This is a genomic window from Flavobacterium sp. NLM, from assembly GCF_002210235.1.
GTDB classification, from domain to species: domain Bacteria; phylum Bacteroidota; class Bacteroidia; order Flavobacteriales; family Flavobacteriaceae; genus Flavobacterium; species Flavobacterium panici.
Genome location: NZ_LIAC01000007.1, coordinates 115,343 through 173,013 on the forward strand (window position 1 = coordinate 115,343; position 57,671 = coordinate 173,013).

Consider the following 57,671-nt stretch of genomic DNA (forward strand, 5'->3'; position numbering starts at 1 on the left):
TCTTTTTGGAAAAGATATTATTCTTCAGGCAACTGATGTAAATATCGCTTTATTATACATTTTTGGAGTTCTTTCTGTTGGAGTTTACGGCATCATGATTGGTGGCTGGGCTTCTAACAATAAATTCTCTTTAATGGGAGCTGTTCGTGCAGCTTCTCAAATGGTTTCTTATGAAGTTGCTATGGGATTATCAATGATTGCATTGTTGATGATGACCGGAACAATGAGTTTAAAAGAAATTTCATTACAGCAGCAAGGAATGAACTGGAATGTTTTTTATCAGCCGGTTTCCTTTTTAATCTTCTTAATTTGTTCATTTGCAGAAACTAACAGAACTCCCTTTGACTTAGCAGAATGTGAAAACGAATTAATTGGAGGTTACCATACTGAATATTCATCAATGAAAATGGGATTCTATTTATTTGCTGAATATGCAAGTATGTTTATCTCTGCTACTATTATTTCTGTATTATTCTTTGGAGGTTATAACTATCCTGGAATGCAGTGGATGGTAGAAAATGTTGGAGTAAATACCGCTAATCTTTTAGGAATTGCTGTATTGTTTGTAAAAATATGTTTCTTCATATTCTTTTACATGTGGGTACGCTGGACAATTCCAAGATTTAGATACGACCAATTAATGAACTTAGGCTGGAGAATTTTGATTCCACTTTCGATTATTAATATTATGATTACGGGCGCTGTTATTTTAAGACACGATATCGCAGCCGCTTTAGGATTCTAAGAACCGTAATGCCCTAGCCCTGATAGAAGCGGCATCCTTTAATTTTTTTCTTTAGAAAAATTAAAGATACAGCGGATAGCAGGATTAGCTTCAAATAAAAATAAAATAGATTTTGAATTTGACTGAACTCAAATTGTAAATCATAAATCATAGATTAAAAAATGTCAATAGAAACTATATCATTATCGGGTAGAAAAAAAGTGGTCTCTAATAAAGAGATGACTTTTATTGAACGATTGTATCTTGTGGCGATTGTAAAAGGTTTGGCGATTACGCTTAAACACCTTTTTAGAAAAAAAATTACGATTCATTATCCGGAGCAAGTTCGTGAAATGAGCCCGGTTTATCGCGGTCAGCACATGTTGAAACGTGATGAGCAAGGTCGTGAAAATTGTACTGCCTGCGGATTATGTGCTTTATCGTGCCCTGCAGAAGCGATTACAATGAAAGCTGCTGAACGTAAGCCAGACGAGAAACATTTATACAGAGAAGAAAAATATGCTTCGATTTATGAAATAAATATGCTTCGTTGTATTTTCTGTGGTTTATGTGAAGAGGCTTGTCCAAAAGATGCTATCTATTTGACAACTTCTAAGGTTTTAGTTCCTGCAAGTTATGAAAGAGAAGATTTCATCTTTGGAAAAGACAAATTAGTGATGCCTTTAGAAATGGCTATTAAAAATTCACAACTTAATAACGCTAACTAATGATACATATTCCTGATTTCGCAAACGCAACTCCTGTAGGTGTTATATTTTGTATTTTAGCGTTTATTACGGTAATAACTGCATTTTTAACCATTTTTAGCCGAAACCCAATTCACTCTGCTATTTACTTAGTGATTTGTTTTTTCTCTATCGCTGGTCATTATTTATTATTGAACTCTCAATTTTTAGCTGTTGTACATATAATAGTCTATTCTGGAGCGATTATGATTTTGTTCCTGTTTACGATTATGTTGATGAACCTTAACGAACAAAAAGATGTACACCGCCCAAGGATTACACGTTTAGGAGCGATTGTTTCTTTCTGTTTAATTGTTATTGTTTTAATTGCAATTTTCATCAATTCTAAACCAATTGTTGGAGATTATGATTCAACCGGAGAAGATTTCCAATCTATTAAAGTATTGGGTAAAATATTGTTGAACGAATATATGGTGCCTTTTGAATTTGCTTCGATTTTACTTTTGGTTGCTATGATTGGAACTGTATTATTGTCTAAAAAAGAAAAATTAAATAAATAATGGGTAATATATTAAATCAAATAGGTATTGAAAATTACATCTTTTTAAGTGTTGTACTTTTTTGTATTGGTGTTTTTGGTGTATTGTACAGACGAAATTCAATTATCGTTTTCATGTCTATCGAGATCATGCTAAATGCAGTAAACCTTTTATTTGTGGCTTTTTCAACTTACCATCAGGATGCGCAAGGACAAGTTTTTGTATTCTTTTCGATGGCGGTTGCTGCTGCTGAAGTTGCGGTAGGATTGGCGATTTTAGTTTCTATTTTCAGAAACATCGGTTCAATTAGTATCGATAATTTAAAAAATTTAAAAGGATAAAATAGAAATGGATACCAATTTAGCTTTAGTTTTAGTTTTAGCTCCTTTTTTAGGATTTTTAATCAATGTTTTCTTTGGAAAAAGCTTAGGAAAAACAGTTTCGGGAATCATCGGAACTGCTGCCGTGGCTGTTTCTTTTATAGTTACTCTTGTTCTTTTTAATCAAATAACTTCAACCGGAAAGGGAATTGAAGTTACTTTATTTGACTGGATTCAAATTAGTAATCTAAAAATCAATCTTGGATTTTTATTAGATCAATTGTCTGTTCTTTGGTTATTGTTCGTAACCGGAATTGGATCTTTGATTCACTTATACTCTATCAGTTACATGCATGATGATGAAAATATGCACAAGTTTTTTGCGTATTTAAATCTGTTCGTATTCTTTATGATTACACTTGTAATTGGAAGCAACTTATTAGTTTTATTTATTGGTTGGGAAGGTGTTGGACTTTGCTCTTATTTATTGATCGGATTCTGGCATAAAAACCAGGATTATAACGATGCTGCAAAAAAGGCTTTCATCATGAACAGAATTGGAGATTTAGGTCTTTTAATTGGTATGTTCATTATTGGTTCAATGTTTTCAACTTTAGATTATGCCACTTTAAAAACTGCAATAGCGGGAGCGACAAACTTAAATTTACCATTACTTTCTTTAGCCGCTTTATGTCTGTTTATTGGAGCTTGTGGTAAATCTGCTCAAATTCCGTTGTACACTTGGTTACCAGATGCGATGGCAGGACCAACTCCTGTTTCTGCATTAATCCACGCTGCTACGATGGTAACAGCTGGTATTTTTATGGTAACGAGATTGAACTTTGTTTTTGATCTTGCAACAGATGTGCAGACTGTAATTGCAATTGTTGGAGCGATAACTTCATTAGTTGCTGCTACAATTGGTTTAGTACAAACTGATATTAAAAAAGTATTAGCTTATTCTACAGTTTCTCAATTAGGATTAATGTTCTTGGCATTAGGATTTGGGGCTTATGAAGTAGCAGTTTTCCACGTAATCACACACGCTTTCTTTAAAGCTTGTTTATTCTTAGGATCTGGTTCTGTAATTCACGGTTTACACGGTGAGCAGGATATGCGTAAAATGGGAGGATTGCGTAAAGCAATGCCAATCACTTTCTGGACAATGTTGGTTTCTTCATTGGCTATTTCTGGAGTTCCATTTTTCTCAGGTTTCTTCTCAAAAGATGAAATTTTATTGACTGCTTTCCACCACAGTATTCCATTATATGTTGTTGGATCTATTGCTTCAATTATGACGGCTTTCTATATGTTCAGATTGATGTTCTTAACTTTCTTTAAAGATTTTAGAGGAACTGAAGAACAAAAACATCATTTACATGAAAGTGACGGTTTAATTACTTTCCCTTTAATGATTTTAGCTCTTTTAGCAACTTTTGGAGGATTAATTAGTTTACCTGGAAACAGCTGGTTAAATGAATATTTAGCACCTCTTTTCACAAAAGTGGCTGGCGAAGAACATCATTTGGGCGCAACAGAATATACTTTAATGGGAGTTGCTGTTTTAGGCGGATTGTTAGGAATTTTAATTGCTTATATCAAATACTTCAAACAAGACAATGTTCCTGAAGCTGACGAAAATATTACAGGCTTAACAAAAGTGTTGTATAACAAATATTATGTAGATGAAGCTTACGATGCGATTTTCGTTCGCTCAGTAAATGCATTATCAAGATTCTTTAGAGACTATATTGAAACGGGATTATCGGCAGTTGTTTTTGGATTAGGAAAAGCAGCAAACGAATTGGCGTTTCAGGGTAAAAAACTACAGACAGGAAGTATTGGATTATATCTTTTTGCTTTCGTTTTAGGTCTTTGCGCGATTGTTTCTTATATATTTTTAGCTCAATAATTTTATAACTATGAACGTTTCTCTTATATTAATTATTCTTTTAGTTGGTGCATTTATCACCTATTTTGCTGGTGACAAACTCGCTTCAAAAGTAGCTTTGTTCTTTAGTTTGGCAGCTTTAGGCTGTTCGGTTGTATTGTTAAACCATTTTAATGCTGGAGAAAATATCAGTCTTATCAATGCGTGGATCAATCAGCCTAAAATTTCTTTTGCGCTAAATGCTGACGGGTTAGGTCTTGCCATGCTTTTATTGACAACGGCTTTAACTCCAGTTATTATATTCTCTTCTTTCGGGAATGAATATAAAAACTCAAAAGCTTTTTATGCTCTGATTTTATTTATGGCATTTGCAATGACAGGAACTTTCCTTGCTGCAGATGGTCTTTTATATTATATTTTCTGGGAGTTAGCTCTTATTCCTATTTACTTTATTGCTCTTATTTGGGGTAACGGTGATGCTGAAGAACGCAGAAAAGCAGTGGTTAAATTCTTTATTTACACACTTGCAGGTTCGTTGTTTATGTTGACTGCTTTTATCTATTTATACCAAAAAGCAGGTTCTTTCTTAATTGAAGATTTATATAAAGTACAATTATCTGCTTGCGAACAGCTTTGGATTTTCCTTGCTTTCTTCTTAGCTTATGCGATCAAAATTCCTATTATTCCTTTCCATACATGGCAGGCAAATGTGTACCAAAAAGCACCAACTGTTGGAACAATGCTTTTATCTGGTATCATGCTTAAAATGGGATTATACAGTGTTATTCGCTGGCAGTTGCCAATTGCACCTCTTGCTGCAAAAGAATACATGAATATTTTTATTGCTTTAGGAATTGCAGGCGTTATCTACGGTTCAATCGTAGCTTTAAGACAAAAAGATTTAAAGAAATTATTAGCTTATTCATCTCTTGCTCACGTTGGATTAATTGCTGCAGGATCTTACACTTTAACTCTTGATGGTTTCCGCGGAGCAGTTTTACAAATGATCGCTCACGGTTTTGTGGTGGTTGGATTATTCTACGCTGCAGAAATTATCTACAGAAGATTTGAAACTAGAAATATTAGCGAATTAGGTGGAATTCGTACTCAATCTCCAAAATTCACTTCAATGTTTTTAATTTTGGTATTGGCATCTGTTGCTTTACCAACTACATTTAACTTTGTTGGAGAGTTTACTGTACTATACAGCCTTTCTCAAATAAACATTTGGTTTGCTGTTTTAGGCGGAACAACGATTATTTTAGGAGCTTACTATATGTTGAAAATGTTCCAAAACGTAATGTTGGGCGAAACAAATTCAAAAACTTTTGCAGATGTTTCTGTTAACGAAGGAATTTCTTTAGTTGCGATTATTGCTGTTTTAATTTTCTTTGGATTTTATCCAAAACCAATTACAGATTTGATCACTCCAAGTTTAGAAACGATTTTAAACGTTATCAATAAAAACTAAGATTTTAGAATGATGATTAACGATTTTTGATTTCAGATTTTCCGAAGCTTAAAAAAGTTAAACATTAAAAAATAAAAATATATTTTAAATAAAATAAATTAGGGCGTTTTAGATTTCCTAAATCAAAAAAACAAAAATGAATACATTAATAGCTATAACAGGATTGGGTATTTTCTGCCTATTGTTTGAAATTCTAAATTTTAGAAAAGGCATTGTTCCGTTTACCATTTTAGGTTTATTGGGAGTTTTGGCACTAAACTTTTACGAATTTGGAACAACAGCAAGTTATTACAATAACATGATTACGGTGAGTAAATTCTCGACTGCTTTTTCATCATTGTTTATTATTTTAACTATTTTCCTTGTAGCATTAAGCCATAATTTTTACGAAAATCATCAGACAAAAATCTCTGATTATATCGCTATAAAAGTGTTTTTATTGGCCGGGGGTGTTGCTATGGTTTCTTTTGGAAACTTATCAATGTTTTTCCTTGGAATCGAAATTTTATCTATTGCATTATATGTTCTGGCAGCGAGCGATCGTTTGAATATTAAAAGTAATGAAGCAGGTATGAAATATTTCTTAATGGGATCTTTCGCATCTGGAATTATCTTATTCGGAATTTGTTTGATTTATGGAGCTATGGGAACTTTTGATATTGCAGAAATTCACGAAAGTTCTTTATCTGCTGAATTACCAATCTGGTTTCCTATCGGAATGATTTTAATGACAATTGGAATGTTCTTTAAAATTGCAGCTGTACCTTTTCATTTTTGGGCACCAGACGTTTATGAAGGTTCTCCAGCTTTAACAACTGCTTTAATGAGTACTTTGGCAAAAGTAATAGCAATTGCAACATTATTTAAATTAGTTTCAGGATTGAATTTAATTCCTTCTTTGGAAAATCAGGATCTTTTAGGAACATTTGAAAATATTATTCTTGTAATTTCAATTGCCTCTATGACCGTTGGAAATATCATGGCGTTGCGTCAGGTAAATGTAAAACGTATGTTGGCATTTTCTGGAATCTCTCACGCAGGTTTCATGTTAATTACATTCTTAACTATTGCAACTTCTGCAGGAGTTTTATTATATTACACTGCTGCTTACGCTTTAGCTGGTATTGCTGCATTCAGCGTTATTTTATATGTATGTAAAAATCAGGATAACGAGGATATTGTAAACTTTCACGGTTTAGGAAAAACGAATCCATTATTAGCTGCAATCTTGACTGGTTCATTATTGTCTATGGCCGGTATTCCGATTTTCTCAGGATTCTTTGCAAAATTATTCTTGTTTGATCAGGCACTTCATGCTGGTTATGTTGCTATTGTAATTGTTGCAGTAATCAACTCTATTATAAGTGTTGGTTATTATTTCAAATTAATTTTGGCCATGTATTCTAAAGAACCAAACGAAGAGCGCACAGGAAAACCATTCCTTATTTATGCCGTTGCAATTATTTCTATTGGTTTAAATATTGCTTTAGGTTTATTCCCTTCATTAGTTTTAGATCTATTGAATTAAAAATTCAGATTAAAAAATATACAAATCCATCAAAAGTTTCTTTTGGTGGATTTTTTGTTTTACAGCAGTTTTCAAAAGAAAATTTCATGTTAAAAATTTAAAGTTAAATTACAGACTTCAAAAAAACTCCATATATTTGGGTTCACTAAAAGCATAAAAACTATGGCCTTCAATTCAAAAAATCCTTTTTTAAGTAACAAGCGTTTTTCATCAAATGCTGTTTCAAGAGCTGAAGAAGTACACGAAGCAAAGATTATTGATTACAATCAGGAAATGACTTTGTCTGGTACGATTAATAAATCAGCTATTTTATTTTTAATATTATGCGGCGCTGCTATGGTAACATGGTGGATGGCTTTTAACGGACTGAACATTATGCTGCCTGCTATTGGAGGTGCAATTGTTGGATTTGTTCTTGTTTTAATTTCTGCATTTAAACCACAATTATCACCGTATCTTGCTCCGGGTTATGCCTTATTTGAAGGATTATTCATTGGAGGAATCTCGGCTATTTTTGAAGCTATGTATCCTGGAATTGTAATAAACGCAGTTGGAGCTACATTGGTTACTTTCTTAGTTTGTTTAGGTTTATACAAATTTAAAATCGTAAAAGTTACAGAACAATTCAAATCAGTTGTAATTGCTGCTACTCTTGCTATTGCAACTTATTATCTAATTTCATGGATTGCTTCTTTAATTTTTAATTTTACTCCGGTTCATTACGGAAATGGAATGATGAGTATTGGAATTAGCGTTTTTGTAATTATAATTGCTGCTTTAAACCTATTCTTAGATTTTGACCTAATTGAAAAAGGTGTTCAGGAAAGAATGCCAAAATTCATGGAATGGTATGGTGCAATGGGATTAATGATCACATTAGTTTGGTTGTATATCGAATTTTTAAGATTATTATCTAAATTGTCAAGTAAGAATTAAAATTTTCTTTACACATAAAAAAAAGCCTTTTTGAAATTCAAAAAGGCTTTTTTTATGCTTCATATTCTAATAATTAGTTTACATCTTCAAAATACAAACCTACTAAAAAGATTCTTTTTCCTACAAAAAATACATTTTAACAAAAACAGGTTTAAAAGTTATAAAAAATATAAATTCTAAAAACATATCCCTTTTTACTTCTTTAAAACGTCAATAAAATTAGGCTTTCGCTAGAAATATTTTAACATGTAATAAATTACAATTAATGCAATAAATTACATTTTAACTAAAATATTAATGATTAATTTTTCATATATGTTTTTTTAAGACAAAATAAATAAGAATATCAAAATTTTGTGTAATTTCGTGTAATCGATTACAATTTCACTTGTAATCGAGAATCACGAAAACCACAAAAAACTTTTATTAATGTCTAACTTAAACAATTATGAAAAAAAACCTACTTTTTTTAGCTATGTTTTTTATTGCTGCCCAAACTTGGTCACAGCAAATTAATGAAGCCACCGGATGGCTTGAATCCGTTTTTGTAAAATGGCAGCCTGTAAGCAATGCTCAAACGTATAATGTATATTATACAGGTGAAGGAATTGTCGATCGAAAAATTGACACTCAGCTTATTAGAAGCTATGGAAGTTATTTTCGTGCCGATATTCCGGGTTTAAAAGCCGGATCTTATACTGTAAAAATCAAACCAGTTATTTCTGGTGTTGAAGGAACTGGTACCACAACAAGTTCATTGACAGTTAAAGCACACGATCGATCTGGATTTGCTTTTGCTAATTCCCGAGTTCCGGGTGCCTATAATGCAGACGGAACTCCAAAAAGTAATGCAGTAATTATTTACGTAACAGAGCAGACTAAAAATACGGTTTCTCTTGATGTAACTGGTGCGACAACAAATCCTTGCGTTGGATTACAAACCATTCTTGACGGTTACAAAAAAGGTAAAGAATTAAGACCTTTAATTGTTCGTATGGTTGGACAGATTACCGACTTATCGTATATGATGAGCGGTGATATTGTCATTGAAAACAGTAAAAATGCTTCGGCTTATCTTACTCTGGAAGGAATAGGAAATGATGCTGTTGCTGATGGCTGGGGAATAAGAGTAAAAAATGCATCAAACATTGAAATTCGAAATATTGGAACAATGAACTGTGACAGCGGCGAAGGCGACAATATTGGCTTGCAGCAAGATAATGATTACGTTTGGGTTCATAACTGTGATTTCTTTTATGGAAATGCCGGAAGCGATGCAGACCAAGTTAAAGGTGACGGAGCTTTAGACTGTAAAAAATCTACTTATATTACCTTTTCATACAATCACTTTTGGGATTCAGGAAAAAGTAATCTTTTAGGTTTAAGTGAAGGAACTACAGCTGGTTTATATATTACCTATCACCACAACTGGTACGATCACTCTGATTCACGTCATCCTCGTGTACGTTATTATTCTGCTCACGTTTATAACAACTATTATGATGGAAATTCAAAATATGGTGTTGGATCAACTTTAGGTTCCTCTGTTTTTGTAGAAGCTAATTATTTTAGAAATTGTAAATACCCAATGTTGACTTCAATGCAGGGAACTGATGTTTACAATGGTGCCGAGGGAACTTTTTCAAGCGAAGACGGCGGAACCATTAAAGCTTTTAACAATACAATGAGCGGACAAACTCGTTTTGTAGGGTACAATTCTTCAACCTATCCAGTTGAATTTGATGCTTATGTAGCATCGACCAGAAACGAAACTATCAGCAGTAGTATTACATCAAAAAAAGGCGCTAAAACGTATAATAATTTTGATACCAACTCAAGTGTAATGTATTCTTATACGCCTGACAGCCCGGAAACTGCAAGAACAAATGTTATGCAATATGCAGGGCGTGTATCTGGTGGTGATTTACAATGGACATTTAACAATGCCATTGACGATACTGCCGATGCAGTAAATACAGGATTGAAATCAGCTTTGACAAATTATCAAACGAATTTAGTTTATGTTCAGGACGGAACAAATCCTCCGGCTGGAAATCAAACTTTAACTTCAACCTCAAATAACAATCAAACCGTTACGAGTGGAACTTCAATTGCAACAATTGTGTTTACCTGGGGAGGTGATGCAACAGATGCTGCCGTGACTGGTTTACCAGCTTCGGGATTGACTTTTGTAAAAAATACAGCTGCAAAAACAATCACAATTTCCGGAACGCCAACTGCAACCGTAAATTATTCGATTGCTACAACAGGAACTGCAGGAACTCCTGCAACTGGATCTGGAACAATAACGGTAAATGCAGCAGGAACTCAAACTTTAACATCTACAAATAATAACAGCCAAACCGTAACCAGCGGAACTGCTATTAACTCGATTGTATTTACCTGGGGAGGAACTGCAACTGATGCCACTGTAAACGGTTTGCCGGCATCTGGATTAACTTTTGTAAAAAATACATCGGCTAAAACAATAACTATTTCGGGAACTCCAACTGCAACAGTTTCATATTCAATTACAACTACAGGAACAGGAACTGCAGCAACGGGATCTGGAACAATAACGGTAAATACAGGTACGTCTGGAAGCGAAATTCACAATTTTACAACTTCTGGAAAAACAAGCACATTTTATGCAATTACAGGAAATCTTTCGACTACTAAAGGTACGGTTACGTATAATGGTTTGACTTTGACGCAATGTCTAAAAATTGAATCTTCTACCAATATTTCATTTACAACAAGTCAGGCGAGTACTTTAACGCTTGTTTTTGTGGAAGCTTCGGCAACAATAAAAGTTGACAATGTGGATAAAGTAGCTTCTAACGGAATTGTAACAGTTTCATTGGCCGCAGGAAGTCATACAATTACTAAAAAAGATACGTCAAACTTATTTTATATGAATACGGTTTACAGCGGTGGAATGCTTCGTATGGCAAAAATAGAAACTCCAGCTGATATAGAAACTGAGAAAATATTTGTGTATCCAAATCCGGCTTCAAACATTTTATACTTATCAGATCCAAGTCAAAAAATAGAAAAAGTTTTGATCTATAATATCTCAGGCGTACTGGTAAAAATTGCACAAAAAGGAACTGAAACTATTGATATCAGTCAGCTTTCAACGGGAACTTACTTAGCAAAAATTTATACTGCTGAGGATTCGTTTAACCAAACTATTATTAAAAAATAAACCCTGATAATAATTTAAAAAATAAAGGCTTCCAAAATTTGGAAGCCTTTTTCTATGTTTAAAAGAGATTTAATTACAAATCAAATTTAATTCCTTGTGCCAAAGGAAGATTCGTTGTATAATTAATCGTATTTGTTTGACGTCTCATATATATTTTCCATGCATCAGAACCAGATTCACGTCCACCTCCGGTTTCTTTTTCACCACCAAAAGCACCGCCAATTTCAGCTCCCGAGGTTCCGATGTTTACATTCGCAATTCCGCAGTCAGAACCTGTTACAGATAAAAATCTTTCTGCTTCACGTAAATTGTTGGTCATAATTGCAGAAGATAATCCTTGTGCAACTCCATTTTGAAGTTCGATTGCATTATCAACATCACCAGAATATTTAATCAAATATAAAACCGGAGCAAAAGTTTCGTGCTGTACAATAGCAAAAGAGTTTTCAGCTTCAGCAATTGCAGGTTTTACGTAACAGCCGCTTTCGTAACCTTCGCCTGAAAGAACTCCGCCTTCAACCAAAATTTTTCCACCTTCAGCAACTACTTTATTTAAAGCTATAGCATATTGTTCAACAGCATGTGTATCGATAAGCGGTCCAACATGATTATTTTCGTCAAGCGGATTCCCAATACGTAATTGTTTATAAGCCGCAACTAAAGCATCTTTTACTTTATCATAAATGCTTTCGTGAATAATCAATCTTCTAGTTGATGTACAACGCTGTCCGGCAGTTCCTACAGCTCCAAAAACAGCTCCAATAACGGTCATTTTAATATCGGCATCTGGAGTCACAATAATTGAATTATTTCCTCCTAATTCTAATAGCGATTTACCTAATCTTCCAGCAACGGTTTGTGCAACAATTTTCCCCATTCTGGTAGAACCTGTTGCAGAAATTAAAGGAATACGAGTATCTTTTGTAAGCAGCTCACCTATTTTATAATCACCGTTTATCAAACAAGAAATTCCTTCCGGAAGATTATTTTCTTTGATAACCTGAGCAATAATATTTTGGCAGGCAATTCCGCAAAGAGGTGTTTTTTCAGAAGGTTTCCAAACGCAGACATCTCCTGAGATCCAAGCCAAAGCCGTATTCCAAGACCAAACTGCAACCGGGAAGTTAAATGCAGAAATAATTCCAACAATTCCTAATGAATGATATTGCTCATACATTCTGTGTCCTGGTCTTTCAGAATGCATTGTTAATCCGTGTAGTTGACGAGACAAACCAACAGCAAAATCACAGATATCGATCATTTCCTGAACTTCTCCGTAACCTTCCTGCAATGATTTACCCATTTCATAAGAAACCAATTTACCAAGAGCTTCTTTATTTTGACGTAATTTTTCTCCAAACTGACGAACGATTTCTCCACGCTGCGGTGCAGGAATTAATCTAAAAGTTTTGAATGCCTCAGTTGCAGAACGCATTACTTTTTCGTAATCTTCAAGTGTTGAAGTTTTTACAGATGCAATTAGTTTTCCGTCTACAGGTGAAAAACTATCTAAAATTTCTCCCGATGAAAAGTTCTCTACTCCCGTTGAAGTTCCTTCATTAACTAGTTTTATTCCTAGTTTTTCCAAAGCTTCATTCATGCCAAATTGTGATGCTATTGTTGTCATTGTAACTTTTTTAGTTAAAATTGTTATATTTTTATGTAAAGATATTATTTTAGAATTAATTTCAAATGATATTGAACTATTAAAGACAAAGTAAATTTAGCGTTATTTTACAAGTATTAACGCAAAGCGATCCTGATTTATTCGGTAAATTTGATGAAATTTGCATTTCTAAAATTATAAATATGACCAGTTTCAGTCGGCTTTTGCTTTGTTTTGTCTTAGTTTCATTTAATGCTTTTTCTCAAAAAGAACAGAAATCTTCTTTTCAGATTGTTCCTTTAGGAATAAAAGGCGGAATCGACGAGAAAAATCTTTCGGCTTATTTAATAGCCCCCGCAAACACAAAAGATTTTGTTTGTCTGGATGCCGGAACGATAAATGCCGGAATTGAGAAAGCGATTGAAAACAAAGTTTTCAAAGTTTCAACCAACGAAGTTTTACGAAAATATATAAAAGGATATTTGATTTCGCATGCGCATTTAGATCATGTTTCAGGCTTAATTATCAACTCTCCTGCCGATTCTTCTAAAACGGTTTACGCAACTGAAAAATGTATGGAAATGATGGAAAACCATTATTTCAATGATCAAACCTGGGCTAATTTTGGAGATAAAGGCGTTGGATTTCCGTTGAAAAAATATCATTTTCAAACTTTAAATTTAGGCGAAGAAACTCCTCTTTCAAATACAAAAATGACGGTTAAAGCTTTTCCTTTAAGTCATGTAAATCCGTTTGAAAGCACTGCTTTTTTAATTAAAAATGAAGATAATTATGTTTTGTATTTAGGAGATACGGGGCCTGATTCTGTAGAAAAAAGCGATAAATTAAAAGCTTTGTGGACTGTAGTTGCACCTTTAATTCAAAGCAAACAATTGAAAGGTATTTTAATTGAAGTTTCTTTCCCAAATGAACAACCGGACAAATTTTTATTTGGACACTTAACGCCAAATCATTTAATGACTGAACTTCATGTTTTGGAAGAATTAGCGGGAAAAGGTTCTTTGAATAATTTCAAAATCATTATTACGCATTTAAAACCCCCAGCTAAAAATATTACTAAAATTAAAGAGCAGTTGAAAGCTCAAAATGATTTAGGTTTGAAGATTATTTATCCTGAACAAGGGAGAAAAATTGAGTTGTAAAAACAAATAATTGTAAGATAATTTTTATATTTTTACTGAATAAATTTTTATTAATGAAAATTGTTTGGTCTTCAAGGGCAACTTATACGTTTTATACAACAAGGAATTATCTAACACAATTTAGAAATAATGAAATTGCACAAAAATTTGTAAATGAGGTTTTACACATTATTGATTTAGTCACAATAAACCCTCATTTGGGAAAATTTAGAAATGATTTAGAATGCAATGAAATATTAGTCACAAAAAACATTTCTCTTTATTACATTTTAAATCGAGATGTTATTCACTTAATTGAATTTCATGACAATCGTCAAAAACCCTTAACCATTTTAAATTTCTAAATTATATTTTTACTTTTTAACTCAAGTAGCATTTCTTCATGCGTCATATAATTCCCTTCTTCATATTCGCGCTTAGCATTTTCTATTTCAGTCTTTAATCGTAATCTAAAATTTTCTTCTGGAGAAAGAATCTTAGCAATTGAAAGTACTTCATCTGGAGTAAATGATTGAGTTTTCAATTTTCTATAAAACGTTGGACTAGAAATGCCAACTTTTTCAATAATATAGTTTTTTTTATAAGGAGATTTGTCCATTAAAGACTCAATATTATCTACTATATTCTTATATGCGATAATTTCTTGTATCATTTTTGTAACTTTTTTAGAACATTTATGATGCAAATATATATCAAAAATGATATTAAAAATTTTCTTTAACACAAAAATAAATCCGACAGGTTTAAAAACCTGTCGGGTTTAATATACTCGTATTCGAGATCAATAAATTACTTCTTGGCCGTAAATCTAGAATCAGTTTCCATTATGGTTCCGCAATTATTGCAAGTTCTTAATTCTTCTGAATTGTAGAAATGTTCGAAATGAGGAAGAAAATCTTTTTCGATGTTATGCAGTTCAAAATATACTTCGTAAAGTTTGTGATTGCAATTATCACAATGCCAAAGTAAACCGTCTGTATAACCTTTCCCGGCACGTTTTCGCTCAATTACTAATCCTATTGAACCTTCTGAACGAACTGGAGAATGTGGAATTTTAGCAGGATGTAAATACATATCTCCCGCATTTAATTCCATTTCTTTACGTTCACCGTCTTCTTGAATTACAACTTTTATACTTCCTTCTAATTGATAAAAAAGTTCTTCGGTTTCGTTATAATGATAATCTTTTCGTGCATTTGGTCCGGCAACAATCATTACAATATAATCGCCTGAGTCAACATATAGATTTTTATTTCCAACTGGTGGTTTTAGTAAGTGTCGGTTATCTTCAATCCATTTTGTTAGATTGAATGGTTTTGCTATAGCCATTTTTTTCAGAATTTATGAAAAGCTAAGGTAGTGAAAAGTATTTAGTATACAGTGGCAGTCTCAGTATTCAGACTGAAAACCGTCACTATTTTATCTCTCGTATTAAATAAATATACACCGGAAAATGATCACTAAAACCTGCTTCGGTTAAAGTATTTCTTAACGGATATCCTTTGTATTTTCCCGAAGTTTGAATAAGATAAGGTCGATTAAAAATCCCTGCTTTCCAGAATTTAAAACTTGAAAAATCAGGTTCAATAAAAGATTTGGTCATTATGATTTGGTCAAAAATATCCCAGGAATCTCTAAACGCTAAAGTTCCCATTCCTCTTTCTGCCATTTCTTCGAATGGATTATAAACACCAAATTCAGGAACTTCTGCTTTTTTTGCTTTTGCTCCTAATTCGGTTTTTATACTTTTATTAAAAGGTCCGTCGTTTAAATCTCCCATAGTAATTACTTTTGCCATTGGATTTATCTGTTGAAGGGAATCTATAATTTTTCGATTTAATCTTCCTGCTGCTTCACGAAACGGACTGCTTGCTTTTTCTCCGCCAGATCTCGATGGCCAGTGATTGACAATAATGTGAATTTCTTCATTGTCTAAAAAACCTGTTACTAAAAGCTGATCTCTGGTAAAAACTCGGTTTTTAGTATCTATTTTGATTTCAACATCACCTAAATCTTCGTTTTTATCTTCCTGAAGAATTGGTTTGTTTTTATAAATCAACAACGGAATATTAGCATAAGAAGTCGGCCTGAAATATTTCTTTTGATACAGAAGCGCTACATCGATTCCGCGTTGATCGGGAGAATCAAAATGGATAATTCCGTAATCGTAAGGTGCTATTTTTTCTTCTTTAATTAAATCTTCAAGAACACCGCGGTTTTCAACTTCAGAACAGCCAATTAAAGTAGGCGCATTAGAATTTTCAGGAGTTCCAATTTCAGAGATAACTTTGGAAAGATTTTTCAGTTTTTGTTCGTATTTTTCTTTTGTCCAATGCTGAGCACCATTTGGAGTCCATTCGTCATCATTTGTGCTTGGATCGTCGTTAATGTCAAAGAGATTTTCGAAATTGTAAAAGGTTGCGGTGTGAATTACATATCTTTTAGATTGTGCATTTGAAAGAGAAATTATAAAAAAGGCGAGTAAACAAAAGTGAAATTTAATAATTTGCATAACTTTAAAAATTTAAGAGCTCAATTTAAATAAATTGTAAGAATTTTCAACAACTTAATTGAGTAAATAATTTATATTTGTTAATCTTAACATTCAAATAAGCAAAAGAAACTATGAAAAGCTTCCTTACTATCACAAAATATTTTAATGGTGCTAAACTGGCATTTCTTATTTTTGCTTTACAATCATTTACCTGTCAATCCCAACAAATCATGATAACACCACCTTATTTACAAAAAGGAGATACCGTAGCACTTTTGGCAACAGCCAGAAAAAATATCGACGACAATTTAAAACCAACTATAGATTTACTTAAAAGCTGGGGTCTGGAAGCTGTTGTTGGTAGTACAATTGGATTAGATTACCATCAATTAGCAGGAACTGATGAACAGCGTGCTGCTGATTTTCAAAAGCAATTGGATAATCCAAATATAAAAGCGATTTGGTGCGTTCGCGGCGGTTACGGAACTGTGAGAATGTTAGACCTTCTGGATTTTACAAAATTTAAACAACATCCAAAATGGGTTATTGGTTTTAGCGATGTTACAGTTTTGCACAATCATTTAAACACGATGGGTTATAAATCTATTCATGGTGTTATGCCGGTTACGATTCCGCGTGCAACTCCGGCAGCGATTAGTTCAATGAAATCAAGTTTATTTGGTGAGCCTCTTTCCTATTCTATTGAGCCAAGCAGCATGAACCGTTTTGGTAAAGCAACTGGTGAATTAGTGGGTGGAAATCTTTCTATTTTATACAGCTTATTAGGTTCTCCTTCTGCAATTGACTGCAAAGATAAAATCTTGTTTATTGAAGATTTAGATGAATATCTATATCACATTGATCGTATGATGATGAATTTAAGACGCAACGGCTGTATCGAAAACCTGAAAGGAATTATCATTGGAGGAATGACCAAAATGAAAGACAACGAAGTTCCGTGGGGAAAAAATGCATTAGAAATTATTGATGATGTTACTAAAAAATATAATATTCCGGTAATTTTTAATTTCCCGGCCGGACATATTCAGGATAATCGCGCTTTAGTTATGGGAAGTACTATTTCTATTGATGTGAATGCATCTGGAAGTACGGTTACTTTTCAGAAATAATATTATTTCTTAAGCCAAGAAAAAAATACCACGCATAAAAATCTCGCAAAGACGCGAAGTCGCAAAGTAAATTCAAACTTTGCGACTTCGCGTCTTTGCGTGCAAAAAACTTTATCATTTAAATTCAAATCTGAAACTTGAAAAACTTTAAACCTGAAACAAAAAAGCATGGCAGAACACAACGAACTTGGTAAAAAAGGAGAAGAACTAGCTGTAGAATATCTTGAGCAAAATGGTTATGAAATTTTAGACCGAAACTGGGTTTTTCAAAAAGCAGAAATAGATATTATTGCTCAAAAAAATGATGTCTTGGCAATCGTCGAAGTGAAGACAAGATCGAGTTTAAATTTTGGTTCTCCGCAGGATTTTGTGAAGCCAAAAAAAATTCAACTTCTAATAAAAGCAGTAAATGCCTACATAAACTATAGGGAAAAGGATTTTAATGAAGATTTAAATATCCGTTTTGACATCGTTGCGATCCATAAAAACGGGGAATCATTTGCAATTGAACATCTTACTGATGCTTTTTATCATTTTTAACATAATTTTTTCTTGTTATAATTGTAACAAATTGTTTTTTTATTTATATTTGCATAGATTTATAACATCAAATTAACTAAACCACACCAATCAAGTTACAAAAAAAAAAGAAAAAAAAATTATGAAAACCGTTTCTTCCATCGTCGAAAATTACATCAAAACGAAACCATTTCTCTTAAACGCTTTATCTCTTGGGATTATTAACCTGACTTCTCTTTCTCGGAACATTATGACCGAGTTGGAAAATGAATTTGGCAAAGAAGTAAAACAGGGCGCTGTTGTAATGTCGCTGAAGAGATTGACTGAAGAATTAGATTTTAAATTAAACCATAAAATCAATAAGGTAATCAAGAATATTGGCGAAATCACAGTTAGATCTGAGTTAACAGATTATACTTTTGCAGCTTCTGAAACTGTGTTAAACAAACAAGCCGATTTAATCTCTGATATCAATGCTTTATCTGATATTTTTTATACCTCATCCCGTGGTGTAAACGAAACTAATATTGTAGTAAGCAGCAGTGTAAATCATTTAGTGGAGAAACACTTTATGAGAGAAAAACTAATTCAGAAATTAGACAACCTTGCTTCTATTACGGTAAAATTACCTAAAGAAAACATCGTTGTTCCTGGTATTTATTACTTCATTTTCCAACGTTTAGCTTGGGAAGGAATTATTATAAATGAGGTAATTTCGACTTCAAACGAATTTACAATTCTTGTTGGAGAAGATCAGGTTGATGTTGCTTTTAAAGTAATTAAAGATTTGAAAAACTAATCACACAAAATTTAATTTTTACATCTTAAATAAATTCAATTTTCAATATCCTTTTGTCTTTCTCAAAAAAAGATAAAAGGATTTTTTTACAAATTAGTGTTTTTATTTTTTCAAGCACTTTTATTCCAAATAAGAATATTCTCAAAAAACACAGCTCATTATAGTTAATTTTTAAAATTTTAGCCAAAAAGTTATCAACTTGATAAAAAGGGTTTTACTACCGTATTTACTGAGATTTCATTGAAAATAAATCACAAAAAACCGAATTAAGTTTATTTTACCATTATTTGCTGCGAATAATATTTTTATATATTTGCTAACCACTCAACGCATTAGAGTATCGATTTTGATAGTATCGTAATATAATTAGATTTAAATACAAACTAATTAATTTAATGTTGGAAGCCAAAGACTATAGCGACAAATTATTGGTAAGCGAATTAAAAAATGGCAGCGAAAAAGCATTTCGTTCCCTTTTTGATTTGTATTACCAGGATATTTATGGCTACAGCATAAGTCTTTTAAAATCAAAAGAGGCTGCCGAAGAAAATGTACAGGATGTTTTTATGAAAGTCTGGCAGCATCGCGAAAACCTAAACTTAGAACAATCTTTTAAGGCTTATATTTTTACCATTGCCAGAAATCAGGCTTTTAATACCTTGAATAAAGCCGCAAATGATTTGGTTTTGAAAGAAGCTATTTTTTATGAAAGTCAAAAATCACATGAATATGGAGATTACTCCATTCGGGAAGAAGACTGTAAAAAACTTCAAAAACAAGCCATGAAACAATTACCGCCAAAGCGGAAACAAATTTTTAAAATGTCACGAAAGAAAGGCATGAGTTACGAAGAAATTAGTCAGGAACTCGGCATCTCTATAAATACTGTCAGGAATCAAATGAGCAAAGCATTAGAATCAATGCGGGTCTTTTTTCAGGTTCACGACGAGATTATCTAACCAAAACCAATTTTTAACCAACTAAATCACTCTTTCCGGGTGATTTTTTTTGTTTTAATGAAATTGCCCGCGGGTTTTACGGATGAAACGGGTTTACACAGGTTTTATTTATTTTTAGCGTTAGTCATCTTAATGAGGAAAAACCCCTCAAAAAGACCGTAATCATTATCAAACATTGCCCGTGGTTTCAACCACGGGGACGCAATATATATGCAATGCATAATCACGATACGTGTCCCGTGGTTGAAACCACGAGTTATATTTTAATAAAAAATCTGCGAAAATCCGTTTCATCCGTAAAATCCGTGGGCAAAAACCGCATTCCATTTCTTTTTTAGAAAAAAAATTCATTTCAAAACTATTTAAAAATCAATACATTACAATAAATTCCATCTTTTTAAATGTTAAAATTTAAAAATTTACAACGTTTGAGTAGTACTGAAATCGTTTTCGGCTGTATTATATTCAGAACCCGACCTAAAACAATTCGTAATGAATTCAAATTCTGAAATAAAAAGTCTTTTACAAAAGTTTGTTTTAAACCAATGCACGCCCGAAGAAATAAACGAGGTTGTTGCTTATTATAAAAAAAATCAACTTACGGAGGATTTTCCAACTGTAGAAGACATTCAAAATCTTCTTGGCGAAATGCCGAAAATGGACAAACAAACTGCTGATGATATTTTCATGAATATCTTATCAGCTTCAAAAGAAGAAGAATCTGTGATTGAAATACCACAGAGAAGATCAAACTTCAGAAAATATATTTCGATCGCTGCTTCTGTAATTATTTTACTTGGAATTGGTTTCTTCTACAAACAAAATCTTTCAGACAAACCTGCTGAACCAAAATTCGATTTTAAAAGTTCTGATATTGTACTGCAGTTAGAAAATGGCGAAACGCAGATTTTATCTGAACACAATTCGGCACAAATTAAAGATGCTAAAGGGAATATTGTTGGAAATCAAAGCGGAGATAAAATTGCTTATGAAAACAGTTTAGATCCTGAAAAATTAGTTTACAACACGATTAAAATTCCATACGGTAAAAAATTCCGCCTTCAATTATCAGATGGAACTATGGTTCACTTAAATGCGGGAACGACTTTAAAATATCCTGTAAAATTCATTCCTGGTGAAAACAGACAAGTATTTCTTGATGGAGAAGCATTTTTTGATGTTGCAAAAGATAAAAAACATCCATTTATCGTAAATGCTGACGAATTGAATGTTCGAGTTCTGGGAACACATTTCAACGTTTCTAATTATCCTGAAGACGCTGCAACAGATGTTGTTTTGGTTGAAGGTTCAGTTGGAATGTATCAGTCAAACGAAAAATTTGATGCTTTAAAAAACACCATTTTAAAACCTGGCTTTAAAGGAAGTTTCAATAAAGAAAATACTAAAATTTCGACTAAAGCGGTTATTACAGATATCTATACTTCATGGATAAACGGCGGACTGACGTTTAGAAATATGACTTTCAAAAACATTATTACAAAACTGGAACGACGCTACAATGTTACTATTGTAAATAAAAATGAGAAACTGGCAAACGAAAAATTCAATGCAAGTTTCAGCGATGAATCAATTGATAAAGTGATGAGTTATTTCAACGACATTCACGGTATTAATTACACGATAAAAAACGATCAAATACTAATTAAATAACCACTAAAACCAATGAAAAAATATGAAGAACTAAGATTACAGGAATAAAAAAATCGGAAAGAGCTGCGAACAATTTCCGATTAACTAAGTGATTGAATATAACGAATTAACTACAATCAATTAACAAAATTATGAAAAAAAAATCTAAGAATAATGGGTTCCTATACTCATTGTTCCAAAATGACCTAAAATTGAAACTAACTACACTACTTATTTTGGTCGCCATGTTTAATATTAGAGGGAATACTTATGCCCAAAAAACAAAAGTTACCCTTGAATTAAACAATTCAACAATCGAGAAGGTTATTGAGACCATTGAACAAAAAACAGATTTCAGATTTATTTATAAACTGAACGATATCGACTTAGATCGTACGGTTTCTATTTCTGTAAAAGATCAATCGATATATGTGGTTTTAGACAAAATTTTTAAAGGAACTCCAACTGAATTTAAAATCAGAGATACGCAGATTATCCTTAAAAAACCAGAACTCAGAACACAAATAATCGAATTTCAAAAGCAAACTGTTTCGGGTGTAATTACCGATGAAAATGGCCTGCCACTACCCGGAGCTTCTGTTCTTGAAGAAGGAACTAAAAACGGAATGGTTACTGATTTTGATGGTAAGTATAAAATTACTGTTGAAAGTGCCCAATCTGTAATAATTGTATCATTTGTAGGATATAAAGAGAAAAAAGTAACGGCAAACCAAAATGTAATAAACATTCAGCTTTTTCCAGATGCCACTGATTTACAAGAAATTGTTGTAGTGGGTTACGGAACTGCCATAAAAAAAGATGTAACCGGAGCAGTTTCTTCAATTGCTGCAAAAGACATGAATCAGGGAGCAATTGTTAATCCTTTACAATTAATTGCAGGAAAAGCTGCGGGTGTAAATATCACTCAAATTGGTAGCGAACCGGGTTCTGGACCAAGTGTTCGTATTCGTGGAATTTCTTCTTTAATTGGAGGAAATGATCCTTTAGTTGTTGTGGATGGAATTCAGGGAAACATGGATTTGTTAAATCAAGTTCCTCCAAGTGAAATCGAAAGTATAGATGTTTTAAAAGATGCTTCTGCAACGGCTGTTTATGGTTCAAGAGGAGCGCCTGGAGTTATCATTGTAACAACTAAGAAAAACAAAGCAGGAAAAACTACAATCGAATACATCGGGTCGACATCTGTTGATTTTATTCCAAAAAAATTAGATATGCTTGATGCTAACCAATGGTGGGAAACTGCTCAAAAGTATGGTGTTCCAGCATCTTCAAATCACGGTTCAAATACAAATTGGTACGGTCTTTTGACTGAAACGGGAATTACACAGACGCATACATTGTCATTTGGCGGAGGAACGGATAAATTCAATTACAGAGCTTCTATAACAGCTATTATGCAAGATGGAGTTGTAATCAATTCTAGCAACCAAAAATATATTGGACGTATTCAGGCAACACAATTGGCTCTTGATGATAAATTAAAATTGACTTTTAACTTAAACTCAGGAATAAATAATACAACAAGCAGTATTGGAAGTATTGGTACCGTTGCTTATACATCAAACTTAATTACAAATGCATTATTGGCAAGACCAACAGATCCTGTTTATAATACTGATGGAACTTATTTTACAGATGGAACTGTTTTTCATTATTTAAATCCTTATGCTGCTGCACAAACAGTTACAAATGAAAGACAAGATGATAATTTATTTGGAAGTTTAAAAGCAGATTTAGAGTTAGGTAAAGGTTTTACGGCTAACTGGTTTGGAAGCTGGAGAAAAACTAATAGAACTATAGGATATTACATGCCGGCAGAATCTACAGAAGCGTATGCAGTAGAACAGCACGGTTTTGCAAATATTGACAATGCCAGACAAAATGAAAAATTAACGAATGTTAGTCTTAGCTATAAAAAAACGTTAGGAATCCACACTTTTAATGCATTGGCTTTATACGAATGGCAAAGTCAGACTTATCAGGGTAATTACACTCAGGCAAGAGGTTTTATTAGTGATGAAGCTACTTATAATGCACTTCAGTTTGGCGATTTGTCTAAAGTTAGAGCCGGAGACATCAGATCTTATAAAAATGACAGATCTTTAGTTTCTTATTTAGGAAGATTAAACTACTCTTTATTAGACCGTTATTTACTTACAGCAAGTATCAGACGAGATGGTTCATCTGTATTTGGTGCAAACAATAAATGGGGAAATTTCCCTTCAGCATCTGTGGCCTGGCAAATTAACAAAGAATCTTTCATGCAGAATCAAAATCTATTTAGCGAATTAAAATTACGCGTTGGTTATGGTGAAACTGGTAATCAGCAAGGTCTTTATCCGCAAACATCATTGCCATTAGTAGACAGTGCAGGGAATATTTATTTTGGAGGATCTATCATTACTAATTTTGGTATTGCTCAAAATGCAAATGCTGATTTGAAATGGGAAACTAAAAGACAAACTAATATTGGACTTGATTTCGCTCTTTTAGATAATAGATTAAGAGGTAGTGTTGATGTTTACGATTCTACAACAGATAATCTTTTATTTGATTATACTGTACCTCAGCCTCCTTATCCTTATAATAAAATTAAAGCAAACGTAGGAAGCATTTCTAACAAAGGTTTAGAAGCTGCACTTGCATATGATGTTATCAGAACTAATAACAGTACACTTACATTAGCAGGAAACGTTTCTTTTATGAAAAACGAAGTACTTAATTTAAGCGGCAGCATTAATGGTATTCCTTTAAATACGGACTTTGTAAATTGGGGAGCACCAAACTCTTTATTGGTAAAAGGAAAACCAATTGGTTCATTCTATATTTTAGAAAGTACGGGTACAAATTCAAATGGTGTTGAAACAGTAAAGGATCAAAATGGAGATGGTAAAATTGATCAGGGAGCTACAAGTCCGGATCGCTACTATGCAGGTTCAGCATTACCAACTTACACTTTTGCATTTAACCCATCTTACAGATACAAAAACTTTGATGCTTCTATGTTGTGGAGAGGTTCTGGAGGAAACAAAATTTACAACAATCTTAATCAAAGGTTAAGTATGTTGGAAAATACTGGTAGTTCAAATGTTTTGGAAAGCGCTCGAGATAAAGGAATTTTTTCTTCTCCATACGGATCTGATGCATGGTTAGAAGATGGTTCATTCGTTCGTTTAGAGAATGTTACCGCAGGATATACTTTCCGCTTTACAGATAAATATGTAGACTCTGTTCGACTTTCTCTTACAGGAAGCAATTTACTGCTAATTACAGATTACACAGGAGTTGATCCTGAATTAAATGTAAGCGGAAGTGGTGACCCTAATGATAATTTTGGAGGCGATAAAGGAATTTATCCTCGTACCAGAAGTATTGCATTTGGTTTGACTGTAAAATTTAAATAGTAAAAAGAGATGAAAATTAAAAATATAGTAGCAGCAAGCGTTTGTTTTCTAACACTTTTTAGCTGTACAGACATCAACGAAAATATATACGACAAATATCAACCGGATACCTTTTATGGAACTCCGGAAGGAGCAAATATTGCTCTTGCCAGTATTTATGCAGAAATTCCGGGAGATTTTGAACGTAAAGGCGTACCTGGTGTAGGTTATGCAGGGGCTGATAATGGCTGGTACGACATGAACTGTATGTCATCAGATGAGCAGGTAATTCCGCATAGAACAGATGGTAACTGGCAGCAGGATTTTGCCCGTTTGCACAAACACGAATGGCTTCCTTCTGAATTCATTATTAACAATACTTGGAACTGGTTATACAAGTCTATTTTCAATGCAAATTTAGCAGTTGAATTATTAGAAAAATCAGGTGCTGACCCTTCAAAAATTGCCGAAGCAAAAGTATTACGTGCTTTCTTTTATTACTTATTGATTGATGATTTTGGTGATGTTCCTTTTTATACCAACAACAATATTACCGTTGATAAAATCCCGCAGTCAAGCCGTAAAGAAGTTTTTGATTTTATCGTTAAAGAATTAACCGAAAACGTAGAACAACTTTCTGTAACAAAAGGCGGAAATTATTATGGAAGATTCAATAAATGGGCTGGGTATACACTGCTTGCAAAAGTGTACTTAAACGCTGAAGTTTATACCGGTACTCCAAAATGGACAGAATGTTTAGCTGCTTGTAACAAAGTTTCTGAAGGAGGATTTACACTTCATTCTGGCGCAGCCGATGTTGCAAATCCTTTAGGGAATAAATATTTTGAATTATTTGGAGATGTACTTCCTGATGATGAAACTATTTTGCCTATTTACGCAACTCTGGATGTTGTTTCCCGAAATGTTTATGCAGTTCGTAGTGTATATGGTCCGCAGGGTGTAAATTTATTTGGATTAAGCGGTTGGAACGGAACTATTGTTCCTAAAGATTTCTTCCTGAAATATGATGTAAATGATATTCGCAGAAAACAGTTTTTAGTAGGCGAACAGCCTGGCGGATTCAATTATACTCTTGAAGTTGGTTCTTTAGATAATCCCGGAGCACTTCCTCAGGCAGGAGTTCGTAACGTTAAATTTTATCCTGCAGGAGTAAAATCAGGAGGAGGAGCTTCAAATGACTTTCCAATTTTCAGATATGCTGACGTAATTTTAATGATGGCAGAATGTAATACTCGTTTAGGGAATGCAGCTGCAGCAAAACCTTTTGTAGATCAAATCAGACAACGTGCAGGCTTAGATGGTTTAGACCACAATCCTACTCTAGATGATATTTATAATGAAAGAGGTTTCGAATTAAGCTGGGAAGGCCACAGAAGACAGGACATGATTCGTTTTGATAAATTTTTACTGGCAAACGAATTTAGACCTGCATCACCTGCTTATAGAAAATTGTTCCCAATTCCAACATCTGCTTTAGATGCGAATCGTGGACTTAAACAAAACCCAGGTTACTAAAAACAAAACTATCATGAAAAAATATATCAATAAATTATTCTTACTTGGAAGTTTGGTTTTTTTAGCCGCTTCCTGTGAAACTGAAGGAACAGTAACGACACTAAAATCAGTAAATTTTCCTTCTGGAATTGAGGTATCATCTAATACAATAGTACTTAAAGAAGAGACTTCAGACCAAGCAGCTTTACTGGTTTCCTATCCAAAAGTAACCTTCCCGATTGCGGCGCCTGTGAGCTATGCCATACAATTAGATTTGCCTACTGACATCAAAGGAAGCGAGGCATGGTCAAAAGCGAAACGAGTTGAAGCCGGAGAAGATGTTTTAAGCAAATCATTTACCGGATTAGAATTAAATAAAATCGCCTTAGACTTAGGATTAAAACCTGACGTACCGGGAGAATTAGTAATTCGTGTAGAAGCTTCAATGGATCATAGAACATATTCAAATCCTGTTACAATAACAGTAACACCATACTTGAAAACGGTTGTTTTTGGAGAAATCTATATGCCGGGAAGTTATCAGGGATGGGATGTAGGAACAGCAGCAGCATTAACCGAAATTCAATTAGGAGTTTATCAGGGTTACATGACTGTGGCAGAAGGCGCAGGTCCTGGATTTAAATTAAATAAAGGAAGAAACTGGGCGCAATTTTACGGTGCAGGAGCAACAAATAATGATTTGAAAAACATGAGCGATACTGATTTTGTACTTCCGGGTGCAGGTTCATATCAAATTAAAGTAAATACAAATACTTTAAAATGGTCTCAGACTCCGTATGCTTGGGGAATTGTTGGGCCGGCATCTGCAACAGCAGAACAAACGGCCGGTGATCCTAATTATGGATGGAATCATTCTGTACCAATGTCTTACGATCACGTAACAAAAACATGGAAAATAACGGCAAATTTACTGGCGGGTGCTTTAAAATTCAGATTGAATGATGCATGGACTGTGAATTACGGACCGGCAGATGCTTCAACAAACATCGTTAATCTTGATAATGGCGGCGCTTACACCATTGGCGAAGCAGGAACTTATGAAGTAACGTTTAAAATTGTTGAAACAGATCCTGCAAGTACAGGTTATCCGGCAACTGCAATAACTTCTATCGTTAAAAAATAACAAAAATTAAGTTTAGTTTGGTTTGAGTTTACCTGTCTTTTTACTTCGAAAGGCAGGTTACTTCTCAATCATTTAAAATATAAAAATTATGAAATTTAATATAAAATTTGTTTACGCATTACTGTTGGCGGTAGCATTTGTTTCGTGCAGTTCTTCTGACGATGATTCAGATAAAACTCCCGAATCTCCATATACACAATATGGCGCTCCATTTGAAAAAATGCCAAAAAAAGAAGATGCAATAATTTATCAGGTAAACATTCGTGCTTTTAGCCAGGCCGGAACACTAAAAGGAGTTCAGGACAGACTTTCTCAAATTCAGGAATTGGGAGCAAATGTTATTTATTTAATGCCTGTTTTCCCTGTTGGAAAAGAAAGAGCTTCTGGCGAATTAGGTTCTCCTTACGCTGTAAAAGACTATAAAGCCGTAAATCCGGATTTTGGAACTTTACAAGATCTTCAAACATTAGTTGAAGAAGCACACAAAAAAAACATGGCTGTTGTTTTAGACTGGGTTGCCAATCATACTGCTTGGGACAATGCATGGATTACACAGCATAAAAACTGGTACCAGCAAGATGCTGCCGGAAACATTATTATTCCGCCGGGAACAAATTATAATGATGTAGCGCAGTTAAATTTTGAAAATACCGAAATGAAAGACGCCATGATTGATGCTATGTCTTACTGGGTTTACAACGCAAACATAGACGGTTTTAGATGTGATTATGCTGATTTTGTACCGAATAATTTCTGGGCAGATGCCATTACAAAATTGAGAAAAATCAAAAAAAATCAATCTATTTTAATGCTTGCCGAAGGTTCAAAATATAACCACTTTGCTTCTGGTTTTGATTATACATTTGGATTTAATTTCTTCAGTACTTTAGAAAAACTTTTCAAAGAAAACAAACCAGCAACTACAATTCAGGATTCGAATGCAACAGAATATGCAAACAATTATAATCCAGAAAACAGAGTTGTTAGATACACAAGCAATCACGACGTTAACCTTACCGACGGAACTCCGTTGGAACTTTTTGGAGGTAAAAAAGGATCAATTGCTGCTTTTGTTGTCGCTGCTTATTTAAAATCTGTTCCAATGATTTATAACGGACAAGAAATTGGATACGCTCAAAGATTGAATTATTTCGCAAAAACGCCAATTGACTGGTCAACCGCAGATAATGAAATGCTTGCTGAATACAAAAAAATCATTGCCTTTAGAAATACAAGCAACGCCATTAAAACAGGAACTTTTACAGGATACAGCACCAATTCAGTAAGTGCATTTACAATGATAAAAGATTCGGAAAAAGTTTTTGTACTTTCTAATTTAACAGATGCAACAGTAAAACATCTTGTTCCGTCGACTTTAAAAGGAAACTGGAAAGATGCTTTTACCGGAGCAGCCGTTAGTGTTGGTGCAGAAATAACATTACAGCCTTTTCAATATATAGTATTGAAAAATTAATTCGAAAAAGCATCTTTAAATAAAATTAGATTTGCCAAAAACTAAATAATATGAATTTTCAATCCCAAAAATCATTGCTTCAAATTCGTTTGAGCAAAAAAACAGCGCTTTTATTTTTTGTATTCGTAAGCACAATCTGGCTTCAGGCACAAGAAATAACTTCGCCAGACAAAAATCTTTCTTTAAAATTTGAATTAAAAGAAGGCGGAATTCCGTCTTACCAATTATCATACAAACAAAAAGCAGTTATAAAACCAAGTTCTTTGGGTTTAGAACTTCAAAATATGCCTTCGTTTTTGGATGGTTTTACCATTACAAACACAGCACAATCTTCTGTTGATGAAAATTGGAATCCGGTTTTAGGCGAAGAAAAAACAATTCGTAATCATTACAACGAATTGGTTGTCACATTAGCTCAAGCAAAAAATAACAATAGATTTATTCGTATTCGTTTCCGTTTATTCAACGACGGATTGGGATTTAGATATGAATTTCCAAAACAAAATGATCTAAGCTATTTTGTAATAAAAGAAGAACGTTCACAGTTTAATTTGGCTGGAAATCATAAAATTTTCTGGATTCCGGGAGATTATGATACCAACGAATATGCGTATACAACATCAAAAATTTCAGAGATTCCTTCACTCATGAAAAAAGCTACTATCGAAATCAATTCGCAGTGGCCAATAAAAGAATTAGCAGTACAAACGCCGTCAATGATGAAATCAGATGATGGTTTATACATCAACATTCACGAAGCAGGATTAATCAATTATCCGGCAATGTATCTTGAAGTTGATGCCGTAAACAACAAAATGATTAGTCATTTGGCGCCAGATGCAGTTGATGCAAAAGGTTATATCCAGACCGATGCACAATCGCCTTGGAGAACCATTGTCGTAAGTGATAAAGCAACAGATATTTTAGCTTCAAAATTAATTCTGAATCTTAACGAACCAACAAGTTATAAAGATGTATCGTGGATTAAACCAGTAAAATTCATCGGAATTTGGTGGGAATATTTTGTAGCAGGAAGAAGTACCTGGGCTTTTGGAAAAGAAAACAATGTGAAATTAACAGATGATTTTACAAAACTTACTCCAAACGGAAAACACGGAGCCACAACAGAACGCGCAAAAGAATATATTGATTTTGCATCTAAAAATGGTTTTGATGCGATTCTTATCGAAGGCTGGAACATTGGCTGGGAAGACTGGATCAACAACTGGAAAGAAGAAGTTTTTGATTATGTAACAGCATATCCGGATTTTGATGTAAAAGCGGTTCATGAATATGCGGCTTCAAAAGGGGTAAAAATTATCATGCACCACGAAACATCAGGATCTGCAACCAATTACGAACGTCGTTTAGATCGTGCTTTTCAATTTATGAACGACAATGGTTATGACGCTGTAAAAACAGGTTATGTAGGGAAAATTATTCCGCGTGGCGAACATCATGACGGACAATGGATGGTGAATCATTACATTAACGTTGCAAAACGTGCCGCCGATTATAAAATTATGATTGACAGTCACGAAGCCGTTCGTCCAACTGGTTTAAACAGAACTTTTCCTAACTGGATCGCTCAGGAGTCAGCGCGCGGCACCGAGTTTGAATCTATGGGAGGATTAGCTCCAGATCACACTACAATTTTACCTTTTACACGTTTAATGGGCGGTCCAATGGATTATACTCCGGGAATTTTCCAAACTGATCTTTCGTATTACGGAACAGGAAGTTCACAACGAGTAAATACTACTTTGGTAAAACAATTAGCTTATTATGTAACGATGTATAGTCCATTGCAAATGGCTGCTGATATTCCGGGGAATTATGAGCGTTTTCCAGACGCATTTCAGTTCATTAAAGATGTTGCTGTAGATTGGGATAACAGTTACATTTTGGAAGCTGAGCCTGGAGATTATATTACAATTGCACGTAAAGCAAAAAGCAAAAACGAGTGGTTTATAGGCGGAATTACCGATGAAAATGCAAGAACAGCAAACATTTCATTTGATTATTTACCTGCCGGAAAAAATTTCATCGCCACTATTTATGCTGATGCCAAAGAAGCTAATTGGAATCAAAATCCGCAGAAATATACCGTTACCAAAGTTGTTGTAAACTCAAAAAGCAAATTGAAGCAGTATTTAGCTCCGGGCGGAGGTACTGCAATCAGCATCAAAGAAGCAAATGCTGAAGAATTAAAGGGATTGAAAAAGTTATAATTCTTCGTTGAGCATAATTATTTTAACACATAGAAACATAGATTTTGTAAACTCCAAAAAAAGGCATTTCATTTATTTAAAACACACATAGCTATCTATGTGTGAAGAAATTTGTTTCTTTTTTGAACTCTTTTTACGCCATAATATCTATGTTTCTATGTGTTAGATAAAATCGTTATGCAGTATAATCAACGATTATAATTAGATTAAAAATTTTACTACTTGAAAACTATTAACCACAAAATGTTTGTCAAATTTAAAAACAATGCGAGTGAGAATGAATTTTAGTTAAGAAATGCTGACAAGCATGCAAAAAAACTACTACTATGAAAATCAAAATTACCACTAGATTATTTCATATTACGAAAATACTAGTCTGTTTTCTATTATTATTTGCAAGTTCAGTTTATGCACAAGATCCGCCTCAGTACGGAACGCCATTTACAGGCGTACCCGATACACGAGATGTAAACATGTATCAGGTTCATATACGTCCGTTTAGTGCCAACGGAAATTTAGCCGGAGTAACCGCCCGATTAGATAATATAAAAGCACTCGGTACCAATGTTATTTATTTAATGCCAATTTATCCGCACGGTACAGATTCCCGAAGTTCGGCTTCGCCTTATTGTATTAAAGATTTTAAAGCCGTAGGATCAGAATATGGTTCACTTGCTGATTTAAGAACTTTAGTTGATGGAGCTCACAGCCGCGGAATGGCCGTTATCTTGGATATTGCCATCAACGGAACTTCATGGGACAATGTTTGGACAGTTTCACATCCGGAATATTATAAACGAACCGGAACAACGATTCAGCAATTAGGAAACTTCTCTGATATTGCTGCACTTGATCTTAATAATTCAGCTACACGAGCAGCTATCAAAGATGCAATGCGCTATTGGATTTTCGCTGCCAACATTGATGGATACCGCTGCGATTATGCTAATAATCCTCCTTTAGATTTTTGGTCTGAAGTGAATTCAAATCTTAGAGGAATTTCTTCTCATAATTTATTAATGTTAGCCGAAGGAGACAGACAAGAGAACTTTCAGGTTGGTTTCGACATGAATTATGGTGACAGATGGTTTCACAGCGGTTTATATGATATCGCTAATGGAGGGCCTGTTTCTCAAAGGCTTCAGGACCAGTCTACGTATGAGTATGCTAAAGCAACTGGAAATCAGCAAATAGTTAGATACACTGGTAACCATGATACTTATACCAATGATGATGGCGTAAGAAGACCAATTATTCCATTCAAAAGTCACAACGGAATTGTTGCTAACTTCTTAGTTTCAGCTTATATGAAAGGGGTTCCTTTTTTAATGAGCGGACAGGAAATCGACTACGAACCAAAAACAGATTGGCCTTGGACGAATTTTAAATTCAACTGGTCTCAAAATCCAACTGCCGCTGCAGATTTCGCCAAAATCTTAAATTTCAGAACGACAAGCGCAGCCATCAGACGTGGAGATTTAACCACGTATGCAAATGATGATATTAGTATTTTCACTAAAACATTAGGTTCGGAAAAAGTTATTGTAATGTCGAATTTGAGAAATGCTTCAAAATCGTATGTAATTCCGGCAGCTTTAGCAGGAACTTACGTAAATCCATACAACAACAATGCTTCAGTAACTTTAACAACAGGCGCAACAAGAACATTTGCTGCTTACGAATATTTGGTTTTAACGAATACAAATGCGCCGGTTGTAGCCGTTACAGGAGTTTCTGTGAGTCCAACAACAGTAACTGTTGGTTTAGGATCTACACAACAATTGAATGCTACAATTGCTCCGGCAAATGCAACAAACCAAAACTTAACATGGACATCAAGCAATACGGCTGTTGCAACTGTAAATGCGTCAGGTTTAGTTACAGCTGTTGCAGCAGGAACAACAACAATTACTGTAAAAACGGTTGATGGAAACAAAACAGCAACTTCCGCAGTAACTGTCGCTGCGATTCCTGTTTCTTCTGTGGCGGTTTCACCAACTACAGCGAGTTTGTATGCAGGAAATACACAGCAGCTTTCAGCGACAATTTCGCCTGCAAATGCAACTAATAAAACAGTTACCTGGTCATCAAGTAATACTGCAATTGCAACCGTAAATTCAAGCGGACTTGTAACAGCAGTTTCTGCAGGAACAGCAACAATTACAGCCACTACCCAAGACGGAAATAAAACAGCTTCAGCCACAATTACCGTAAATCCAAATACTAATTTTACGGTGTATTTCTATAAACCATCAAACTGGGGAACAGGAATTAAAATTTATTACTGGAATGCTCTTCCAACAGGAGTTTTAGCAGCTGTAAACTGGCCGGGCGTAAACATGACCGATGCAGGAAATGGATGGTACAGCTACACATTTACCAATGTAACGTCAACTAATTTAATTTTTAACGACGGAACAAATCAAACTGCTGATTTAAGCCGAAACAAAACAGGCTGGTACATGAATACGACTTGGTACGATTCAAATCCGGGAACTGTTGTTGCGGTTACAAGCGTAACTTTATCACCAACAACTTCAACATTATTGGTTGGTGCAACACAGCAATTAACTCCAACTGTTAATCCTTCAAATGCAACGAATAAAGCAGTAACTTATAGTTCAAGTAATACAGCCGTTGCGACAGTAAACAGTTCAGGTTTGGTAACTGCTGTTGCTGCAGGTTCTGCAACAATTACGGTTACAACTCAGGATGGAGCAAAAACTGCGACTTGTGCAGTTACGGTAAATGCATCAAATATTGCGGTTACGAGTGTAAGTTTAAGTCCAAATTCAGCATCATTATCAGTTGGGGGAACACAGCAATTAACACCTACAATTCTTCCCGCAAATGCAACAAATAAATCTGTAAATTATAGTTCAAGTAATACTGCTGTGGCAACTGTAAATAGTTCAGGTTTGATTACGGCTGTTGCAAACGGAACAGCAACTATTACGGTTACAACTGTTGACGCAAACAAAACAAGTACATGCACAGTAACCGTTTCAACTTCAACAGGAGGAAATTATTACACTATTAAAAACAGATGGACAGGCGCCTATTTATCTGATGCCGGAGCAAATGTTGGTTATGGAACTACAGTTTCTGGTAACAGCTACAAATGGCAGAAAATAGCGATTGACGCTACTTATTTCGTTCTTAAAAATGTGGCAACTGGTGAATTAATGAATATTGAAAGCCAAACCGGAACAGTTCAATCTAATATAACAGATACTACTTTCTGGAGCGCGCAATGGTCTAGCGATTATATCGACGGAACTTGGGTTCGCTTAAGAAACAGATGGCAGACTGGAAATATTATTCATGTTGAAAACCAAACAGGTTCTGCACAATACGGAAATTCGCAAGACGGCTGGTATAGCGCACAATGGCAATTGGAACCTACAACTGTTGGAACAGGAAAATCTGCAATAACCATTAATGAAGTTTCAGAAACAGAAAAAGTAATTGGTATTTATCCAAATCCGGCAACGAATAATGAATTTCATGTTTTATTGCCAGAATTAGAAAACGGAGATTCTGCTGCGATTTCAGTTTCAGACATGAACGGAAGGACGGTTTTATCTGAAAGACTTTCAACTTCAGGAAAAATCGATCATCGTTTAGCTTCAGGAATTTATATTGTAAATATTGTTTCTAAAGATTTCAAAGTAACTAAAAAACTGATCGTTAAATAATTCTGTTTTTAGATTAAAACCAAATGGCGTATGAAAATTTCATACGCCATTTTTATTTTATTTTGCCACGAATTTCACGAATTAGCACGAATTTATTTTAAAAATTATTGCCACAGATTAAAAGGATTATGAAGATTAAAAAATCATTTAAATCCTTTTAATCTGTGGCAAAAAAAATTCGTGCTAATTCGTGAAATTCGTGAAATTCGTGGCAAACAACTTTACTCTCCCAACAATTCCATCAATTCCAAAGCTCTTTTCGTAGATTTTACATTTTCAAAAGTCAATAAAAGACGTAAACCGTTTGGAGTTTGTTTTTCCTTCATTGTACAAAGATTACTGTGAGTCTGCACAAACTTTATCATTTTGTGAAAACGCTTGGATTGGTAATAATCAGATTGCTGATCCGAAACGAAATAACCAATCATTTTACCTTTTTTCATCACCAGTTTTTCAATACCAACGGCTGTTGCAATCCATTTGATGCGAATACTATTCATCAACGCATTGGCACGTGGTGGCATTGGGCCAAAACGGTCAATTAATTTATTTTGGAAAATTACTAATTCGGCTTCATTTTTCACAGAACCCAATTCGTTATATAAACTCAAACGTTCTGTTACATTATTGATATATTCATCAGAAAATAACAATTCAAAATCGGTGTCGATTTGTAAATCTTTTACGTATTCTTTTGTTTCAATATCGTTCTCTTCCGGATATAGATCTTTGAATTCATTTTCCTTCAATTCTTCAATCGCTTCGTTCATGATTTTTTGGTACGTATCAAAACCAATTTCGTTGATGAAACCGCTTTGTTCTCCTCCTAATAAATCTCCTGCACCACGAATTTCAAGATCTTTCATGGCGATATTAAAACCGCTTCCCAATTCGCTGAATTGTTCCAAAGCCTGAATACGTTTTCTCGCATCTTCAGTCATTGATGAATATGGCGGACAAATGAAATAACAGAATGCTTTTTTATTGCTTCGTCCCACACGTCCACGCATTTGATGCAAATCAGACAATCCGAAATTGTTGGCATTATTGATGAAAATCGTATTGGCATTTGGCACATCAAGACCACTTTCAATAATCGTTGTAGCAACCAAAACGTCAAAATCTCCGTTCATGAAACCTAACATCAAATCTTCGAGTTTTGCACCGTCCATTTGTCCGTGACCAATTCCGACTCTTGCATTTGGAACCAAACGCTGAATCATTCCGGCCACTTCTTTTATATTTTCGATTCTATTATTGATGAAGAAAACCTGTCCGTTTCGTTGAATTTCATATGAAATCGCATCACGAATAATTTCTTCATTAAAACCAACAACATTTGTTTCAATAGGATAACGGTTTGGCGGAGGCGTTGTAATTACCGATAAATCGCGCGCCGCCATCAAAGAAAATTGTAAAGTTCTCGGAATTGGTGTTGCCGTTAAGGTCAACGTATCAACATTGGCAGCAATGGTTTTTAATTTATCTTTTACGTTAACTCCAAACTTTTGTTCCTCATCAACAATCAATAAACCTAAGTCTTTAAAAACTACATTTTTGTTTACCAATTGATGTGTTCCAATTACGATATCGAGTTTACCTTCGGCTAAATCTTTTAAAGTCTGCGTTTTTTGTTTTGCCGTTCTAAATCGGTTTAAGTAACCAATTGTAACTGGCATATCTTTCAAACGTTCAGAGAAAGTTCTATAATGCTGATACGCTAAAATCGTAGTCGGAACCAAAACCGCCACTTGTTTGCTATTGTCAACCGCCTTAAAAGCAGCACGAATTGCAACCTCCGTTTTTCCGAAACCAACGTCACCGCAAACCAAACGATCCATTGGGCGATCGCTTTCCATATCGGCTTTTACTTCTGCTGTAGATTTAGTTTGATCTGGTGTATCTTCATAAATAAATGAACTTTCTAATTCGTTTTGAAGGTAACTATCAGGCGCAAATTGGAAACCTTTTTCTAAACGACGTTTTGCATACAACTGAATCAAGTTGAATGCAATATGTTTGACACGTGCTTTAGTTTTTTGTTTTAAAACTTTCCAGGCGTTCGATCCTAACTTATAGATTTTTGGAGGCGTTCCGTCTTTTCCGTTGTATTTGGAAATTTTATGAAGCGAGTGAATGCTCACATAAACAATATCATTATCGGCATAAACCAGTTTTATAGCTTCCTGCGTTTTGCCTTCTACCTGAATTTTCTGTAATCCTCCAAACTTTCCAATTCCGTGATCGATATGCGTTACATAATCGCCAACAGAAAGTGCCGTTAATTCTTTAAGCGTAATATTCTGCTTTTTAGAATATCCGTTTTTGATGTTGAATTTATGATAACGTTCAAAAATCTGATGATCAGTATAAGCTGTTATTTGATTTTCTTCGTCAATAAAACCTTGGTACAAAGGCAATACAATGGTATTATACTGCTTTCTGATATTCTCTGAATTAGCTTCATCTAAAGATTCAAAAATATCATGAAAACGTTTTGCCTGCGTTTCATTCGAACAGAACAAATAATTCTTGTATCCATTAAAATGATTATCGCTAAGATTATTCAGCAATAAATCAAATTGTTTGTTGAAAGAGGGTTGAGGCTGAATATGAAATTCGAATTTTTTAGTGGTTTTAAAAATTGGTTTTGAAGCCAATTCGACAATCGAAAAATCTAAAGCACGTTTTATAAACGAACTTTGATTTAAAAATAATTGCTCTGGTTCGGCATGTTTTATTTCTTTCGAAAGTTTACCAAAAGCTTCTTCTGCCCTTGCAAATTGTTTGTCTAACTGACTAAAAAGTCCGTCAGTATTTTGAATAAACAATACCGTTTTCTCAGCAATATAATCTAAGAAACTCTCACGGTTTTCCTGAAATATCTTGTTTTCAACATTCGGGATAATCGTGATTTTTTTATGCGTTTCGACAGATAACTGCGTTTCTACATCAAAACTTCTGATGCTGTCAACTTCATTTCCAAAAAATTCTATTCGATACGGATGATCGTTTGAAAAAGAAAAAACATCGACGATTCCTCCACGAACCGAAAATTCGCCGGGTTCTGTAATAAAATCAACTCTTTTAAATTCGTATTCGAACAAAACTTCGTTGATAAAATCAATCGAAATTTTATCGTTTAAAGCTACTTTTAAAGTGTTTTTGTCTAATTGTTGGCGTGTCACAACTTTCTCAAAAAGAGCTTCCGGATATGTAACAATTATGGCTGGTTTTTTTCGGGAATTAATTCTGTTTAAAACCTCAGCGCGAAGCAAAACATTGGCATTATCTGTTTCATCAACTTGATACGGACGACGAAATGAAGCGGGATAAAACAAAACATCCTGTTCGCCAATCATCTGTTCCAGGTCGTTTAGGTAATATGCGGCTTCTTCTTTGTTGTCTAAAACAATCAAAAAAGGCAGTTCTGTTTTCTTAAAAACTGAGCGTATTACAAAAGAAACTGCAGATCCAAGCAAACCCTGAAGGTGCATTTTTATCTGATTTCCTTCCAGTAAACTGGCTGCAATTTGCTGCGCTTTTGGCAAATTGTCGTATATCGTATATAAGGCGTTTTTACTCAACTCTTGGTAAATTTTGATCTATTGGAGGCGCAGAATTCGGGATTGCGCGGGTTGTGTCTAACATTTTAAGGAAATCAGCTTCTCCTTCTTCTTTTGGAATTTTTGCTTTCTCGACAATTTTATCCATTTGTCTTTCTAACGAAACTAATTCCTTGTTTATTTCACCAATTAAAAAAGCAACTTTATCATCTGGAATTTGATTTAAATGAATAAATAAATCCATCATTTTGACTTTGGTAATCAAAATAGCGATCCTTGCTTTTATTTGCGGCTGATTAAATGGTGACGGAATATTATTGTTTAAAGCTATCGCCTTTTTAGAAATCGCTGTTGATTTTTTTTGAAAAGCGCCTATAGTTTTTCTCGGCTTGTCTCCTATTTCTTTTAGGAAATCACGCCACTCTGTCCAGCCTTTTACATTTTGTTCTGAAACATCATTTATTGGTTCGTCTATAAAAATCCAGGCTTTATTGATATTGTTAAAGATTTTTTCATTCTTTTTAGCTTCTTTCGCATTTTCGGCAAGACGCTTTTCATTCTCATTTTGACATGATTGAAGTACAAAAATCAAGAGTAAAAACAGCGCTATTTTATATTTCATTTGATAAAATGTTAGGGTGCAAAGTTACGAAGTAAATTTACAATTACGAATTGTGTTTTTTACTAAAGATTCTATAAATCAAGGTTATTTTTTTGCCACAGATTTGCTTCGCCAGTTCGCTATCGCTCGTGTCACAGATTAAAAGGATTATTTGTCTTCAAATTAATTAAAAAAATCATTTTAATCTGTGTAATCTGTGGCTAAACCTCATCTCGTTTAACGTTTTGAATAGTGAATAATCTAAAAAACAATCTTTATCATTGTTAATTTTATAATTTAATGTTTGAAAAAACGTTGATATTTGCGAAAACGTTATATTTGCAACACTAAATCTAAACAAATGAATCCAAAAATATTAATCATTGGCGCCTGCGGTCAGATTGGAACTGAACTGACGCAAAAACTGCGTAAATTATACGGAACCGAAAATGTGATCGCTTCTGATATTCGAAAATTAAATACTGATGTTGTTAATTCAGGACCTTTTGAAGTGGTTAATGCTTTAGATTTTAATCAAATAGAACATTTGGTAGAAGTTCATAAAATTACTGATGTTTATTTGATGGCTGCGCTTTTATCTGCAACGGCAGAAAAAAATCCGGCTTTTGCATGGGATTTGAATATGAATTCACTTTTTCATGTTTTGAATTTGGCGAAAGCTAAAAAAATCCAAAAGATTTTCTGGCCTTCAAGTATTGCTGTTTTTGGACCGACAACTCCAAAAGAAAATACACCGCAATATACGATTATGGAACCTTCAACGGTTTACGGAATTAGCAAACAAGCGGGTGAAAGATGGTGCGAATATTATCATAATATTTATGGTGTTGATGTTCGCAGTATTCGTTATCCGGGTTTAATAAGCTGGTCTACTCCACCGGGCGGCGGAACTACAGATTATGCGGTTGACATTTTTTATAAGGCTATTGCCGATAAAAAATACGAGTGCTTTTTATCATCTGAAACAAAAATGCCGATGATGTATATGGATGATGCGATTGAAGCAACCATCAATATCATGAAAGCTCCGGCAGAAGAAATTAAAATCCATTCTTCATACAATTTAGCAGCTATGAGTTTTACCCCAACAGAAATTGCTGCCGAAATCAAAAAACATATTCCTGAATTTGAAATTACTTATAATCCGGATTTCCGTCAGAAAATTGCGGACAGCTGGCCGGCAAGTATTGATGATTCTTCTGCAAGAGAAGACTGGAAATGGAATCATAAATTTGATTTAGAATCAATGACTAAAGATATGATTGAACATTTGAGTTAAATCGAAAAATAAAAATAAAATAAGTCTCGTTTAATTTTCAGAAATGAATTTTAAACGAGATTTTTTTTATGTCTTATTTTGATTTCACATAATGTTATAAAAATTGATTTTCTGATTATTTTCTTACATTTGAAATACATTAAACAAAAAACATTTACACCCCAAAAAAACCATTTTAATTTATGACAAATTCATTTCAGCCCATTCAGGAAGATAAAAGAACCGCTATTGTAGATATTTTACGGGGCTGGGCTTTATTAGGAGTTGCAATAGGAAATTATGTTGATTTCCGCTACATCGGATTAGAGCGTTTTATCATGAAAAAAGGGATTTTTTCTGAGATTATCAGCTATTTCAATCTCTACTTTTTTTCTGCTAAATCCTGGACTTTGTTAAGCATTTTATTTGGTTACGGATTTGCCGTTCTTATTAATAATGTTGCCGAAAAAGGTAAAAATCCTGTTTCGTTTTTTTGCTGGAGAATGTTTATTCTGTTTGTTTTTGCTTTTATAAATTCTGCTTTTTGGCTTGGTGATATCTTAAAAGATTATGCTTTTTTAGGGTTGCTGCTTTTGTTCTTTTACAGAAGCTCTCCCAAAACAATTTTAATAACATCTGGAATTCTTCTTTTATCTGTTCCGTTTCTTACTGCTTATATTAATTCGGTAAAACAAATATTGCCAGATGTACAATCTACTGCTAAATATTTAAAATTATTTTATTCTGATAATTGGCTTGATGTATTCCAATTTAATTTACTGGGAACTTATTATCAGGAAATGATTAATCTCGTTTATGCCGTTACGGTTCATGTTGTAATGTTTGCGCTTATGCTTTTGGGTTTTTATGCTCAAAAAATTAACTTTTTTAATCGTTTGCCTGAATTTAAAAAACTATTAAAAAAGACTTTTTTCATTACATTGATTGTAGCTATAATTGCAGGTGTTCTTTTTCAAATTGCAATTCACCAGAAAATAATTTTCACGGTTTTTCATCCTGTTTTTTGGATCATAATAAATACAATGATATGTATCGCGTCTGGAATTTGTTTATTGTATACCAGCGGAAAACTGAAAACAATTTTTAGTTATTTTAAAGTGAGCGGTAAAATGACACTGACCAATTATATGATGCAAAATATTATTGCGTGTTTTCTTTTCTCCGGAATTGGTTTCAAAATTTATAATACGCTGCCGTATTGGTTCTACTTTTTCTTAGCCATTTTTGTATTTACAATTCAGTTGTTCATAAGCAAATGGTGGCTTTCAAAATTCAATTATGGCCCGGTTGAGTGGCTGTGGAGAGTTTTAAGTTACAGAAAGATGTTTCCGTTTAAGAAAAAGCAATCTGATATTATTTCGGAAGTAAAAACAGTATGAATTTGAAAAAAAAAGCGGATATGCAAAAACATATCCTCTTCTGATTTTAATTTTGTGAATTATTTGTCCCGAATTATTTTCCCTTCAATAATTTCTCTAAATATTCAACTTTTTCTTTTTCAGCAATAACTAAACGTTCGTAAAGTTCGACCACTTTATCAAGAGGATTAAAATTGCAGTGATATGCATTTCCATTAATAACACTTCCGTCATTTAATGTATTTCCAATAATATTTAAAACCGCTTCTTCAGAGAAATTTTTAATTCCTTCAACAGTTACGCCTAATATTTCGGCAATTGCCTGAAGTTTTTCATCATCAATTGTTTCGCTGTTTTCAATAATCGAAATAGCTTGTTGATTTGTGCCCAAAGCTTGTGCCAAAGCTTCCTGCTTCATATCGCGAAGTTCACGAATACGGCTTATTTTTCGCCCTATATGATTTGGTTTTGTTAGTGTGCTCATAATTCAAAGATATTTAAAATTCCTGAAAAAAGTATTGGTGCTGTAAAATACAAGTTGTTTTTGTGTGATACAATTTGCTTCGATTTCGGGAGAAAACAAAAATACAATTTTTCGCACAACGAATAATTAAAAACTAAAATTATAAAAGCAATCAGCGTTGGGCAAAAAGCAAAACGCACACTTAATCGTTTTTATAAGCACTTCACGGTCAAAGTAATGTGTAAACGTCACAAAATCAGTAGCTTTATATAGTGTTTTACGGAGTATCAACTTTAATTTATTACTTATGAAAACATATTTACTACATTTTGCGGCTCTTGCCAGTTTGTTTTCAATAAGTGGTTTTGCTCAGCAAACCAATTATATGGTAGCAAATGCAGATTCTCGAAGAGCGCCTTTTAAATTTGACAGCAAACCAACAGATGATCGTGTTATAGAATCGTATTTGGTTGTAGAAGTAATCAATATGCCTTTCGGAAAAAGAACGACTAAATACGAAGTTTCAAAACTGGATATGGTGTATACAAATGATCTCGGTCCAAATAATACCAGAACGGTAACTCCAATCTATAAAAAACCAAAAGTAAGAACAGCAAGCACAATTTTACCGTCAAAATCAATGGCCGATGCAACAACTGAATCCATTAAACCGGTCGAAGTTGAGGTTACTGCTCCGGCTTATAGTGAGAAGTTTGTAAAAATAGATATTCTCGACACCTACGCCAATGTTTTGGATAAAGGGTACGAATCTATAGACATGCTTAAAAAAGTCGCTGACAAGTTCTATTTTGAAAGTAATTTTGAAGATGCCGTTAAATATTACACTGAGTTATTTACGCTCGATGCAAATTTAGACACCATTTATTATTTTAGATACGCGCAATGTTTAAAAGCTACAAATGAAAAAGAAAAAGGCGAAGAAATGATGAAATTGTTTGAAAGTAAGAATTTAAATTGATAGCAACGAAGTAATAAAACTCAGTTTTGTCATTTCGACGGAGGAGAAATCTCCGCGAGAAGCTCCATACAGTATGTCGCCAATCTTTGCAGAGTTACTTGCGGAGATTTCTCCTCCGTCGAAATGACAAACTTTTAGTAGAAATTGTTTGAGAGCAAAAACCTCAATCATAAAATAGGCAAGGAATAAACCATAAAGAACTTAATAAGTTTTATAAACATAGCCCACGATTTCAACCGCGGAAATGCAATTTTTGGGTAATACATTTTTTATAATTTGTATCGCGTTTCCCGTGGTTGAAACCACGGGCTATGTTTGAAATATGATTGAATTGAGAGGGAAATGATGAAATTGTTTCAGGGTAAAAATTTTAATATAATGAAACTTAAAAATAAGCAAGAAGTTAAATCAATAAAGGTTTGTACAATATAGTAAACATAGCCTGCGGTTTCAACCGTAGGAACGCAATGTTTGGCAATGTATTTATTGTGATCTGTATAACGTTTCCCGTGGTTGAAACCACGTGCTATATTTGAAATTCGATTGAATGTAGGCTCAGTTTTGTCATTTCGACTGAAAGGAGAAATCGCACTAGTAATTCGACATGCAAAATCGCCAATCTTTGTAGAGCTTCGAGTGCGATTTCTCCTTTCAGTCGAAATGACAAACTTTGAGTAGAAAAAGCTTATAAACAAAAAAAGACGATCATTTGATCGTCTTTTTTTAAGCTCCCCCTCTTGGGCTCGAACCAAGGACCCTCTGATTAACAGTCAGATGCTCTAACCAACTGAGCTAAGGAGGAATCACCTTAAAGGTAAATATGTTTGCTAAAAAAAGTTGCTCCCCCTCTTGGGCTCGAACCAAGGACCCTCTGATTAACAGTCAGATGCTCTAACCAACTGAGCTAAGGAGGAAGTTGTTGCTCTTTTTAGCGAGTGCAAATATAATTGAATTTTTAGTTTCTCAAAAATATTTTAACTCTTTTTCTCAAAATATTTTTTTACTTGATAATTGCCTTATAAATGTCGTTTCCGTTTGCGAACAAAAGCAGTGCTATAAGTAGTACAAAGCCAACCATTTGGGCGTTTTCAAGGAATTTATCGCTCGGTTTTTTACCGCTGATAATTTCATATAATAAAAACATCACATGTCCGCCATCAAGTGCCGGAATTGGCAATAAATTCATAACTCCAAGCATAATTGACAATAAAGCCGTGATTGACCAGAACGTTTCCCAGCTCCAAAAACTCGGAAAAATGTTGTAAATCGCTGCAAAACCACCCACTTGTTTGTAAGCTTTTGTTTCAGGATTAAAGATCATTTTCAATTGTTTTCCGTAACCTACTAACTGATCTTTTCCTTTTTGAATTCCAACCGGAATAGATTCAAAGAAACTATATTCTCTCGTGCTTACTTTATAATAACCTAATTTTTCTAAAGATTTAATGTCTAGACCACCTCTATAAACCCCCAATGTTCCATTTGGAGAAACCTTTAGATTTAAAGTAGTTTCTTTTAAGTCACGTAAAACAACAGCAGGAATTGTTTTTCCTTTGTTAGCTTCTAAAACAGCTTTTGCTTCATCAAAATATTTGATTTTTTTTCCGTTAAGAGAAAGAATCAAATCTTTTTGTTTTAAGTTTTGATTAGGAGAATTTTCATCAACTTTTCCAATTGCAAAAGGAGTACGGATATTTATAAGTAATCCTTTTTCATATTTAGATAGCTGGTCAACAAAATCAGTTGGCATTTTAACTGTAAGCTGCTGCCCATTTCTTTCGATCAAAACTTGTTTTGCCATAATGACATTTATGTTCATGTCGCTGTCAAAATTTTCTACTTTTTTTCCATCAATCGAAATGATTTTATCTCCTGTTTTAAATCCTGCTTTTATCATAACTGGATTGTCAATTGCAACTCCATCTTTTAAATCAGCATTTGCAATATATGTATCGCCATAAGCGAAAGCCATTCCTATATATATAATAAACGCCAGGATAAAGTTTACCGTAACACCGCCAAGCATAATAATTAAACGCTGCCAAGCCGGTTTAGAACGAAATTCCCACGGCTGCGGCGGAAGCGCCATTTGCTCCTTGTCCATACTCTCGTCGATCATTCCGGAGATTTTTACATAACCTCCCAGCGGTAACCATCCAATTCCGTATTCTGTTTCGCCAATTTTCTTTTTTAACAGCGAATATTTAACATCAAAAAATAAGTAAAATTTTTCAACTCTCGTTTTAAACAATTTGGCAGGAATAAAGTGCCCTAATTCGTGAAGAATAATAAGTAAAGATAAACTCAATAGAAATTGAGAGAGTTTGATAACTATATCCATTTTGTATTTTTAGTTCGTATTTAACGCACAAAAGTAGCGTTTCTATTTTAATTTGAAAGCGCAATATAATACATAAGGTTTTAAATGTTTGTTAATTAATGCCCTTACTTTTAAATTAAGCAAAACTTATCTTATGTCTGTATAATATTAGTAACTCATTCGTGAGGAATGTTACAAATACCCTATTTTAATATTTTAAAAACTTTTAGGAGCAATGCCTTAGAAGCTTCCGTTTTAATTTCATCATTATTGAAAAAGAACTCAATTCATGAAAAGTTAACATAACCTGTTGAAGATTCTTAAAGTAATAAATGATTTATTAATTTTTATACTGTAAACTATGTTTTTTATTAAGCAAATCGAAAGAATTAAAAGGATGCATAAATTAATTATTGCTGAAAAAACAGGTACTCCAAGTGTTTTTGCAAAAAAGCTAAGTTTGAGCAGAAGCCAGCTTTATAATGAATTGGATATAATTAAAGAATTAGACGCTCCATTAAAATATTGTAAAAAGAGAGAAAGCTATTATTATGAAACCTCTTTTGAATTGATAGTAAACTTTTCGCTAAAAACTATAAAAGATGATGAATCAAAAGAAATTTTTGGAGGTTCAAACTTCCGTCCAATTTTATTAGACGGAACTCTGATAAGTTTGCTATAACGAAAACGTTCTCGAGAAAATGATTTTGTTGAATTTATTTAATTAACCATTTAAAATTTAAAATTATGAATTTAGAAAATTTGAATTTAGTAGAATTGAATGCTCAGGAAATAAAAGAAGTGCATGGTGGAGAACTTTTAACATTTATTGGTCTTGGAATAATAATAATAGGAGTTGGTTTAATTTCTAACAACAATAGTAAAAAAGTTAATGGTCCAGGTGGCGATGGTGGTACAGGTTATTATAGAGAAGATTTATTTTCAGGTGGATCTATGTTTTAATAAAATTTAATTAAAGAGTCTTGATTATTAAATCAAGGCTCTTTTCAATCTGAAAAATAAACATTAATGTCAATTACAATGAGAACACATACAACAACAATAAAATTAATTATATTTTCTTTTGCAATTCTTTTATTATCATCTTGCGCTTTAAAAGCAATTCCTTCTGAATATACTTCTGTTAAGGATGGTTTTGAAAATGTTGGATTAGATAAACTTGGAAATGGAAAAGTCTTGATTTATAATGGAGCAGATATTTTGCATAAAATGGATAATACAGCTAGATTGAACATTTGGATTAATAATAATTCGTTTGGGCAATTAAAAGCAAACGAATATGCCATTATAGATTTGAGGGAGGGACACTATAACTTTAAAGTTCAACATTTAGATATGGTAAATATCCGAAGTGATCATAAGGTTGAAATTGATAGTAAAACAAAAGTCATCAAAATCAAACCAACTATAACTTCAAATAAATTAGAGATTCTCAATGAATTACCTCAGAACTTTAATAATTTCAGCTATAGTAAGAAAATATAAAAACCGATTTTATTTCCTCCCTTATAATTATCTATGAAAGAGATCTTTATTGATTCAAAAAAAGTGCAATTTTATGGGATAATAATAAGCATTCCTATTATTTTATTTTTTCTATTGATTTTATACTTGACATGGAATGAACTTTTTGTTCAGAACTTGAAAGATATAAAAGCATCATTTCAGATTTTCGATAACAAAAAAGTAAATACTATTTTAATTTTATTAATTCCTAATTTAATTATTTTCATTGCAATAGTTGTACATGAATTTATACATGGTTTTTTTATGGCACTTTTTTCAAAAAAAGGATGGAAATCAGTAAAATTTGGTTTTATAAAAAAGTACTTGATGCCCTTTGCAAATTGTACTGAACCTTTACAATCAAAAAAGATGTTAGTTATTGCACTTGCACCCTTTTTCATATTAGGATTATTACCTTCAATTTACGGATTTCTCTATAATAATTTCATTTTTTTATTTATAGGCTTTTCTATGACTTTGGGGGCGATAGGAGACTTTATTTATTCCTATCTAATATTTAAAGTAGGATTAAATCATAATATTTTAGATCATAAAAGTAAGGTTGGTTTTATGATTATTGATTAAATAAATAAAATGATAGAACAACAAAGTAGAATATCCGTCCATAAAGGAAGTAGAGAACAAGCAATAATTTTAAAAGCATTGCTGGAAAGTTTCTCTATAATGGTTTTTGAAGATTCATCATTAATGTCTGTTTTTAATCCATGGGGAGTTTTGATTGGAGATGTTAATTCCGTAAAACTAAAGGTTAAAGAAGAAGACTATATTAAAGCAAAAAAAATAATCGATGATTTTAATGCTGGTTTTTACTCGATGTAAATGAACATTTAACTCAAATTAAGAACCTTTAAATAATTCAATTTTTTATGGAATCATCTAAATTTCTAAAACAGATTAGGTTGGGAATATTTATATCTATAACCCTTTATTTATTGGGTCATTCCGTTGGCTATCTTTTTAAATAATTTATGTTTTAACGTCAAATAATGAATTTCAGTTCAGATCCAATTAATACTCTCGAAAATCTTATTGCAAAAAATAAAACAAAGAGTTTTTCAATCTATTTGATTATAATTATTGCCATTCTGATTTTTTTTGGATTATTACCTGTAATCAAAATAGACATTAGTAGTCAGAGCCGTGGAATAATTCGAAGTAAAACAGACAATGTTCCTATTACAACAATTGTTAGCGGAAAAGTTAATTGGATAGCTTTAAAAAATAATTCTTTTGTAAAAAAAGGCGATACACTTTTAAAAATTTCTAAAGAAAATCTTGAAAGTGATAAAAGAACTCAGGATAACTTATCTGTTTCTGTTGTTGAATTATTAAAAGATATTTCAAATCTTTTGCAAAATAAAACAACATATTTGCTGACTTCTACAGCACGTGAAGATCTATTCAAATTCCAATCTGCAAAAAATGAATTGCAAAGCAAAATAGCACAAGCGCAAATAAATTATGACCGCAATAAGATCTTATATGATAAAGATATTATTGCAAAGGCAGATTTTGAAAAGCTTGATTATGAATTACGCTTAACAAAACAGGCACTTCAAAGTTTAATTAGTCAACAAAAATCTACATGGGAAAACCAGAAAAGAGATTTAGAAGAGCGAGTAAAAAATATCAATGGAACGGTTTCCAAAATTAATATTGAAGGGAATAATTATTTTGTTCTAGCTCCGATTTCCGGAACGATAGAAAACTTTTCAGGAATTCAAAAAGGTTCTTTTATAAATGTTTCTCAATCTATCGCAACCATTTCTTCGGCAGACCACCTTGTTGTAGAATGTAATGTTTCGCCAAGTGACATTGGTTTGATAAAGAAAAACCAAAAAGTAAAATTTCAGTTAGATGCCTTCAACTACAATCAATGGGGTTTGTTAGAAGGAAAAGTAATTGATATTGATCATAATATAACAATGCAAAGCGATCAGGCTTTTTTTAAAATTCGTTGTGCTTTAGATTCGCAAACCTTACAACTAAAATCAGGTTACAAAACCAGTGTTTCAAAAGGCATGACCTTAACTACAAGATTCATAATTACCCGCAGAAGTTTATTCGATTTGTTATTTGATAAAATTGACGATTGGTTAAACCCAAAACAAATATCAAATAAAAAATAAATGGCTTCAATAAATATAAAACAACATGATATTAAAGATTGTGGTGCTGCTTGTTTGGCTTCTATCGGAAATCATTTCAGAGTTAATCTGCCCATAGCAAGAATACGACAGTATGCCAATACAGATAAACGTGGTACAAATGTCTTGGGAATTGTTGAAGCGGCTGAGAAAATGGGTTTTACTGCCAAAGGTGTAAAAGGAGGTTTAGATTCTTTAGATAAAATTCCGCTTCCTGCTATTGCACATATTATTACAAAAGAGCAGTTACATCATTATGTTGTAATTTATAAAGTAGAAAAATCTAAAATTACGGTTATGGATCCGGGTTTTGGTAAAATGGGAGTATATACTTTTGAAGATTTCCAAAAAATATGGTCAGGAGTATTAATACTTTTTGCCCCAAATGCTGATTTTAAAACTCTAAATGAAAAAACTTCACCTATAAAAAGGTTTTTAAATTTAATTCAGCCACACAAAACGATTTTAAGTCAAGCCTTAGTTGGGGCTGTATTGCATACGGTTTTAGGATTGGCAATGTCGATTTACATACAAAAAATTACAGATTATGTTTTGGTTGATGGAAATAGAAATCTGCTCAATTTGTTAAGTATTTTTATGATGGCTATTGTTTTACTTCAAGCATATATTGGCTCACAAAAAAGCATCTTTGTGATGAAAACGGGACAGTTAATTGATGCTAAATTAATTCTTGGCTATTATAAACATTTATTGCATTTGCCTCAGCGTTTTTTTGATACGATGCAAATAGGAGAAATCACATCAAGAATAAATGATGCCGTAAAAATTCGTTCTTTTATAAATGAAGTGGCAATAGAAATGATTGTCAATGTTTTTATTGTTATTTTTTCATTTATATTAATGTTTACCTATTACTGGAAATTGGCATTAGTTATTATTCTTGTAATTCCTTTTTATGCATTGGTATATTTTCTTCTAAATAAATTCAACAAAAAAGTTGAACGGAACATTATGGAGAATGCTGCTGACTTGCAAACTCAATTAGTTGAAAGTATTACTCATGTTAGAACTGTAAAAGAGTTTGGAATTGAAGAATTTTCAAATCTAAAGACAGAAAACAAATTTGTAAAACTTTTATTTACCACCTATAAATCTGGTCTAAATGGAATTTTTGCCACAACTTCGACACAGTTTCTGGCTTCTCTATTTACCATAATTTTAATGTGGATTGGATCTGATTATGTAATAGACAGAGCTATTACTCCGGGAGAATTGTTTTCATTTTATGCTTTAATTGCATATTTCACTTCTCCTGTTGCTTCGTTGATTAATATGAATAAAACAGCACAAAATGCCCTGATTGCAGCAGACAGGCTTTTTGAAATCATGGATTTAGAAAGAGAAGAAACAGAAAACAAAATTGAATTGCAAAAAGAAAATTTAGGAGATGTAAAGTTTGAAAATGTTTCTTTTCGTTATGGTTCTCGTGTAGAGGTTTTTAAAAACTTTAATGCAGTATTCAAAAAGAATGAAATGACTGCCATAGTTGGAGAAAGCGGCAGCGGAAAGACAACATTAATTTCATTACTCCAAAATTTGTATCCAATAAAAGAAGGCAAAATTTATATTGGAGAATATGATATTCAATTTATTCATTATCAAAGTTTACGGAAAGTCGTTGGTGTTATTCCGCAGCAGCTAAATTTGTTTTCTGGAAATATTATTGAAAATATCGCTTTGGGGGATTCATTTCCAAATATTCAACGAGTTTTAGATTTATCGAAACAGTTAGGGATAACTGATTTTTTAGAAAAGTTCCCAAATGGTTTTGAAACACAGATTGGTGAAAACGGAGCGATGCTTTCTGGAGGACAAAAACAAAGAATTGCAATAGCAAGGGCATTATATAAAAATCCTGAAATTTTATTAATGGATGAAGCAACATCATCATTAGATACTAGTTCTGAAAAAATTGTAAAAGAAGTGATAGATAGTTTTAAATCACAAGGAAAAACTATAATCGTTATTGCACACCGATTAAGTACAATTGCAAACGCCGATACAATCTTAGTGATGAAAAATGGAGCAATTGTTGAATCTGGAAATCATTTGGACTTATTAGAACAAAAATCAGAATATTATAATTTGTGGAATAAACAGAATTTAATTTAAATGTTTGTTAATTAATAAACATTTCAATTTCTCGTTTTAACAAGATACAGTAACTTTACTTTTTAAACGGCTGTCAATATCTATTGGTAGTCTAAAACCATTAAAAGTTACAAACATGGCTTCACAATTATTTTCTCCCCTAACTTTAAAAAACATCACCTTAAAAAATAGAATTGTTATTTCGCCAATGTGCCAATATTCGGCAGTTGACGGATTTGCAAACGACTGGCATCTGGTTCATTTAGGAAGCCGTGCAAGCGGAGGCGCCGGATTAATTATTCAGGAAGCCACAGCGGTTTCTCCCGAAGCCAGAATTTCTCCTGCCGATTTAGGAATCTGGAAAGACGAACATATTGAAAAACTAAAACAAATCAATGAATTTATAGTTTCTCAAAATGCTGTTCCCGGAATTCAACTGGCGCATGCCGGAAGAAAAGCAAGTGTTTCTTCTCCGTGGGAAGGAAATAAAAAATTAGATTTCGCTCAAGGCGGATGGCAGACAGTTTCTGCAAGTGCGATTCCGTATCATGACGGAGAACCTTTTCTTCCCGAAGCTTTAGACCAAAACGGAATCCAAAAAGTAATTTCTGATTTTAAAAACGCAACAAAAAGAGTTGTCAAAGCCGGATATAAAGTTTTAGAAATTCATGCCGCACACGGTTATTTACTGCATCAGTTTTTATCTCCTTTAACTAACGTAAGAACTGATGAATATGGAGGAAGTTTTGAAAACCGAATCCGTTTTACGCTGAAAATTGTAGAAGCTGTTCAAACCGAATGGCCTTCAGATTTACCTTTAATCGTTAGAATTTCAGCAACAGACTGGGCAGAAAACGGATGGAATCCTGAAGAATCGGTACAGCTTTCAAAAATATTAAAAGAAAAAGGAGTAGATTTAATCGATGTTTCGTCTGGCGGATTAGTTTCGCATCAAAAAATCGCGATTGGTCCGGGTTATCAGGTTTCTTTCGCAGAAAAAGTGAAAAAAGAAGCTAATATTTTGACAGGTGCAGTAGGTTTAATTACCGAAGCAAAACAAGCCGAGGAAATTTTGAAAAACAATCAGGCTGATTTAATTTTGTTTGCCAGAGAATCTTTAAGAAATCCAAATTTACCGTTAGATTTCGCCAAAGAATTAGACAGCGATATTCAATGGCCAAAACAATACGAACGAGCTAAGATTTAAATTTTTATTAGCCACAGATTGTACAGATTAAAGTGATTTTTTTAGTTTTGGTTGCCACGAATTTGACGAATTTCCACAAATCATTGCGTTTAAAAAAAATTAAAAATTCGTGATAATTCGTGAAATTCGCGGCAAAAGAAAAAATCCTTTTTAATCACATTAATCTGTGGCAAAAAAAACATACAAAATGAAAAAAATAAAAACAGCACTATTATCATACGGAATGTCGGGAAAGGTTTTTCACGCACCTTTTTTAGATATTCATCCCGGTTTTGAATTATTAGGATCTTGGGAAAGAAGCAAAAAACTAATCCAGGAAGATTATCCATACGTAAAAAGTTATCCTTCAATCGACGATCTATTAGCCGATGATGTTGACTTGGTGATTGTAAACACTCCGGTAGGAACGCATTATGAATATGCTAAAAAAGTACTTCTGGCAGGAAAACATGCCGTGGTCGAAAAAGCTTTCACCACAACTGTAGCCGAGGCAGAAGAATTAGCTAAAATCGCTCACGAAAAAGGATTAAAATTAGCCGTTTTTCAAAACAGAAGATGGGACAGTGATTTTAAAACCATTCAAAAAATAATCAATGAAGGTGTTCTGGGAGATTTAGTAGAAGCCGAATTTCACTTCGACAGATACAATCCGTTATTAAGCCCAAAAGCCCATAAAGAAACTGCCAATGACGGAGCCGGAGTTTTAAAAGATTTAGGTCCGCATATTATAGATCAGGCTATTTGTTTATTCGGCTCGCCAAAATCGGTTTTTGGTGATGTGAGAATCACAAGAGAAAACTCTTTAGTTGATGACTGGTTCGATTTATTATTGATTTATGATGATTTTAGAGTACGATTAAAAGCAGGTTTCTTTGTTAGAGAAGCAAATCCCGCGTATACGATTCATGGAAAAAAAGGCTCTTTCTTAAAACATCGCGGAGACATTCAGGAAGACGAATTAAAAATTGGTAAAAAACCAAACTTAGAATCTTGGGGAAAAGAACCAGACGATTTACAAGGAATTCTGCATACAGAAATTGACGGAAAGGTAATCCGTGAAAAAGTACCGACACTTCAGGGAAATTATTTCTCCTTTTTTGACGGAGTTTTCAATTCTATAACAAACAATGTTGCAGAACCAGTTACAGCCCAAGACGGCGTAAAAGTAATGCAGATCATCGAAGCTGCAATTGCAAGTAGTGCGCAGCGCACTGTGATTAATTTATAGCCCACGGGTTTTACGGATTAAACGGGTTTACGCTGATTTTAATTTTTTAATAGTGTAATAAATTAAACATAATGTATATCGTAGAGACGCACAGCAGTGTGTCTTTTTTTATGCGTGAAAATAAAATAACATCTGTGTAAACCCGTTTAATCCGTAAAATCCGTGGGCAAATTCGTAGAAATATGTGGGCAAAACTCCGCTATTTATAAACAATAACGTTGTAAATAATTCAACAATTTGTACCTTTAAGTAAATACAAAGGTTTTTTGTACATTTATAATATAATCCCAAAACGCATACATTTTGATAAATTTTAATCCACTACAACTTTTTCAGACTAAAGGAAAAATCAAGAAAGTTTTTAGAGAAGCAAAAGCTTCGTATTTAAACCGAATTCGTTTTGCCGTTGGAATGTTTTATTTCGGAATGGGATTAAGTTTTGCAACCTGGGCAAGTCGAATTCCGGATATAAAAACAGCACTTCATTTAACCGAAGGCGATTTAGGTTCCATACTTTTCTCCCTGCCAATGGGACAATTAATTATCATGCCTTTTTCGGGAAAAATGGTAACCAAATTCGGAAGCCATCGCATTTTAGTTTTCTCTTTAATAATGTATGTTTTGTGTCTGGCTAATTTAGGTTTAGCTACAACTGGTTTACAATTATCGGTTGGCTTATTTTTATTTGGCTTATTCGGAAATTTAGCCAACATAGCCGTAAATACACAAGGCGTTTATACCGAAGTACTTTTCAAAAAAACAATCATGTCCTCTTTTCACGGAATGTGGAGTTTCGCAGGATTCACAGGCGCATTAGTTGGTTTAGGAATGCTGGCTTTAAACTTAACACCATTACATCATTTCTTGATTGTTGGCGGTGTTGTATTATTAATGGTAGCTTTTAATTTTAAATTTTTAATTCGTGCCAAAGAAAAAATCAAACACAATACAGAGAAAAGAAAAATCTTTGTAAAGCCAGACAGTGCCTTAATTTGGCTTGGTGTAATTGGTTTTTGCAGTATGGCGAGCGAAGGTGTGATGTTTGACTGGAGCGGCGTTTATTTTAAAGATGTAGTAAAAGCACCGGGGCCATTAGTAATTTTAGGATATACTTCTTTTATGATTATGATGGCCGGAGGAAGATTTTTAGGTGACGGATTAATCAATAAATTTGGCCGTGAACGTGTCATGCAGATAAGTGGTGTTATGATTTCTGCCGGACTTTTTACCGCTGTTTTTCTTCCCTATATTGTTCCGTGTACCATTGCTTTTATGGCAGTTGGTTTAGGAGTTGCCACTATTGTTCCAACCGTTTATAGTATGGCTGGGAAAAATCCAACCGTTCCGCCGGGAGAAGCCTTAACAATAGTTTCAAGCGTAAGCTTTTTAGGCTTTTTAATGGGGCCGCCGGTAATTGGTCACATCGCTCAAAACTTTGGTTTAGAGTTTTCTTTTGCCTTTATTGGAGTTTTTGGTGTTCTGATTGCTTTTATGGTTACAAAAATCAGAACTTCTGCTTAATTTTTTATTGCCCACAGATTTAACGGATTAGGGTGATTTGCGCCGTGTTTTTTAAACTTAATCTTAAATTAAATTATTTTTGTAAGAATTTATTTCTTTTTTAGAATTGTTTTTCTCTACATTTGATCCCAGAGTTTGCTTGTCTTACCAACAAGACTCTTTTCCAAAAACCAATTTTATCTTTTGAATAGGATTAATATCCGAAAACAATTTTCAAAGTAAATTGGAATTTTTAATGGTAAAAAAATACGCGCTCTTTTTTATTTTATGGTCTTTTAGTTTTGCATTTGCACAGGAAACAGTTTTTAGAGGAATTGTTGTCGATGCTAAAACGCAAAATCCTCTGGAGAATGTTGTAGTAAGTATTCAAAATTCTACTATCACAAAACTTACTTCTAAAAGAGGCAAATTTGAATTGAGTTCTCCTATAGAAGGTGAACAACTGCTTTTGATTCACAGTCAGGACTGCAAGGATTTACTGCTGAAAATTCATTCTAATTTTGGTCAGATTATATATCTCGGGGTATTACAATTAGAAGATATTTATTCAGATGAAGTTCCCGCCGCTTTGATCACTTTATTAGAGAGTGATTTATCTGATGATAATAGTTCAACTGAAATGACTTCGGGGCTCTTGCAATCTTCAAAAGATGCTTTTATGCAGGCATCGGCATTTAATTGGGGTCAAGCCCGATTCAGGGTTCGTGGTTTAGACAGCGAAAACGGAACCATGATGCTCAACGGAATGACCATGAATAAAATATACGACGGCAGGCCGCAATGGAACAATTGGGGTGGACTAAATAATGTGCTTCGTAATCAGGAATTTTCGGTTGGAACAGCAGCTTCAAATTATACTTTTGGCGGCGTTTTAGGAACGCAGCAAATTTTTACCCGGGCTTCTTTATATCGAAAAGGAGGACAGCTAACCTTTTCCGGAAGTAATACAACCTACAGTTTGCGTGGGATTGCAACTTATGCTTCCGGAATGGATATTGACGGTTGGGCTTATGTAGTTTCTGCAGGAAAAAGATGGGCAGGCGAAGGTTATTTTGAAGGAACAAACTTCAATGCTGATTCCTTTTTTATAAGTGTTGAGAAAAAATTAAACAATAAACATTCAATCAATTTTACCGGATTTCATACACCCAATTCCCGTGGAAAAAATTCTCCAAATACAAATGAAGTAACCAGTTTAATGGGTGAAAAATACAATTCGTATTGGGGATTTCAGAATGACAAAAAGCGAAATGCAAGAGTAAAAACTGTTGAAGAACCGCTATTCATGCTGAATCATTATTTTAAAATTGATGAAAAAACAAACCTGAATTCGAGCGTTCTGTATCAATTTGGGAAAGTTGGAAACAGCAATATTGATTATCAAAATGGCGACAGTCCAGATCCAGTTTATTATAGAAAAATGCCGAGTTATTTCAGCTCGCTTTATGCAAAAGATAAAGGTGAATTTTCGGGAGAATTTACGCCGGATTATGAAAATGCTGAAAAAAGCAAACTCACATTTCTGGCAAATTCACAAATTGATTGGAACGCCCTGTATTCTGCAAATCAAAAACCAGGTGAAAATGGTTATGAACCTGCAAAAAGCCATTATGTTTTATATGAAGACAGAACTGACGACAAAACTTTTGCAGTCAATTCAAATTTAAACACGCAGTTAACTCCAAATATTTCTTTTGATGGAGGAGTTACTTATCAGAATTTAAAATCACATAATTTTCAATATTTACTAGATCTTCTTGGCGGGAAATATTTTGAAGATATTGACCCTTTTTACAAAGGCGATCTTTCGCAGTCTGATTTGCAAAATCCAAACAGACAAGTTGTAAAAGGAGATATTTATGGATACAACTATAATTTTTTAGCTAATACAATCAATGCTTTTGCACAGTTTAAATTCTCATACAATAAAACCGAATTTTATTTGGCACAATTCTATTCAGTTTCTAATTATCAAAGAGAAGGATTGTACCAAAACGGAATTTACCCAACCACTTCTTTAGGGAAAAGTGAGAAAATAAATTTTGAAAACTTTGGTTTTAAAGGAGGTTTCACCTATAAAATTTCAGGAAAACAATGGTTGTTTTTTAATGGTGCACATTTAACCAGAGCACCATCGCTTCGAAATACATTTTCAAATTCAAGATTAAATAATAATATAGTTAATGGGATTGAAAGTGAAAATATTACAAG

At 33.5% G+C, this 57,671-nt stretch carries 43 protein-coding genes and 2 tRNA genes (2 of these 45 running past the window's edge); 35 read left to right on the plus strand and 10 right to left on the minus strand.

What is annotated here, in order from left to right; all coding sequences use genetic code 11:
- From nuoH to APR43_RS10230, 9 genes are all read left to right on the plus strand, one after another.
- A protein-coding gene (gene nuoH, locus APR43_RS10190; protein ID WP_053471550.1) for an NADH-quinone oxidoreductase subunit NuoH crosses the window boundary here: on the plus strand, positions 1-745 show its 3' portion. Its footprint begins 308 nt before the window's first position; only the last 745 of its 1,053 coding nucleotides appear in the window; its start codon lies beyond the left edge, outside the window; the stop codon is at positions 743-745.
- Positions 746-906: 161 nt separating this feature from the next.
- Positions 907-1,452, plus strand: a complete 546-nt coding sequence (locus APR43_RS10195) for a NuoI/complex I 23 kDa subunit family protein (RefSeq protein ID WP_053471551.1) — start codon at positions 907-909, stop codon at positions 1,450-1,452.
- The gene (locus APR43_RS10200; RefSeq protein WP_053471552.1) at positions 1,452-1,991 is read left to right on the plus strand and encodes an NADH-quinone oxidoreductase subunit J; all 540 of its coding nucleotides are present in this window, start codon (positions 1,452-1,454) and stop codon (positions 1,989-1,991) included. The genes APR43_RS10195 and APR43_RS10200 overlap by 1 nt, the downstream gene beginning before the upstream one ends.
- Positions 1,991-2,311, plus strand: a complete 321-nt coding sequence (gene nuoK, locus APR43_RS10205; protein ID WP_012023318.1) for an NADH-quinone oxidoreductase subunit NuoK — start codon at positions 1,991-1,993, stop codon at positions 2,309-2,311. Before APR43_RS10200 ends, nuoK begins: the two co-directional genes overlap by 1 nt.
- Positions 2,312-2,318: 7 nt before the next feature.
- Positions 2,319-4,202, plus strand: coding sequence for an NADH-quinone oxidoreductase subunit L (gene nuoL / locus APR43_RS10210; RefSeq protein WP_053471553.1), 1,884 nt, complete (start codon positions 2,319-2,321; stop codon positions 4,200-4,202).
- Positions 4,203-4,212: 10 nt separating this feature from the next.
- Complete coding sequence (locus APR43_RS10215; RefSeq protein WP_053471554.1) at positions 4,213-5,652, plus strand: NuoM family protein; 1,440 nt, start codon at positions 4,213-4,215, stop codon at positions 5,650-5,652.
- A 136-nt stretch (positions 5,653-5,788) separates the two neighbouring features.
- The gene (locus APR43_RS10220) at positions 5,789-7,180 is read left to right on the plus strand and encodes an NADH-quinone oxidoreductase subunit N (RefSeq protein WP_053471555.1); all 1,392 of its coding nucleotides are present in this window, start codon (positions 5,789-5,791) and stop codon (positions 7,178-7,180) included.
- Positions 7,181-7,342: 162 nt separating this feature from the next.
- On the plus strand, positions 7,343-8,116 hold the full coding sequence (locus tag APR43_RS10225; RefSeq protein ID WP_053471556.1) for a Bax inhibitor-1/YccA family protein: 774 nt from the start codon (positions 7,343-7,345) through the stop codon (positions 8,114-8,116).
- A gap of 448 nt (positions 8,117-8,564) precedes the next feature.
- Complete coding sequence (locus APR43_RS10230; RefSeq protein ID WP_053471557.1) at positions 8,565-11,324, plus strand: T9SS type A sorting domain-containing protein; 2,760 nt, start codon at positions 8,565-8,567, stop codon at positions 11,322-11,324.
- Between the two features lie 73 nt (positions 11,325-11,397).
- Here APR43_RS10230 and APR43_RS10235 read toward each other — a convergent pair whose 3' ends face one another.
- A complete protein-coding gene (locus tag APR43_RS10235) occupies positions 11,398-12,951 on the minus strand; it encodes an aldehyde dehydrogenase family protein (protein ID WP_053471558.1) in 1,554 nt (517 codons plus the stop codon).
- Between the two features lie 182 nt (positions 12,952-13,133).
- Here APR43_RS10235 and APR43_RS10240 point away from each other — a divergent pair, with 182 nt between their 5' ends.
- On the plus strand, positions 13,134-14,093 hold the full coding sequence (locus APR43_RS10240; protein ID WP_053471559.1) for an MBL fold metallo-hydrolase: 960 nt from the start codon (positions 13,134-13,136) through the stop codon (positions 14,091-14,093).
- Positions 14,094-14,433: 340 nt separating this feature from the next.
- Here the strand turns inward: APR43_RS10240 and APR43_RS10250 are convergent, their stop codons facing one another.
- The 3 genes from APR43_RS10250 to APR43_RS10260 all read right to left on the minus strand — a co-directional run bounded on the left by APR43_RS10250 (position 14,434) and on the right by APR43_RS10260 (position 16,605).
- Positions 14,434-14,745: a hypothetical protein gene (locus tag APR43_RS10250; RefSeq protein ID WP_053471561.1), complete on the minus strand. Its 312-nt coding sequence runs from the start codon at positions 14,743-14,745 to the stop codon at positions 14,434-14,436.
- 137 nt (positions 14,746-14,882) lie between these two features.
- Positions 14,883-15,422, minus strand: coding sequence for a 3-hydroxyanthranilate 3,4-dioxygenase (locus APR43_RS10255; RefSeq protein WP_053471562.1), 540 nt, complete (start codon positions 15,420-15,422; stop codon positions 14,883-14,885).
- 85 nt (positions 15,423-15,507) lie between these two features.
- On the minus strand, positions 15,508-16,605 hold the full coding sequence (locus APR43_RS10260) for an endonuclease (RefSeq protein ID WP_053471563.1): 1,098 nt from the start codon (positions 16,603-16,605) through the stop codon (positions 15,508-15,510).
- 212 nt (positions 16,606-16,817) lie between these two features.
- Here APR43_RS10260 and APR43_RS10265 point away from each other — a divergent pair, with 212 nt between their 5' ends.
- From APR43_RS10265 to APR43_RS24460, 11 genes are all read left to right on the plus strand, one after another.
- Positions 16,818-17,717 carry an LD-carboxypeptidase gene (locus APR43_RS10265; protein WP_053471574.1) on the plus strand — a complete coding sequence of 300 codons (900 nt, stop codon included), beginning with the start codon at positions 16,818-16,820 and terminating at the stop codon, positions 17,715-17,717.
- A gap of 168 nt (positions 17,718-17,885) precedes the next feature.
- Positions 17,886-18,257 (plus strand): YraN family protein, encoded by a 372-nt coding sequence (locus tag APR43_RS10270; protein WP_053471564.1) that lies wholly within the window; start codon positions 17,886-17,888, stop codon positions 18,255-18,257.
- 121 nt (positions 18,258-18,378) lie between these two features.
- A complete protein-coding gene (locus APR43_RS10275) occupies positions 18,379-19,035 on the plus strand; it encodes a hypothetical protein (protein WP_012023298.1) in 657 nt (218 codons plus the stop codon).
- A gap of 395 nt (positions 19,036-19,430) precedes the next feature.
- Positions 19,431-19,994, plus strand: a complete 564-nt coding sequence (locus APR43_RS10280) for an RNA polymerase sigma factor (protein ID WP_053471565.1) — start codon at positions 19,431-19,433, stop codon at positions 19,992-19,994.
- Positions 19,995-20,486: 492 nt separating this feature from the next.
- A complete protein-coding gene (locus APR43_RS10285; RefSeq protein ID WP_053471566.1) occupies positions 20,487-21,665 on the plus strand; it encodes a FecR family protein in 1,179 nt (392 codons plus the stop codon).
- A 191-nt stretch (positions 21,666-21,856) separates the two neighbouring features.
- Entirely contained in the window at positions 21,857-25,069 is a 3,213-nt protein-coding gene (locus tag APR43_RS10290; protein ID WP_240514943.1) for a TonB-dependent receptor, read from the plus strand.
- A gap of 9 nt (positions 25,070-25,078) precedes the next feature.
- Entirely contained in the window at positions 25,079-26,584 is a 1,506-nt protein-coding gene (locus APR43_RS10295) for a RagB/SusD family nutrient uptake outer membrane protein (RefSeq protein WP_053471568.1), read from the plus strand.
- 13 nt (positions 26,585-26,597) lie between these two features.
- The gene (locus APR43_RS10300) at positions 26,598-27,707 is read left to right on the plus strand and encodes a SusE domain-containing protein (protein ID WP_053471575.1); all 1,110 of its coding nucleotides are present in this window, start codon (positions 26,598-26,600) and stop codon (positions 27,705-27,707) included.
- Between the two features lie 88 nt (positions 27,708-27,795).
- Positions 27,796-29,181, plus strand: a complete 1,386-nt coding sequence (locus tag APR43_RS10305; RefSeq protein ID WP_053471569.1) for an alpha-amylase family glycosyl hydrolase — start codon at positions 27,796-27,798, stop codon at positions 29,179-29,181.
- Between the two features lie 50 nt (positions 29,182-29,231).
- Positions 29,232-31,412 carry a glycoside hydrolase family 97 protein gene (locus APR43_RS10310; protein ID WP_053471570.1) on the plus strand — a complete coding sequence of 727 codons (2,181 nt, stop codon included), beginning with the start codon at positions 29,232-29,234 and terminating at the stop codon, positions 31,410-31,412.
- A gap of 326 nt (positions 31,413-31,738) precedes the next feature.
- Complete coding sequence (locus APR43_RS24460) at positions 31,739-35,110, plus strand: Ig-like domain-containing protein (protein ID WP_082356409.1); 3,372 nt, start codon at positions 31,739-31,741, stop codon at positions 35,108-35,110.
- A gap of 221 nt (positions 35,111-35,331) precedes the next feature.
- On the opposite strand, the gene mfd is transcribed toward APR43_RS24460, so the two are convergent.
- Positions 35,332-38,697: a transcription-repair coupling factor gene (mfd, locus tag APR43_RS10320; protein WP_053472844.1), complete on the minus strand. Its 3,366-nt coding sequence runs from the start codon at positions 38,695-38,697 to the stop codon at positions 35,332-35,334.
- Positions 38,690-39,298 (minus strand): hypothetical protein, encoded by a 609-nt coding sequence (locus tag APR43_RS10325; protein ID WP_053472845.1) that lies wholly within the window; start codon positions 39,296-39,298, stop codon positions 38,690-38,692. The genes mfd and APR43_RS10325 overlap by 8 nt, the downstream gene beginning before the upstream one ends.
- A 340-nt stretch (positions 39,299-39,638) precedes the next feature.
- Here APR43_RS10325 and APR43_RS10330 point away from each other — a divergent pair, with 340 nt between their 5' ends.
- Together APR43_RS10330 and APR43_RS10335 are read left to right on the plus strand one after the other, a co-directional pair.
- Positions 39,639-40,577: an L-threonine 3-dehydrogenase gene (locus APR43_RS10330; protein WP_053472846.1), complete on the plus strand. Its 939-nt coding sequence runs from the start codon at positions 39,639-39,641 to the stop codon at positions 40,575-40,577.
- Positions 40,578-40,759: 182 nt separating this feature from the next.
- Complete coding sequence (locus tag APR43_RS10335; RefSeq protein WP_053472847.1) at positions 40,760-41,956, plus strand: DUF418 domain-containing protein; 1,197 nt, start codon at positions 40,760-40,762, stop codon at positions 41,954-41,956.
- Positions 41,957-42,029: 73 nt separating this feature from the next.
- Here the strand turns inward: APR43_RS10335 and APR43_RS10340 are convergent, their stop codons facing one another.
- Positions 42,030-42,419 (minus strand): helix-turn-helix domain-containing protein, encoded by a 390-nt coding sequence (locus APR43_RS10340; protein WP_088636406.1) that lies wholly within the window; start codon positions 42,417-42,419, stop codon positions 42,030-42,032.
- 286 nt (positions 42,420-42,705) lie between these two features.
- Here APR43_RS10340 and APR43_RS10350 point away from each other — a divergent pair, with 286 nt between their 5' ends.
- Positions 42,706-43,377 (plus strand): hypothetical protein, encoded by a 672-nt coding sequence (locus APR43_RS10350; protein WP_053472883.1) that lies wholly within the window; start codon positions 42,706-42,708, stop codon positions 43,375-43,377.
- A 728-nt stretch (positions 43,378-44,105) separates the two neighbouring features.
- Here APR43_RS10350 and APR43_RS10360 read toward each other — a convergent pair.
- The 3 genes from APR43_RS10360 to rseP form a co-directional block, all read right to left on the minus strand.
- Positions 44,106-44,179, minus strand: a tRNA-Asn gene (locus APR43_RS10360).
- A 38-nt stretch (positions 44,180-44,217) separates the two neighbouring features.
- A tRNA-Asn gene (locus tag APR43_RS10365) sits at positions 44,218-44,291 on the minus strand.
- An 86-nt stretch (positions 44,292-44,377) separates the two neighbouring features.
- Positions 44,378-45,718 carry an RIP metalloprotease RseP gene (gene rseP, locus APR43_RS10370; protein ID WP_053472881.1) on the minus strand — a complete coding sequence of 447 codons (1,341 nt, stop codon included), beginning with the start codon at positions 45,716-45,718 and terminating at the stop codon, positions 44,378-44,380.
- 376 nt (positions 45,719-46,094) lie between these two features.
- Here rseP and APR43_RS10375 point away from each other — a divergent pair, with 376 nt between their 5' ends.
- The 11 genes from APR43_RS10375 to APR43_RS10425 form a co-directional block, all read left to right on the plus strand.
- Positions 46,095-46,379, plus strand: a complete 285-nt coding sequence (locus tag APR43_RS10375) for a hypothetical protein (RefSeq protein ID WP_082356451.1) — start codon at positions 46,095-46,097, stop codon at positions 46,377-46,379.
- A 65-nt stretch (positions 46,380-46,444) separates the two neighbouring features.
- Positions 46,445-46,660 (plus strand): hypothetical protein, encoded by a 216-nt coding sequence (locus APR43_RS24615; RefSeq protein WP_053472879.1) that lies wholly within the window; start codon positions 46,445-46,447, stop codon positions 46,658-46,660.
- A gap of 78 nt (positions 46,661-46,738) precedes the next feature.
- The gene (locus tag APR43_RS10385) at positions 46,739-47,203 is read left to right on the plus strand and encodes a hypothetical protein (protein WP_240514944.1); all 465 of its coding nucleotides are present in this window, start codon (positions 46,739-46,741) and stop codon (positions 47,201-47,203) included.
- Between the two features lie 33 nt (positions 47,204-47,236).
- Positions 47,237-47,809: a DUF3267 domain-containing protein gene (locus tag APR43_RS10390; protein WP_053472877.1), complete on the plus strand. Its 573-nt coding sequence runs from the start codon at positions 47,237-47,239 to the stop codon at positions 47,807-47,809.
- Between the two features lie 9 nt (positions 47,810-47,818).
- Entirely contained in the window at positions 47,819-48,064 is a 246-nt protein-coding gene (locus APR43_RS10395; RefSeq protein ID WP_053472876.1) for a hypothetical protein, read from the plus strand.
- Between the two features lie 167 nt (positions 48,065-48,231).
- Positions 48,232-49,374: an HlyD family secretion protein gene (locus APR43_RS10400; RefSeq protein WP_053472875.1), complete on the plus strand. Its 1,143-nt coding sequence runs from the start codon at positions 48,232-48,234 to the stop codon at positions 49,372-49,374.
- Complete coding sequence (locus tag APR43_RS10405; protein WP_053472874.1) at positions 49,375-51,525, plus strand: peptidase domain-containing ABC transporter; 2,151 nt, start codon at positions 49,375-49,377, stop codon at positions 51,523-51,525. It abuts the gene before it with no gap.
- 115 nt (positions 51,526-51,640) lie between these two features.
- A complete protein-coding gene (locus APR43_RS10410; protein WP_053472873.1) occupies positions 51,641-52,711 on the plus strand; it encodes an NADH:flavin oxidoreductase/NADH oxidase in 1,071 nt (356 codons plus the stop codon).
- A 187-nt stretch (positions 52,712-52,898) separates the two neighbouring features.
- A complete protein-coding gene (locus APR43_RS10415; RefSeq protein WP_053473027.1) occupies positions 52,899-53,939 on the plus strand; it encodes a Gfo/Idh/MocA family oxidoreductase in 1,041 nt (346 codons plus the stop codon).
- 303 nt (positions 53,940-54,242) lie between these two features.
- Positions 54,243-55,460 carry an MFS transporter gene (locus APR43_RS10420; protein ID WP_082356448.1) on the plus strand — a complete coding sequence of 406 codons (1,218 nt, stop codon included), beginning with the start codon at positions 54,243-54,245 and terminating at the stop codon, positions 55,458-55,460.
- Positions 55,461-55,695: 235 nt separating this feature from the next.
- Positions 55,696-57,671 carry the 5' portion of a TonB-dependent receptor gene (locus APR43_RS10425; RefSeq protein ID WP_053472872.1) on the plus strand. The gene runs 841 nt beyond the window's last position, so 1,976 of the gene's 2,817 nt are visible here — the first part of the coding sequence; its start codon is at positions 55,696-55,698; its stop codon lies off the right edge, out of view.

Excerpts from the sequence above, each read along its gene's own strand:
- APR43_RS10195 (WP_053471551.1), top strand. The coding sequence starts at position 907 with ATGTCAATAGAAACTATATCATTATCGGGTAGAAAAAAAGTGGTCTCT.
- APR43_RS10200 (WP_053471552.1), top strand. The coding sequence starts at position 1,452 with ATGATACATATTCCTGATTTCGCAAACGCAACTCCTGTAGGTGTTATA.
- nuoK (WP_012023318.1), top strand. The coding sequence starts at position 1,991 with ATGGGTAATATATTAAATCAAATAGGTATTGAAAATTACATCTTTTTA.
- nuoL (WP_053471553.1), top strand. The coding sequence starts at position 2,319 with ATGGATACCAATTTAGCTTTAGTTTTAGTTTTAGCTCCTTTTTTAGGA.
- APR43_RS10215 (WP_053471554.1), top strand. The coding sequence starts at position 4,213 with ATGAACGTTTCTCTTATATTAATTATTCTTTTAGTTGGTGCATTTATC.
- APR43_RS10220 (WP_053471555.1), top strand. The coding sequence starts at position 5,789 with ATGAATACATTAATAGCTATAACAGGATTGGGTATTTTCTGCCTATTG.
- APR43_RS10225 (WP_053471556.1), top strand. The coding sequence starts at position 7,343 with ATGGCCTTCAATTCAAAAAATCCTTTTTTAAGTAACAAGCGTTTTTCA.
- APR43_RS10230 (WP_053471557.1), top strand. The coding sequence starts at position 8,565 with ATGAAAAAAAACCTACTTTTTTTAGCTATGTTTTTTATTGCTGCCCAA.
- APR43_RS10235 (WP_053471558.1), bottom strand. The coding sequence starts at position 12,951 with ATGACAACAATAGCATCACAATTTGGCATGAATGAAGCTTTGGAAAAA.
- APR43_RS10240 (WP_053471559.1), top strand. The coding sequence starts at position 13,134 with ATGACCAGTTTCAGTCGGCTTTTGCTTTGTTTTGTCTTAGTTTCATTT.
- APR43_RS10250 (WP_053471561.1), bottom strand. The coding sequence starts at position 14,745 with ATGATACAAGAAATTATCGCATATAAGAATATAGTAGATAATATTGAG.
- APR43_RS10255 (WP_053471562.1), bottom strand. The coding sequence starts at position 15,422 with ATGGCTATAGCAAAACCATTCAATCTAACAAAATGGATTGAAGATAAC.
- APR43_RS10260 (WP_053471563.1), bottom strand. The coding sequence starts at position 16,605 with ATGCAAATTATTAAATTTCACTTTTGTTTACTCGCCTTTTTTATAATT.
- APR43_RS10265 (WP_053471574.1), top strand. The coding sequence starts at position 16,818 with ATGATAACACCACCTTATTTACAAAAAGGAGATACCGTAGCACTTTTG.
- APR43_RS10270 (WP_053471564.1), top strand. The coding sequence starts at position 17,886 with ATGGCAGAACACAACGAACTTGGTAAAAAAGGAGAAGAACTAGCTGTA.
- APR43_RS10275 (WP_012023298.1), top strand. The coding sequence starts at position 18,379 with ATGAAAACCGTTTCTTCCATCGTCGAAAATTACATCAAAACGAAACCA.
- APR43_RS10280 (WP_053471565.1), top strand. The coding sequence starts at position 19,431 with ATGTTGGAAGCCAAAGACTATAGCGACAAATTATTGGTAAGCGAATTA.
- APR43_RS10285 (WP_053471566.1), top strand. The coding sequence starts at position 20,487 with ATGAATTCAAATTCTGAAATAAAAAGTCTTTTACAAAAGTTTGTTTTA.
- APR43_RS10295 (WP_053471568.1), top strand. The coding sequence starts at position 25,079 with ATGAAAATTAAAAATATAGTAGCAGCAAGCGTTTGTTTTCTAACACTT.
- APR43_RS10300 (WP_053471575.1), top strand. The coding sequence starts at position 26,598 with ATGAAAAAATATATCAATAAATTATTCTTACTTGGAAGTTTGGTTTTT.
- APR43_RS10305 (WP_053471569.1), top strand. The coding sequence starts at position 27,796 with ATGAAATTTAATATAAAATTTGTTTACGCATTACTGTTGGCGGTAGCA.
- APR43_RS10310 (WP_053471570.1), top strand. The coding sequence starts at position 29,232 with ATGAATTTTCAATCCCAAAAATCATTGCTTCAAATTCGTTTGAGCAAA.
- APR43_RS24460 (WP_082356409.1), top strand. The coding sequence starts at position 31,739 with ATGAAAATCAAAATTACCACTAGATTATTTCATATTACGAAAATACTA.
- APR43_RS10325 (WP_053472845.1), bottom strand. The coding sequence starts at position 39,298 with ATGAAATATAAAATAGCGCTGTTTTTACTCTTGATTTTTGTACTTCAA.
- APR43_RS10330 (WP_053472846.1), top strand. The coding sequence starts at position 39,639 with ATGAATCCAAAAATATTAATCATTGGCGCCTGCGGTCAGATTGGAACT.
- APR43_RS10335 (WP_053472847.1), top strand. The coding sequence starts at position 40,760 with ATGACAAATTCATTTCAGCCCATTCAGGAAGATAAAAGAACCGCTATT.
- APR43_RS10340 (WP_088636406.1), bottom strand. The coding sequence starts at position 42,419 with ATGAGCACACTAACAAAACCAAATCATATAGGGCGAAAAATAAGCCGT.
- APR43_RS10350 (WP_053472883.1), top strand. The coding sequence starts at position 42,706 with ATGAAAACATATTTACTACATTTTGCGGCTCTTGCCAGTTTGTTTTCA.
- rseP (WP_053472881.1), bottom strand. The coding sequence starts at position 45,718 with ATGGATATAGTTATCAAACTCTCTCAATTTCTATTGAGTTTATCTTTA.
- APR43_RS10375 (WP_082356451.1), top strand. The coding sequence starts at position 46,095 with ATGCATAAATTAATTATTGCTGAAAAAACAGGTACTCCAAGTGTTTTT.
- APR43_RS24615 (WP_053472879.1), top strand. The coding sequence starts at position 46,445 with ATGAATTTAGAAAATTTGAATTTAGTAGAATTGAATGCTCAGGAAATA.
- APR43_RS10385 (WP_240514944.1), top strand. The coding sequence starts at position 46,739 with ATGAGAACACATACAACAACAATAAAATTAATTATATTTTCTTTTGCA.
- APR43_RS10390 (WP_053472877.1), top strand. The coding sequence starts at position 47,237 with ATGAAAGAGATCTTTATTGATTCAAAAAAAGTGCAATTTTATGGGATA.
- APR43_RS10395 (WP_053472876.1), top strand. The coding sequence starts at position 47,819 with ATGATAGAACAACAAAGTAGAATATCCGTCCATAAAGGAAGTAGAGAA.
- APR43_RS10400 (WP_053472875.1), top strand. The coding sequence starts at position 48,232 with ATGAATTTCAGTTCAGATCCAATTAATACTCTCGAAAATCTTATTGCA.
- APR43_RS10405 (WP_053472874.1), top strand. The coding sequence starts at position 49,375 with ATGGCTTCAATAAATATAAAACAACATGATATTAAAGATTGTGGTGCT.
- APR43_RS10410 (WP_053472873.1), top strand. The coding sequence starts at position 51,641 with ATGGCTTCACAATTATTTTCTCCCCTAACTTTAAAAAACATCACCTTA.
- APR43_RS10415 (WP_053473027.1), top strand. The coding sequence starts at position 52,899 with ATGAAAAAAATAAAAACAGCACTATTATCATACGGAATGTCGGGAAAG.